The sequence below is a fragment of the Rhodococcus sp. IEGM1339 genome, from assembly GCF_050321925.1.
Lineage (GTDB): Bacteria > Actinomycetota > Actinomycetes > Mycobacteriales > Mycobacteriaceae > Rhodococcus > Rhodococcus pyridinivorans.
Window position 1 is genome coordinate 57672 of sequence record NZ_JBNQFT010000001.1, and the last position, 56607, is coordinate 114278.

The window sequence follows — 56607 nt, forward strand, 5'->3', positions numbered from 1 at the left end:
GCACGAGGATCCTCGGTGAGGAGCGCGTCGAGAACCGAGTCGCTGATCGCGTCACAGATCTTGTCCGGATGCCCTTCGGTCACGGACTCACTGGTGAAAAGACGACCGCCGGTCTTGCTCACGAAACTCCCTCTCGACTGTGCGCCAGGCGCTGGACGGACAAACCGTATGGAGCATGCGCTCCCCGATCGGGTCGGCAGGACCCGATCGCAGTGCCGACGCTACTGCTCCGCAGGCGTCGGCGCGAGTATTGAAATCACCCGATTCTGCTGCGTTCCGCCAGCAGAGGTCCCAGCGCGTCGAGCACGCGGCTGGCCATGAGGGCCTTCGACCCGTGGGCGAGGGCGGTTTCCGAACCGTCCGCGGACAGCAACCAGCCGTTGTTGTCGTCGACCTCGAAGGCCTTACCTTCGCCGACGGCATTGACGACGAGGAGATCGCATCCCTTGCGGGCGAGCTTCTCGCGGGCGTAGGTGAGCACGTCTCCGTGTTCGTCGCCGGTCTCCGCTGCGAACCCGACGATGACCGTCTCGGCGGACAGACCGCCTTCGGCACGCGCCCGGACGAGACCGGCGAGGATGTCGTCGTTCTTCGTCAGCGCGATGGAATCGGGTTCGCCCTCACCTTTCTTGATCTTGCTGGTCGCGAAGGTGAAGGGCCGGAAATCGGCAACGGCCGCGGACATGATGACCGCGTCGGCACCCGAGGCGTGCTTGGCGACGGCGTCCTGCATCTGAGCGGCCGTCTGGACGCGCACGACGTCGACCGCGGCCGGGTCGTCGAGACCCGAGACGCTGCCGGCGACGAGCGTGACGTCGGCGCCGCGCTGAGCGGCGAGACGGGCGAGCGCGTAGCCCTGCTTGCCGGACGACCGGTTGCCGAGGAAGCGCACCGGGTCGAGGGGCTCACGGGTACCGCCGGCAGACACGACGATGCGGCGACCGGCGAGGTCGCGGGGCAGCGCGTCGGCCCGCTCGAGCAGCAGCGAGGCCAGATTGAAGATCTCGTCGGGTTCGGGCATGCGCCCGGCACCGGTGTCCTTGCCCGTCAGCCGACCCGAGGCCGGTTCGACGACCACGGCACCGCGGCGACGCAGCGTCGCGACGTTGTCGACGGTCGCGGGATGCTCCCACATCTCGGTGTGCATCGCGGGCACGAACATCACGGGGCACCGCGCGGTGAGCAGGGTGGCCGTGAGGAGGTCGTCGGCGCGACCCGCGACCGCCCGCGCCATGAGGTCGGCGGTGGCCGGAGCGACGACGACGAGGTCGGCCTCCTGGCCGAGCCGGACGTGCTGCACCTGCGGCACCTCGGCGAACACACCGGTCTGCACGGGATTGCCGGAGAGCGCCTCGAAGGTGGCGCGCCCGACGAATTCGAGGGCGGACTCCGTCGGGACGACCCGCACGTGGTGTCCGCTCTCGGTGAAGGCCCGGATCAGTGCGCAGGACTTGTAGGCGGCGATGCCACCGGCGACACCGACGACGATGCGGCGGCGCTGCACGGATCCGGCCTCGCCGCTCGAAGCGGGGTTGCTCACTCGCCTTCGGTGTGCTCGAGCAGATCCGAGTGGATCTCTCGCAGGGCGATCGACAGCGGCTTCTCCTGCAGACCCGGCTCCACGAGGGGGCCGACGTACTCGAGGATGCCGTCGCCGAGTTGGTTGTAGTAGTCGTTGATCTGGCGTGCCCGCTTGGCGGCGTAGATCACCAGCGCGTACTTCGAGGAGGCGCGCTCGAGCAGCTCGTCGATAGGCGGGTTGGTGATACCCGTGGGGGTGTCGTAGACCGGAAGGGTGTTGCCCTCGAGGTCGGTCGCGGCTGCCTGGATGCTGCTCACTCGGTGTTCTCCTGAGAGGTCGCGGGATGGGAGGGCGCCGGAACCGGCAGCCGGATGCGCTCGAGGCGCGGACGGATCAGTCGGCTCCGGGTCCAACCAACAAGGATACCAATTTATCGCAGGCCCGGTCGACATCGTCGTTGACGATCACGACGTCGAACTCCTCCTGCGCGGCCAGTTCGCTGCGGGCGGTATCGAGCCTGCGAGCGACGACCTCGTCGGTTTCGGTGCCTCGGCCGGTGAGGCGCTCGACGAGCACCTCCCAACTGGGCGGGGCGAGAAAGACGAGGACCGCGTCCTGGATCGCCGCACGGACGGCCCGCGCTCCCGCGAGGTCGACCTCCACGAGCACCGGATGCCCCTCGGCGAGTGCGTCGAGCACCGGTTTGGCCGGAGTACCCGATCGCTGCAGGCCGCCATGGATGTCGGCCCATTCGAGCAGTTCACCGGCTTCGATCATCCGGTCGAACTCGGCGCGGCCGACGAAGTGGTAGTCCACCCCGTCCACCTCACCCGGTCGCGGGTCCCGGGTGGTGGCCGAGACACTGAAGTGGAGATCCGGGATCCGGCTCCGCAGAAGGCGTACGACGGTCGACTTACCCACCGCGGAGGGTCCGGCCAGTACCACCAGCCGGCCCCTCCGCGTTGCGGGTGCGCTGTCCGTCACGGGTCGTGCGTCAGCTACCACGTGCTCAGGCGTCGAAATCGAACCTGGCGAGCAGGGCCTTGCGCTGACGGTCGCCGAGGCCGCGCAGACGGCGGGTCGGGGCGATCTCCAGCTCGGTCATGATTTCCTGCGCCTTGACCTTGCCGACCTTCGGCAGGGCCTCGAGCAGCGCCGACACCTTCATCTTGCCGAGGATCTCGTCGTTCTCGGCGTCCTTGAGCACCTGCTTGAGGTCGGTGCCGCCGCGCTTGAGGCGCTCCTTGAGCTCAGCCCGGGCACGACGGGCAGCAGCCGCCTTCTCCAGAGCAGCGGCGCGCTGCTCATCGGTCAGCTGGGGAAGGGCCACGGTTCCTCCGTCTCATCGTTGGCTTTCGAGTCTTCACCGCTGTAACCAGCGGCGATAGCGACCGTACTCACGACCACCGACGAATGCGAACCCACCCCCCGGCGATCCGCTCGAAAATCCGTGCGGTAGTGCACGCCGTTCCCGCAGTGGATCCCACACCCCCCGATCGGCGTCCAGGCATCGCCACGAACTGCCCCAACAGAGAAAAACCCCAGGTCACCGGTAATCTGCTGCGACGGAGGGGGACGCATCGGGTCGGGCGGCTCCCCTACTCACCGGCCCACTGTTCCGGCGCCTCGGCGGGCCGAGAAATTTTTTTCCCATTCCGCGTGTCGCGCCACTCCGAGCGCAGGTCAGAGTGCATACGGGCGGTATGTACGACTCGTGCCCGGACCGCGCGTGGCGATCCGGGCACGAGAGTCGAACGTCTCAGTCCGTCAGGAAGGCGAAGCCGTCCAGGGTGCGGGTGACGGCGGCCCGCAGGTCGGCGACGGACGGGCCGGCCCGCAGCACGTCGCGTGAGACGTTGGGCACGACCGCGCGCAGGTGGTCGCCTGCGAGTCGTCGCACGTCGTCGTCGGTGCCGCCCTGGGCCCCCACTCCGGGCATCAGGATAGGCCCGTGAAGGTCGGACAGGTCCGGCGCCTCGGTAAGGGTCGCACCGACCACCACACCCACGGAGCCGAGCCCTGCGGCCCCGTCCGTGCGGGCAGCGCTGTTGCGATCAGCGCACTCGTCCACCACGGCCTGCGCGACGGTGCGCCCGTCGTCGAGCCGCGCGCGCTGGAACTGGGCACCCTCGGGATTGGAGGTCGCCGCGAGCACGAACACCCCGCGGCCCGTTCCGGCGGCCAGATCGAGCGCCGGAGCGAGCGAACCGAACCCCAGGTACGGGGAGACGGTCACCGCGTCCGAGCACAGCGGAGAGCCGTCCGACAGCCAGGTGCGCGCATAGGCGTCCATCGTGGAGCCGATGTCGCCGCGCTTGGCGTCCGCGAGGACGAGCACCCCCGCATCCCCCAGGTCGGCGATGGTGCGTTCGAGCACCGCGAGACCGGCGGAGCCGTAGGCCTCGAAGAACGCCACCTGCGGCTTGACGACCGCGACGGTGTCGCCGAAGGCCTCGACGCACAGTTCGCTGAACCGGGCCAGGCCGTCGGCGTCGTCGCCGAGCCCCCACGTGGTGAGGAGCCCCGGGTGCGGGTCGATGCCCACGCACAGCGGCCCGCGGCGCCCGAGAGCGTCCGCGAGTCGCTGCCCGAAGGGTGTCACGCCTGTTCGGCGGGTACGCCGCGCAGCCGCGCGTGCATCCGCTGGATCGAGCTGACTCCGATCTCACCGCGCAGTGCCGCCTCGATACCCTGCACGGCCGCGGAGGCACCCTGCACCGTGGTGACGCACGGGATGTTCGCGGCGACCGCCGCACTGCGGATCTCGTAGCCGTCCACGCGCGGACCGGCGTTGCCCCAGGGGGTGTTGATGACCATGTCCACGTCTCCGGCGCGGATGCGGTCGACGACGTCGAGTGCGCCTTCCGGCTTGTCCTCGCCGGAGACCTTGTGGACCTGCTCGCAGGGAACACCGTTGCGGCGCAGCACTTCTGCCGTTCCCACGGTGGCCATGATGTGGAAGCCCAGGTCGGCGAGGTGCTTGACCGGGAAGATCATCGACCGCTTGTCCTTGTTCGCGAGCGAGACGAAGACCGTGCCCGAGGTCGGCAGGGAGCCGTAGGCGGCGGTCTGGCTCTTCGCGAACGCGGTTCCGAAGTCGTCGTCGAGGCCCATGACCTCACCGGTGGACTTCATCTCCGGGCTGAGCAGGGTGTCGATGCCCGTGCCGTCGGCACGCCGGAACCGGTTGAAGGGCAGCACCGCTTCCTTCACCGCGACCGGTGCGTCGAGCGGGATGTCGCTGCCGTCGCTCTCGGCCGGGAGGATGCCCGCGGCACGCAGCTCGACGATGGACTCTCCGAGCATCACCCGGGCGCAGGCCTTGGCGAGCTGCACCGCGGTGGCCTTGGAGACGAACGGCACCGTGCGGGAGGCCCGGGGGTTCGCCTCGAGGACGTAGAGGATGTCGTCCTTGAGCGCGTACTGGACGTTGAGCAGGCCCTTGACGCCGATGCCCTTCGCGAGCGCGGCCGTCGAGCGGCGGACGTTCTCGATGTCGGCGCGGCCCAGAGTGATCGGCGGCAGCGCACAGGCCGAGTCGCCGGAGTGGATGCCGGCCTCCTCGATGTGCTCCATGATTCCGCCGATGTACACGTCGGTACCGTCGCACAGCGCGTCGACATCGATCTCGACGGCGTCGTCGAGGAAGCGGTCGACGAGCACGGGGCGGTCGTCGGAGATCTCGGTGGCGTTGGAGATGTAGGTCTCGAGCGCCTTCTCGTCGTAGACGATCTCCATGCCGCGACCACCGAGCACGTAGGACGGGCGCACCAGCACCGGGTATCCGATGCCGGCGGCGATCTCGCGCGCACCCTCGAAGGTGGTGGCCGTGCCGTACTTCGCGGCCGGCAGGTCGGCCTCGTCGAGCACGCGACCGAACTCGCCGCGGTCCTCCGCGAGGTCGATGGCCTCGGGCGAGGTACCGACGATCGGCACCCCGGCGGCCTTCAGTCGACGCGCCAGGCCGAGCGGGGTCTGGCCGCCCAGCTGGACGATGACGCCGGCGACGGTGCCGGACTCGCACTCGGCGCGGTAGACCTCGAGGACGTCCTCGAAGGTCAGCGGCTCGAAGTACAGGCGATCGGCGGTGTCGTAGTCGGTCGAGACCGTCTCGGGGTTGCAGTTGACCATCACGGTCTCGTAACCGGCCTCCGACAGCGTCAGCGCGGCGTGGACGCACGAGTAGTCGAACTCGATGCCCTGGCCGATGCGGTTCGGGCCGGAACCGAGGATGAGCACCTTGGGCTTGTCGCGCTGCTCGACGACCTCGGTCTCGGCCGCGGGGTCGAGCTCGTAGGTCGAGTAGTGGTACGGCGTCTTCGCCTCGAACTCGGCCGCGCAGGTGTCCACGGTCTTGTAGACCGGGTGGACGCCCAGCTCCTGACGGAGGGCACGGACATCGTCCTCGGAGGCGAACTGTGCCGGGCGCAGCGCCGCGATCTGCCGGTCGGAGAAACCGTGGTGCTTCGCATAGCGCAGCTCGGTGGCACCGAACTGCTCGGCCGTGCGGACGTCCTCGCCCAGCTCGACGATGTACGCGAACTGCTCGAGGAACCACGGGTCGATCTTCGTGGCGTCGAAGAGCTGCTCGACGGTCGCACCGAGCTCGAGCGCCCGGGCGATCCGGTAGAACCGGCCGTCCGTGGGAGTGCGGATCTCTTCGAGGATCTCCTCGAGGGTGCCCTCGACCTCGGGGCCGGTCCAGAAACCGGCGGACTTGGTCTCGAGCGAGCGCAGCACCTTGCCGAAGGCCTCGGTGAAGTTGCGGCCGATCGACATGGCCTCACCGACCGACTTCATGGTGGTGGTGAGAGTGCCGTCGGCACCGGGGAACTTCTCGAACGCGAACCGCGGGGCCTTGACCACGACGTAGTCGAGGCTCGGTTCGAAGCAGGCCGGCGTTTCCTTGGTGATGTCGTTGACGATCTCGTCGAGGGTGTAGCCGATGGCGAGCTTGGCGGCCATCTTCGCGATCGGGTAGCCGGTGGCCTTCGACGCGAGCGCCGACGACCGCGACACGCGCGGGTTCATCTCGATGACGACGAGCCGGCCGTCGCGCGGATCCATCGCGAACTGGATGTTGCAGCCGCCGGTGTCGACACCGACCTCGCGCAGGATGGCGATCGAGAGGTCGCGCATCTTCTGGTACTCGCGGTCGGTGAGCGTCATCGCGGGGGCGACGGTCACCGAGTCGCCGGTGTGCACACCGACCGGGTCGACGTTCTCGATCGAGCAGACGATGACGACGTTGTCGGCACCGTCGCGCATGAGTTCGAGCTCGTATTCCTTCCAGCCGAGGATGGATTCCTCGATGAGCACGTTCGCGGTGGGCGAGGCCGCGAGACCACCGCCGGCGATGCGCTCGAGGTCGGCGTTGTCGTACGCCATGCCGGAGCCGAGGCCGCCCATGGTGAAGGACGGTCGCACCACGACGGGGAAGCCGAGTTCGGCGACGGTCGCACGGACCTCGTCCATCGTGTAGCAGACGGCCGAGCGAGCGGATTCGCCGCCGCACTTGGTGACGATGTCCTTGAACTTCTGCCGGTCCTCGCCGCGCTGGATGGCGTCGAAGTCGGCGCCGATGAGTTCGACGCCGTACTTGTCGAGAATGCCGCGCTCGGACAGCGCGACGGCGGTGTTGAGGGCGGTCTGGCCGCCGAGGGTCGCGAGCACCGCGTCGATCGGGGTGCCGTTGGCCTGCTCGGTCGCGATGACCTTCTCGACGTAGTCGGCGGTGATCGGCTCGATGTAGGTCGCATCGGCGAACTCGGGGTCGGTCATGATCGTGGCCGGGTTCGAGTTCACGAGGGAGACCCGCAGGCCCTCCTCGCGGAGCACCCGGCACGCCTGGGTGCCCGAGTAGTCGAACTCGCAGGCCTGTCCGATGACGATCGGGCCGGACCCGATGACCAGGACGTGGGAGAGGTCGGTACGGCGTGGCATCAGTTCTTCTCTCCCTCGAGCATGCGGGTGAAACGATCGAACAGGTAGGCGGCGTCGTGCGGTCCGGCCGCCGCTTCGGGGTGGTACTGCACGGAGAAGGCACGGCCGTCGAGGAGCTTGACGCCCTCGACCGCACCGTCGTTGGCGCAGGTGTGGCTGACGACCGCGCGACCGAACGGTGTGTCGAACTCCTGGCCGGCCTCACCTTCGAGCGCGAACCCGTGGTTCTGCGCGGTGATCGCGATGCGGCCGGTCTCGTGCTCGACCACCGGGATGTTGATACCGCGGTGACCGAACTTCATCTTGTAGGTGCCCAGGCCGAGTGCGCGGCCGAGGATCTGGTTGCCGAAGCAGATGCCGAACAGGGGCAGACCCTGGCCGAGCACCTCCTTGGTCAGGTGCACCGCGCCGTCGGCGGTCGCCGGGTCGCCCGGCCCGTTGGACAGGAAGACGCCGTCGGCCTTCAGGTCGAGGATGTCGTGCAGCGTCGCGGTGGACGGCAGCACGTGCACACGGATGCCGCGCTGGGCGAACATGCGCGGGGTGTTGGTCTTGATGCCGAGGTCGATGGCCGCGACGGTGAAGCGGGCCTCGCCGTCGGTCGGTTCGACGACGTAGCCGGAGGTGGTGCTCACCTCGCCGGCGAGGTCGGCGCCGAGCATCGAGGGCTGGCTCTTCACCCGGTCGAGCAGGACGTCGATGTCGAGGTCGTCACCCTTCCAGGCGAGGGCGTCGCCGGAGAAGATGCCGGCGCGCATCGAACCGCGGGTGCGCAGGTGCCGCACGAGTGCGCGGGTGTCGATGCCCGCGAGACCCACGATGTTCTGCCGCTCGAGTTCGTCTTGCAGCGAGCCGGTGGCACGCCAGCTCGACACGCGACGCGAGGGGTCGCGGACGATGAAGCCGGCCACCCAGATCTTGGACTCGGCGTGATCGCCGGTGGGGCCGACGGACTCGTTGTCCTCGTGGTTCCAGCCGGTGTTGCCGATCTGCGGTGCCGTGGCCACCACGATCTGCCGGTGGTAGCTGGGGTCGGTGAGGGTCTCCTGGTAGCCGGTCATGCCCGTGCTGAAGACGGCCTCGCCGAGGGTCTGTCCGACCGCACCGAAGGGGATGCCGCGGAAGACCCGTCCGTCCTCGAGGACCAGCACAGCCGTGCCGCCGCCGAATGTTCTGCCGCTCATGCGTTGTCTCCGTTCTTATCGACCGCACCAGAGCCGGCCGCACGGGCTGAGATCTCGCGTGTCGTGATCGTCGTGTTGTTCGTCGTGATCGTCATCGTCGTTGTGATCGTCACCGTCTCAAGATTTTTCGTCCGACCCGCTCGTCCAGAGCGGGTAGATCGACTTGTCGTCCCCGCGGAAGCCGGTGTCGACCTCCGTTCCCGAGGGCAGCTGCCAGCGGATGACCAGCACCCCGTCCTGGGACATGACCTTGCCCGCCAGACCGCGTTCGGTGCGGATCGCGCGGATCGAGTCCTGCGGGATCCAGATCGGGGATGCGCCGTCGCGTTCGAGCAGGGCACCGGATCGGTATCGGGTCAGTTCCGCGTTGGCGCGGTGGCCGAGATCACCGACCGCGATGCGGTCCTGCCAGCTCGGCGCGAGCGTGCTGCCGACGTACAGACCGGTGGTCGGCTCGACGAGCCGCTCCCCCAGCTCCGCCGGCACGGTCGGCAGTTCGCCGACCGCGTCCTGCTGGCGTCGGGCGCGTCCCTTCCAGCCCTTCCACATCAGCAGGACGAGCACGACCCAGAGCGCGAGGAAACCGACGGTGATGAGAAAGCGATCCATGTCGGTTCCTACCTTTCGGTCGAGCGCGGGAACACCGCACCGTCGCGGGCGGTGATCCGTCCGCGCAACACGGTGGTGGTGACCCGGCCCGGCAGGGTCATGTCCTCGTAGGGCGTGTTGTGGGAGATGCTCGCGAGGTCGGGACCGTGCACCGTCCACTCGGTATCCGGGTCGACGAGCACGATGTTCGCGGGTTCGCCCACCTCGAGGGGCCGGCCCTGATCGTCGAGGCCCACGATCTCCGCGGGACGCTCGCTCATGACCTTCGCGACGCCGCGCCAGTCCAGCAGGCCCGGCCGGACCATCGTCTCGATCACGACGGACAACGCCGTCTCGAGCCCGAGCATTCCCGGACGTGCCTGTGAGAACTCGCAGCACTTGTCCTGTTCGGCGTGCGGGGCGTGGTCGGTGGCCACGCAGTCGATGGTCCCGTCCGCGAGGCCGCGGCGCAGTGCTTCGACGTCGGATCTCTCGCGCAGCGGCGGATTGACCCGGTTGATGCCGTCGTAGCTCTCGAGACGCGAGTCGTCGAGGAGCAGGTGGTGCGGCGTGACTTCGGCGCTGATCGAGATGCCCTGCGAGCGCGCCCACCGGACGAGCTCGACGGTGCCGGCCGTCGACGCGTGGCAGATGTGCACGCGGGCTCCGGCGTCGCGGGCGAGCAGCGCGTCGCGGGCGACGATGGACTCCTCGGCGGCGCGGGGCCAGCCGGTGAGGCCGAGACGCGCCGCGGTCGGTCCTTCGTGCGCGACGGCACCGACGGTCAGCCGCGGCTCCTCGGCGTGCTGGGCGATGAGGACACCGAGCGAGGCCGAGTACTCGAGCGCGCGACGCATGAGCAGCGGGTCGTAGACGCACTTGCCGTCGTCGGAGAACATCCGCACGCCACCGACACCGGCGGCCATGGTGCCCATCTCGGCGAGCTGCTTGCCCTCGAGTCCGACGGTGACCGCACCCACGGGGTGGACGTCGACGAGCCCGACCTCGCGGCCGCGGCGCCACACGTGGTCGGTGACGACCACCGAGTCGGCGACCGGATCGGTGTTGGCCATCGCGAACACCGCGGTGTACCCGCCGCGCGCCGCGGCGGCCGAGCCCGAATCGACGGTCTCGGTGTCCTCGCGGCCCGGTTCGCGCAGGTGCGTGTGCAGGTCCACGAAGCCCGGGAGCACGATCTGCCCGGTACCGTCGACGATCTCCGCGTCGGCGTCGGCCTCGAGATCGGTACCGATCGCGAGGATCTGCTCGTCGCCGAGCAGCACGTCGACCGGGTCGCCCTCGCCGTAGAGGCGGACGTTGCGGATGAGCACCTGCGGCGTCACCTGTGTCACTCCTGTTCCTGTGTCTCCCGGATGGGAAGTGTGGGTCACGACAGGCTCCCTTCCGTGCCCACGAGCAGACGGAAGAGCACCGCCATCCGCACGTGGACACCGTTGCTCACCTGCTGCAGCACAGCGCTCTGCGGGGCGTCGGCGACGGGGAAGCCGATCTCCATGCCGCGGAGCATCGGGCCGGGATGCAGGATCACGGCGTGCTCCGGCAGCAATGCCGCGCGCTTGGCGTTGAGTCCGTATCGAATCGAGTACTCGCGGGCGGACGGGAAGAACCCGCCGTTCATGCGCTCGGCCTGCACCCGCAGCATCATGACCGCGTCGAGGGTGGGAAGTTCGGCTTCGAGCGAATCGGCGACCGTCACCGGCCAGGTCTCCACCCCCACCGGCAGCAGGGTGCGGGGAGCGACGAGCACGACCTCGGCGCCGAGCATGCTCAGCAGCAGCGCGTTCGACCGGGCGACACGGCTGTGCAGCACGTCGCCGACGATGCCGATCCGGCGGCCTTCGATCGAGCCGAGACGCTGGCGCAGGGTGAGCGCGTCGAGCAACGCCTGAGTGGGATGTTCGTGGGTACCGTCGCCGGCGTTGACCACGGCCGGTCCGGAGCCGGATTCGTTGGTCCACTGCGCGATCCGGTGCGCGGCACCGGAGGCGGAGTGACGGACCACCAACGCGTCGGCGCCGGCGGCGTGCAGGGTCAGCGCGGTGTCGCGCAGCGATTCGCCCTTCTTCACCGACGAACTGGACGCCGAGACGTTGATGACGTCGGCGCTCATCCACTTGCCGGCGACCTCGAAGGACACGCGGGTGCGGGTGGAGTTCTCGTAGAAGACGGTCATGATGGTGCGGCCGCGCAGCGTGGGGAGCTTGCGCACCTCACGCCCGAGCAGTGCCTGCTCGAACCGCTCGGCCTCGTCGAGAAGCCCCGTCGCGGAGTCCTTCGTCAGATCCGCGATGGTGAGCAGGTGTTTCACTGGGACTTGCCTCCGGAGATCTCGACGGCGTCGCGCCCGTCGTGTTCGGTCAGCAGCACGCGGACGTCCTCGCTGCGCGCGGTGGGGACGTTCTTGCCGACGTAGTCGGCCCGCAGCGGCAGTTCGCGGTGGCCGCGGTCGACGAGGACCGCGAGTTGCACCGCGCGGGGTCGTCCGAGATCGCGCAGGGCGTCGAGCGCGGCGCGGACGGAGCGTCCCGAGAACAGGACGTCGTCGACGAGGACGACGAGGGTGTTGTCGACTCCGCCCTCGGGCACCGAGGTGCGCTCCAGCGGGCGGTGCGGCTTCGTGCGGAGGTCGTCGCGGTAGAGCGTGATGTCGAGCGAGCCGACCGGGACACGGACGCCGGCGAATTCCTCGATGCGGTCGGCGAGGCGCTGGGCGAGGGTGATCCCGCGGGTGGGGATGCCCAGGAGCACGACACGCGGTGCGTCCTCGGGGGTGTCGAGAGCGGTCTTCTCGATGATCTGGTGTGCGATGCGGGAGATCGTCCGGTGGACGTCGGCAGCGGAGAGCAGCTCACGCGCCGGCACGCCGGTACCGGAGGACGTAGTGGGGGTAGAAGCTGTGGACCCGTCCTCGGACACGGCCATGCAGCGACCTCCTTCTCCGCCTCACTGGACGGATCGTTAAAGGATGCCTGACAGTTGTCGAGCCTATCAGCGTCGACGTCCGCCCCGGCACGGATGACGGGTGAAGCGCAACACAGGCCCGGATGCGTGAGCGGGCCCGACGGGAGTCTTCCCACCGGGCCCGCTCACGGTGCCTCGTGTCGTCGCTCACCCGAGAAGGGTGACGAAGTCAGGACTCGTTCGAGCCCTGATCCTGCGACTCCTGCGCCGGCCGGGCGAGGGTGGCAGCGGCTGCTGCACGCACCTGGTCGGCGACAGTGACGATCTGACCCAGCACCCCGTTGACGAAGGCCGGCGAATCGTCGGTGGACAGCTGCTTCGCCAGCTCGACCGCCTCGTCGACGGCCACCACGGGCGGCACGTCGGTCGCGTGGAAGAGCTCCCACACCGCGATGCGCAGGATCGCGCGGTCGACGGCGGGAAGGCGGTCCAGCGTCCATTCGTGCAAGTGATCGGCGATCACTCGGTCGGTCTCGTCGAGGTTGTCGGCGACACCGCGGATGATGGTCTGCGCGTATGCCGGCACCGGCGCGACCTGGTCGTCGTCGATCGCGAGTTCGACGCGATCGGCGGCGAGGTCGACGGGGTGCACGTCGCGGGCCTCGGCCTCGAAGAGCAGGTCCACGGCGCGCTTGCGGGCCTTGTGGCGGGCCCCGAGCTTCTTCTGGTTACCGGACACTCAGGAATTCACTCGCCCGAGGTAGCTGCCGTCGCGGGAATCGACCTTGAGCTTGTCGCCGGTGTTGATGAACAGCGGAACCTGGATCTCGGCGCCGGTCTCGAGGGTCGCGGGCTTGGTGCCGCCGGTGGAGCGGTCGCCCTGCAGGCCCGGATCGGTGTGCTGGACGACGAGCTCGACCGTGACCGGGAGCTCGACGAACAGCGGGACGTCCTCGTGCGTGGCGACCTGCACGGGCATGTTCTCGAGCAGGAAGTTGGCGCTGTCGCCGAGCAGTTCGGGCGAGATGGTGATCTGGTCGTAGGTCTCGCCGTCCATGAAGACGTAGTCGGTGCCGTCGTTGTAGAGGTAGGTCATGTCGCGGCGATCGACGGTGGCGGTTTCGACCTTGACACCGGCATTCCAGGTCTTGTCGACGGTCTTGCCCGACGTCACATTCTTGAGCTTCGTGCGCACGAAAGCAGGACCCTTGCCCGGCTTGACGTGCTGGAACTCGATGATCTGCCAGAGCTGTCCGTCGATTTTCAGAACGAGGCCGTTCTTGAAGTCACTGGTATCAGCCACTTGGTTCGTGTCTCCTAGGGTCGAGGAACCGCCCTCAAATGACGGTCAATGTCTTGTCGGTGAGCGTGAGCAACTCCGGAGTATGCTCCCGCACCACGAGCGTGTCCTCGATCCGCACGCCTCCGCGCCCCGAGAAGTACACGCCCGGCTCGACGGTCACCGCCGCACCGGCGACAAGTGTACCGGTCGCCGCGGCGCCGATTCCGGGCGCTTCGTGGATCTCGAGGCCGACTCCGTGGCCCAGCCCGTGCAGGAACAGGTCGGCGTAGCCGGCCTCGGCGATCACGGTGCGCGCGGCGGCGTCCACCGCGGCGCAGTCGACACCGGGCGCGAGCGCCTCGCGTCCGGCCTGCTGCGCGCGCAGGACCAGCTCGTACAGGTCGCGCTGCCAGTCCGCGACGCGGCTCAGCACGTAGGTGCGCGTCATATCGGAGTGGTAACCGCCGATCTGCGCCCCGAAGTCGAGTTTGACGAAGTCGCCCTCCGCGAGGACCGCGCCGGTCGGGCGATGGTGCGGGATCGCCGAATTGGCACCGGCGGCGACGATCGTCTCGAAGGAGATGCCGTCGGCACCGTGCTCGAACATGCGCCATTCGAGGTCGCGGGCGACCTCCTTCTCGGTTCGACCCGGACGCAGACCGCCCGCCGCGATGAGGTCCGCCAGTGCGCGATCGGCCGCACCGCATGCCTCGCGCAACAGACCGATCTCGTGTTCGTCCTTCACGGCCCGCAGGTGTTCGACGAGCCCGGGAGCGGGAACGAAGCGGACGGACACGCCGAGCTCGCCCCACCGCGACCGTTCGTCGACCGTGACGACGTGACTCTCGAATCCCCAACGCGCAGAACCTGTTCCGAACTCGGTGACGAGGTGAGCGGCCGACGACCGGGCGATCACGGCCCGCAGGTCGGGGACCTGCTCCCCCACCTGCGTGACGTAGCGGCCGTCGGTGCAGATGACGGTGCGCGTCTCGTTCTCGTCGTCCTCGGTGGAGACGATCAGCGCCGCGTTGGATCCCGTGAAGCCCGTGAGGTAGCGGATACCGGTCAGATCGGTCACCAGCAGCGCATCGAGTTCGCGTTCGGCGAGCAGCGCACGCAGCGCTCGACGGCGGGAGGCGTGGTCGGCAGACATATCGCTCAACCTACCGCGATCACGGCTGTGGGACGGGACACACTGTCGGCTTCGCCACCCGTTACGCTGAGGTACATGAAACCCTGGTTGCTCCGCGGACTCGGGCTCGCCCTGGTCCACGTGGTCGTGCGCGTCCTGCTCGGTGCCGCTCTCATCCAGTGGCCGTTGCAGGGATCGGTACTGCGCTGGCTGGGCTTCGCCGTGGTGGTCGTCGCAGCGTTAGTCTGGGCCGGTCTCGACGGCATCCGCGACCACCGCGCCCATCCCGACGCCGACGAGGGCGACGACCTGACGATGCGCTGGCTCGCCGCCGGTGCGGTCACCGGCCTGGTCGGCGGGGTCCTCACCTGGCTCGTCGACACCGTCACCCCGATGCCGGTGGGTGTGACGTCCCTGTTCTTCGAGATCACCTCCGGTGCCGCGTTCACCGTGCTTCTGGTATTCCTGCCGGCGATGGCGGCGGTGACGCTGGGCCGGTTCTTCGCGCGCCGGAACGAGCGCAAGGCCGCCCGCGACGACGACTGGTCGGTCCACCGCGATCACCACGCGCCCGCAGGCGTCGGAGCGGCCGCGGGTTCCGCTCCCGCGAACTCCGCGCAGCAGACCGATCCCGCCTGGCGCAGCGACGACTCGCCCACCGAGGTGTTCCCGAGGGTCGATCCGAAACAGTGAGACCCGAGTAGTGAGACCCACAGCAGTGAGACCCACAGCAGTGAGACCACCCGCCCCCGCACATCCGGGGGCGGGTGCTCAGTTTTCCGAGTTGTGACGGTCAGTAGAGGTAGCCGACCCCGAGGAGCCGACCATGACCGACATCACCGAGACGCTCGACCTGACTCCCGCGACCCGCCGGATGGAGCGCATCCTGGCGGGGATCGACGACGCCCAGTTGCCGGGGCCCACACCGTGTTCCGAGACCTCCGTCGGTGCGCTCGTCGACCACGTGCTGGGCCTGTCCCTTGCGTTCACGGCCGCGGCGCGCAAGGACATCGGCCCGCACACCGACACTCCCCCGCAGCTCACGAGCGAACTGCCGCCGGACTGGCGACGTCTCGTTCCCGACCGGCTCGGCGACCTCCGCCGAGCGTGGAGCGATCCCGCAGCCTGGGAGGGCATGACGCGCGCGGGCGGCCTCGACCTGCCCGCGCCGGTCGCCGGACTCGTCACGCTCGACGAACTCGTCGTCCACGGCTGGGACCTCGCCGTGGCCACGGGACAGCAGTACTCCTGCGAGCCCGACGAAATCGCCGCGTGTACCGCATTCGCGGAGAGCATCACCGACGAGGAACGCGTCGCCGACGGGGGCGGCCTGTTCGGTCCGGCCGTCCGGGTGGGCGACGACGCTCCGCCGCTGGAACGCCTGATCGGACTCACCGGGCGCGACACGTCGTGGAGACCGCCCGCATAGAACCAGGCGGTCGACCAGGTGGTCAGAGCAGTACGGTTCGCGCGTCGGCCTTGCCTTGGCGCGCGACCTCGGAATAGGCCGCCGCGAGCAGGGTCGGGTCGGGTCCCTCGAGCCTGCCGGGCTTCGCAAGTCCGTCGAGGACGACGAACCGAAGCATGCCGGCACGGTTCTTCTTGTCGGTCTGCATGCCCGCGAGCAGATCGGCGAAGGCGTCGGGATCGTAGGTGGTGGGCAGGCCGACGGATTCGAGGATCGCGCGGTGCCGGTCGGCGGTGGCGTCGTCGAGACGCCCTGCAAGCCGGCCGAGTTCGGCCGCGAAGACCAGGCCCACCGACACGGCGGCGCCGTGGCGCCAGCGGTACCGCTCGCGACGCTCGATGGCGTGGCCGAGGGTGTGACCGTAGTTGAGGATCTCGCGCAGGCTCGACTCCTTGAGGTCGGCCGCGACCACCTTCGCCTTGACCTCGACCGATCGCCGGATCAGCTCGGGCAGCACCGTCCCGGCAGGATCGAGCGTGGCCTCGGGGTTCTCCTCGATCAGGTCGAGGATCACCGGATCGGCGATGAAGCCGGTCTTGATCACCTCGGCGAGTCCGGCCACGATCTCGTTGCGCGGCACCGTCTCGAGGGTCGCGAGGTCGACGAAGACCGCCGAGGGCTCATGGAACGAACCGACGAGGTTCTTGCCCGCCTCGGTGTTGATGCCGGTTTTGCCGCCCACCGCGGCGTCGACCATCGCCAGCAGCGTGGTGGGGATGTGGTAGACCCGCACGCCGCGCATCCACGTCGCGGCCACGAAACCCGCGAGGTCGGTGGCGGCACCGCCGCCGAGGCTGATGACGGCGTCCGAACGGGTCAAGCCGATGCGGCCGAGCACCTCCCAGCAGAATCCGGCGACGGCCAGCTCCTTGCCGTCCTCGGCGTCGGGGATCTCGATGCGGTGGGCGTCGATGCCGGTCTCGGCGAGCGCCTCCCGCACGGCCTCGGCCGTCGCGGTGAGCGTCGGCTGGTGGAAGATCGCGACGGTCCGCGTGCCGGACAGTTCTTCGACGACGTCACCGAGCAGTCCCCGGCCGATGATCACCGGATAGGGCTGGGCGGTCTCGACGTCGATGCGTACCGGTTCGGTCACGGTGTGGGGCTCCGATCCTCGCTGATGGTCTGGCTGGTCGCGGCGTCCGCCGCTTCGAGTTTGGCGAGCACCTGCTGGACGACCCGCCCGGGGCTGCGGCCGTCGGTGCGCACCCGGATGGTCGCCGCCTGCCGGTACAGCGGGCGGCGGCGACGCATGAGGTCGCGGTATTTCTGGGCCGGATCACCACCGGCCAGCAACGGCCTGGTTCCGGCGGCGCCGACCGCGCCGGTGCGACGCAGTCCTTCCGCCACGCTGATCTCGAGATAGACGACGGTGTGTCCGGCCAGTCGCGCGCGGGTGCGCTCCGAAAGGATCGCTCCCCCGCCCAGGGACACCACACCGTCGTGGGTGTCGAGGGCGCGCGCGACCACCTCTTCCTCGGTCTCCCGGAAGGCCGGTTCGCCGTCCTGGGAGAAGATGTCGGGGATGGTCCGGCCGGTCACACGCTCGATCTCGGCGTCGGTGTCGAGCAACGGCAGCTCGAGCGCGTTCGCGACCCGACGACCGATCGTCGACTTGCCCGCTCCCGGCGGGCCGATGAGTACCAGGCGAGGCGACATGCGATCACCGCGGCGGCCGCGCCGCGATGCCCTTCAGGTAGTGGTCGATGTTGCTCACGGTCTCGGCGAGCGAGTCGCCGCCGAACTTCTCGAGGGCGGCCTGCGCGACGACGAGGGCGACCATCGCCTCGGCGACGACACCCGCCGCGGGCACCGCGCACACGTCGGAACGCTGGTGGATCGCGACGGCCTCGTCGCCGGTGGTCATGTCGACCGTCGACAGGGCGCGCGGCACGGTCGAGATCGGCTTCATCGCCGCCCGCACGCGCAGGGCCTCACCGTTGGTCATGCCACCTTCGATGCCGCCGGCGCGGTTGCTCGAGCGGAGCACACCGTCGAGGCCGGGCTTCATCTCGTCGTGGGCAGCGCTGCCGCGGCGACGCGCGGTCTCGAAGCCGTCGCCGACCTCGACACCCTTGATGGCCTGGATCCCCATGAGGGCCGCGGCCAGTCGCGCGTCGAGGCGATCGGCACCGCTGACGAACGAACCGAGGCCCACGGGCAGCCCGTGCACCACGACCTCGACGATTCCGCCGAGGGTGTCGCCGTCGCGCTTGGCGGCCTCGATCTCGGCGATCATGGATTCCTCGGCGGCCTTGTCGTAGGCACGCACTGGGCTCGCGTCGATCGCGGCGAGATCGTCGGCACCGGGTTCGGGGCCGACATAGGGATCGGATGCGCCGATGGAGATGACATGCGAGACGACCTCGGCGCCGAACGCCTGGCGCAGGAAGTTCCGGGCAACCGTGCCGGCCGCCACGCGTGCTGCGGTCTCCCGGGCGCTGGCGCGCTCGAGGACGGGACGTGCGTCGTCGAAGCCGTACTTGAGCATGCCCGCGAAGTCGGCGTGGCCGGGGCGGGGACGGGTCAGCGGCGCGTTGCGCGCCTGACCTTCGAGCAGTTCGGCATCGACCGGGTCGGCGGCCATGATGGTTTCCCACTTGGGCCATTCGGTGTTGCCGATCTCGATCGCGATCGGGCCGCCCAGGGTGCGTCCGTGCCGGACGCCACCGATCACGGTGACCTTATCGGCCTCGAACTTCATGCGTGCGCCGCGGCCGTAGCCCAGTCGCCGTCGCGCGAGTTGCTCCGAGATGTCGTTCGACGTCACCTCGACTCCGGCGACCATCCCCTCGAGCATCGCGACGAGAGCGGGACCATGGGATTCTCCAGCAGTTATCCAACGCAGCACAGGTCCATCCTTCCATGTTCGTCCGCCGACTCGACATGCCGCCCCTGGTCAACCCGTCGAGATCACCGCCAGCGCCGCGGCGGCGCACATCGACGGTCCGTGCGGAAGCACGCGCGGAGCGGCACGCACACCCCCGCGGCGGGCCTCCCGGAGCCGCAGAAACAGGGCCGCACCTGCGGTGAGGACGGATGGGAGCAGTGCACCGAGGAGCACCGCCGACGGGCCGGCGAGTCCGGTGACGGCACCGAGCCCGAGGGCGAGTTTGACGTCGCCCGCACCCACCGACCGCGGCACCGCGAGGTGGGTGATCAACAACGGTGCCGCGAGCAGAAGTGCACCGGCGAACGCCGCCCGGCCGTGCCCCGTCGCCGCGGCCACACCGAGGATCGTGCCCGCTCCCCCGAGCGTCAGCACGTTCGGCAGACGCCGCACGAGCAGGTCCACGGTGCTCAGGCACACGCACCACCATCCGAACATCGCTGCTCCGACGACCGCCGCGCCCGTGGTGATCGAGACCGCGACGAGTGCGGCTGCCGCGCATGCCGCCTCGCACGAACCCGGCAGCGGCCGACGACCGGCCGTTCTTCCCGCCACCACGCGCACGATCGCTCCCACGCCCACGCCGAGAACCACCATCGCGAGCTCACCCACCGTCTCCCCTGCCACGACCCGGAGCATCCCCCATCCACACTCGCCGGCAGGGCGTTCGCGCGGTGTCCGGCCCGGTCCTGTGGACAGGCACGTCTCCTGTGGACAAAGCCGCACAGTGCGGCGATCGTCCTGCGAGGATTGCCGGAGTCTGTCGGTTCCGGTCGGAAGGTTCTGGTCGAATGGAGATTTCGTCGCTGCTCGAACACGTGGGCACGGCCATCGACGTCGTCGGAGTCGGCGTCATGGTGATCGGCGCATTGGCGGCGACGTGGATCGCGGCGACCGCGCGGCGGCGCGGACCGGGTTCGGAGATCTACGAGCCGTACCGGCGCAATCTCGGCCGGTCGATCCTGCTCGGCCTCGAATTCCTGGTCGCCGCCGACATCATCAAGACCGTCGCCGTCACGCCGACCTTCACATCGGTGGGTGTGCTGGCGGTCATCGTGCTCATCCGCACCTTCCTGAGCTGGTCGCTGCAGCTGGAGATCGACGGCCGGTGGCCGTGGCAGCGTTCGGTTCCCGACGCCGAGACGACGACCGGCACGACGCCGGCTACCTGAGCGCGTCCCGGACCTCGTCCCGCCGGCGCAGCAGATGCGCGCGCTCGATGGCGTTCTCCGTCCGCGCCGCGGCGGTGGCGTATGCCTCACTCGCCTCGGTGAGCCGGCCGAGGCGGGCGAGCAGGTCGGCCCGGATTGCGTGGAAGACGTGATACCGCTCGAGGTCGAGGTGGTCGACGATCCCGAGAGCCGCTGCGGGGCCCTCCACTTCGGCGAGTGCGACGGCCCGGTGCAACGCGACGACCGGTGTGGGGTCCGCGGCGAACAGCAGGTCGTAGAGCGCGACGATCTGCGCCCAATCGGTGTCCTCGAAGGTGGGCGCGTCCGCGTGCACTGCGGCGATCGCGGCCTGGATCTGATAGGGCCCCGGTCTGTTCCAGCACAGGGTGCGCCGCACGAGTGCCTGCCCTTCGGCGATCAGCGCGCGGTCCCACCGCGAGCGGTCCTGGTCTGCGAGCAGGACGAGTTCGCCGCCGGGTCCCGTACGCGCCGAGCGCCGGGATTCACCGAGGAGCATCAGGGCGAGAAGTCCCGTGGTCTCGGGATCGTCGGGAACGAGCCCGGCCAGCACACGCGCCAGCCGCACCGCCTCCGAACACAGGTCCGTGTCGACGAGTTCGGGTCCGGCGCTCGTCGTGTGGCCCTCCGTGTACACGAGATAAAGCACGGAACGCACCGCGTCGAGACGTTCGGGAAACTCGTCCGGGGACGGGATGCGGAACGGGATGCGCGCGTCGCGGACCTTCCCCTTGGCTCGGGAGATCCGTTGCCCCATAGTCGTTTCCGGCACGAGGAAGGCTCGGGCGATCTGCGCGGTGGTCAGCCCGCCGAGCAGCCGCAGTGTCAGCGCGACCCGCGACGCAGGCGCGAGCGCCGGGTGACAACAGGTGAAGATCAGACGGAGGCGATCGTCGGGGATCTCGGGCGGGACGACCGCTCCGGAGTCGAACGCGTCGCCGGATGTCGGGTAGAGCAGGTCCGCCTCGGCGTGCTTGAGCGGACGTGCGGCCTCCCGCCGTGCCCTGTCGATCGCCCGGCGACGGGCGGTGGTGATGATCCACCCGGCCGGGCTCGGCGGGATCCCCTCCCCGGGCCACCGTTCGACGGCGATCGAGAAGGCGTCCTGCACCGCGTCCTCGGCGGCGTCGAGGTCGCCGAGGACGCGGGTGAGCACGGCGGTCGCCCTGCCGTATTCCTCACGGAAGGCACGTGCGATGTCGGCGGTGGACGGCCCGGTCATCGAGCTTCGCACGTCATCCGGCGCAGGAGCCGAACGCCAGGGGCCGCACCTCGATGGGCAGTGTGGTGGCGTCGGCAAGACCGCGCGCCCACCTCAGCGCCTCGTCGAGGTCGGGCACGTCGATGACGTCGAAGCCACCGAGATGCTCCTTGCCCTCGATGTACGGACCGTCGGTCGTCGCCGTGCGCCCCTCGTCCGTGCGCACGACCGTCGCCGTATCCGGAGGGTGAAGGCCGCCGGAGAACACCCAGACCCCTGCCTCCCGGATCTCGTTCTGCCACGCCGCGACCTTCTTCATGATCGGTTCGAGGAACTCCGGTGACGGCGGTTCACCGTCGGGCTGGTAGATGCTCAGCAGGTACTGCGCCATGGCGGGGTCCTTCCCCTCGGCGGCCGGCGGCTCCGGCCTCTCACCCTCTATACGAACGGTAGGGCGCCGATTCGACACCTGCGCGGAGAAATCCGCTGCCCACCCGCTCAGGCATCGCAGGTGGACAGCGGACGGTGTCGGGTGCGGCCTACTGCGCGACGAGTTCGACGATGGTGACGTTGGCCTGGCCACCGCCCTCGCACATCGTCTGCAGGCCGTACCGGAGGTTAGTGCGGCGCATGTGGAAGATCATGTCGGTGAGGATGCGGGCACCGGAACCCCCGAGCGGGTGACCGAGAGCGATCGCACCACCGTTGGGGTTGAGCTTGTCCTCGGGTGCGCCGATCTCCTTCTGCCACGCCATGGGCACCGGAGCGAACGCCTCGTCGACCTCGAAGACGCCGATGTCCTGGTGGGGCCGCGCCCCGTCGTACCGGGTTCTCAGGCCGGGTGCGGAGAGTTCAGGTCGAGCCCGACGGCGCGCGCCATCTCCGCGCGCGGCGCGGGCAGCCCCGTGAACTGCTCGACCTGCCCGAAGGCCTGACTCAGGAGCATGTGCAGACCGCTGACGACGCGGACACCGCGTGCCTCGGCCGCTGTCGCCAGCGGCGTGGGCCAAGGGTCGTAGATTGCATCGAGGATGCACGGCGCCTGCGCGAGAGCTTCTGTGTACGGCGCTGCCGCGGGTGCGGGCACGGTGCTCACGAGCGCACCGGCCTCGGCGCAGACCCGGGCCAGTTCGGGTGCGTCGAACGACAACCACCGAGCCTCGATGTCGTCGCCGAGACAATCGAACGTCGCGCGGGCCTTCTGCTCGGACCGCGCGACCACAGTCACCGAGCGCACACCGAGGTCGGTGAGACCGACGAGCGCCGGCCGCGCGGTACCACCCGAGCCCACGACGACCGCCGACGCGCCGGACAGATCACCGACGCCGGCCGAGCGCAGTGCTCCGGACACGCCGTCGACGTCGGTGCAGTCGGCACGCCACCCGTTCTCGATGCGCACGAGGGTGTTCGCCGAGCCGATCCTCACGGCCCGCTCGGTGCGTTCGGTGGCGAACTCGAGAGCCGCGAACTTACCGGGCATCGTGACGGACAGACCCACCCATTCCTCACCGAGCGAGGACACGAGGCCCGGCAGCTGCTCACCGGTGCATTCGATGCGTTCGTAGGTCCACTCGGTCAGCCCGAGTGCCCGGTACGCCGCGAGATGCAACAAGGGCGACTTCGAGTGCGCGATGGGTTTCCCGAGGACCGCGGCCCTCCGGACACCTCCGTTCGGATCAGCGGCCACTGTCGAGGATCCCGCTCGCGAGTGCCAGTTCGGTGTTCTGCAGGTGCTCCTCGTAGGAATTCGCGAAGAGCGTGGTGCCCTTGTCGTCGATCGTCACGAAGTAGATCCATTCCCCCGGTTCCGGGTTCTCCATCGCCTGCAGCGCACCGATGCTCGGTGACGAGATGGGCGTCGCCGGAAGACCGACCATGGCGTAGGTGTTCCAGGGAGTCACCCGCGCGCGGTCGGCGTCGGTGGTCGCGAGTTCGGTCTCGTCGAGTTCGTAGTTGACGGTCGAATCGAACTGGAGCATCTGGTCGATGTCGAGGCGGTTGAGGATCACGCGCGCGACCTTCGCGAAATCCTGTGGCAGGGCCTCGCGTTCGACGAGCGATGCGGAGATGAGCATCTCGTACGGGGTCAGCCCCACCCGTGCGGCCGCGTCGGTGATCCCCGTCGCGTCGTAGCTGGCAGCACTTTCCGACACGAGGCGAGCCAGGATCTCGACGGGTTCGGCCGTCGGATCGAAATCCCAGCTGCCCGCGGCGATGAGGCCTTCGAGCTGCCGCCTGCGGTCGGGCACGTTCGCGACCGCGTCGCGTGCCCATTCCGGAACTCCGAGTGCCTGCAGGTCCGGGGTGGCCCCGGCCGCGTCGAGTTCCTCGTAGGTGACGCAGTTCTCGGCGGCCGGATCGCCGTGGCAGCTCGCCTCGGCGATGAGCGTGTAGATGCCCTTGCGGACGGCACCGGTGTTGACGTCGCGGATGTCGTGGAGCTGACGTCCCTCGGAGATCACGAGCGCACCGACCCGGCTGGCCGGGTCGACGAGGGCCGCGACGGCGTCGACAGCCGGGATGTTGGTGGCCACCTGGTAGAAGCCGGGTTGCAGCGAATTCATCCCCGAGTTCTGCACGGCCGCTTCGTAGAAGGCGGCGGAACTCGCGACGACACCCTTGTCGACGAACTCGCTGCCGATCTCCCCGGCGGTCTCGCCCGGGTTGACCTGGACGACGACGGCCGGTCCGGGAGGTCCGGTGAAGTCCGGCGGAAGATCGGTGCCGAGGAACCGGTCGTAGGCGAGATAGCCGCCACCCACGACGACGAGCAGGAGCACCGCGGCGGCGAGCGCGCCTACGACACGTCCGCGCTTCTTACGCCCGCTCGCCTTCGGATCACGGCGTGCGGCGCGTTCCGAACCACCGACCGCGAGGGGGACCGCACGCTGCTCGGCGGTAATCTCCTCCGCTGCGACCGCGTCGTCGGCGGGGTCGTCGTCACGGCTCGCGTCGCGTGCGGCGTAGGAGTATCCGCCCGGGTACTCTTCGTCGAGATGTCCCCCGTCGGGGTGATCGGCCGGAGCGTGTCCGCGATCGGCGCCGATGGACCCCTCGTGCTCGTACCCGGATCCTGCGTAGCCCCCGTCGCCGTAGCCCTGCTCGGCATAGCCCTGCTCGGCATAGCCCTGCTCGCCGTAACCCTGTTCGGCGTGACCGGGCGGCGGGCCATCGAATACACCCGGCTCGAAGTTCAGGACCGTGGTCTCGTGATCGTCGGGATCGGGTCGACGGGCCTCCGGGTGCCCACTCGGGACGCCCTCGTATCCACCACCGCCGTACGGATCACAGCCGTGGGAGTCGTTGCCGTACGGGTCGTGCCCGTATGCATCGTGACCTCGAGGGTCGGATGCGTACGGATCGTCGTACCGGTAACGCGGGTCTGATCGATACGGATCCTCGGATCCGTATCGATACGGATTCTCGGATCCGTATCGATACGGATTCTCGGATCCGGTGCGATCCACTGGAGGTTCCGTGTACCCATCGGCGTAGGGATCCGCGAACAGATCCTGCCGTGCGTTCTCCGAATGGTCGTCGTGTCGTCCGTGCCGGCTCACCGGCTGCCCCCCGCGTCACGCCCCGACTCGTTCACTACCGAACTCCGCTCGTCCAACCAACCCTGCAAGATGGCCACGGCGGCAGCCTGGTCGATGACCGGCCGCGCACCTCGCGCACTCACCCCGCTCTCGCGGAGGGCGCGCGCCGCAGTGACCGTCGTGAATCGTTCGTCGGCCAGGCGCACGGGAACGTCGGGTAGGGCACGGCGAAGTCGACGCGCGAAATCGCTCGCCAGTTTCGCAGCCTTGCCGGGCTCACCGCGCAGTGTCTGCGGCAGCCCGACGATAACCTCAACAGCCTCGTATTCCCTAACGATCTCGACGATGCGCCGGATATCGGGTGCGTCGGGTCCGCGTTCCTTGGACCGCGGCACCGTCTCGACCGGGGTGGCGAGGATCCCGTCGGGGTCGCTGGAGGCGACCCCGATCCGGACGCTCCCGACGTCGACTGCGATGCGGCGACCACGGCCGGGATCGTCCACTCCGGGACGATCGGGGCGCGGCGGTTCGGCCACGCTCAGCCGGCCAGCTCGCTCAGGCGGGCACGGAAGGCGTCGAGTGCTGCCGGGATACCGGCCGGATCCGACCCTGCGCCCTGCGCCATGTCGGGCTTGCCGCCCCCGCGACCACCGATCGCGGGACCGAAGCTCGCGACGAGGTCGCCCGCCTTGATGCCCTTCTCCTGCGCGGCCTTGGTGGTGGCGACGACGAAGGGCACCTTGCCGCCGGCGTTGCCGAGCAGCAGCACCACGGCGGGCTCGGTGCCGAGCCGGCCACGGACGTCGGATGCGAGTGTGCGCAGGTCGTTGCCGGCGACACCCTCCGGGGCGGCCTCGGCCACGACGAGCACGTCACCGACGCGCTGCGCCTTGCCCGCGTACGTTCCGGCTGCGGCGGCGACGTTCGCGGCGCGGGTCTTCTCGAGTTCCTTCTCGGCGGCCTTGAGCCGATCGAGCAGGGCCTCGACACGTCCGGGCACCTCCTCGGAGGGAACCCTCAGGGTCGAGGACAGGCCCGCGAGCAGCGCGCGTTCCTTCGCCAGGTGGCGGTACGAGTCGAGACCGACGTACGCCTCGACCCGGCGGATGCCGGAACCGACGGACTGCTCACCGAGGAGCGTGACGGTGCCGACGTGCGAGGAGTGCTGCACATGCGTGCCGCCGCACAGCTCCATCGAGAACGGGCCGCCGATCTCGACGACGCGGACCTCGTCGCCGTAGTTCTCGCCGAACAGGGCCATCGCGCCCATCTTCTTTGCCTTGTCGAGGTCGGTGACGAAGGTGTTGACGGGATAGTTCGCCGCGACGGCCTCGTTGGTGACGGCCTCGATGTCCTGCTTCTGCTGCTCGGACAGGGCGCCGGGCCACGAGAAGTCGAAGCGCAGGTAGCCGGGCTTGTTGAGCGAACCGGCCTGCACGGCGTTGGGGCCGAGCACCTCGCGCAGCGCGGCGTGGACCAGGTGGGTGCCGGAGTGGCCCTGGGTGGCGCCCTTGCGCCACTCGGGATCGACCTGCACGAGGACGGCGTCGCCTTCGACGACCTGGCCCTCGAGCACCGTGACCTTGTGGGTCCACAGTTGCTTGGCGATCTTCTGGACGTCGTCGACCTTGATCTTCAGGCCCGGGCCGGTGATGCTGCCGATGTCGGCGATCTGGCCGCCGGACTCCGCGTAGAGGGGGCTGCGATCGAGGATCAGCTCGACCTGCTGGCCCGCGCTCGCCGCGTGCAGGCGCTCGCCACCGGTGATGACGGCGAGCACGTGCGCCTCGGTCACCAGCTCGCTGAAACCGGTGAACTCGGTGGGACCGCGGTCGAGGAGTTCCTTGTAGACGGTCAGGTCGGCGTGGGCGTGCTTGCGGGCGCGGGCGTCGTCCTTAGCGCGCTGGCGCTGCTCGGCCATGAGCGATCGGAAACCCTCCTCGTCGACGGTCAGGCCCGCCTCGGCCGCCATCTCGAGGGTGAGGTCGATCGGGAACCCGTAGGTGTCGTGGAGGGTGAACGCCTCCGTGCCACCGAGCACATTCCTACCCTGCGACTTCACGGTCTCCACGGCGCCTTCGAACAGCTTGCTGCCGGTACCGAGGGTCTTGAGGAAGGCCGTCTCCTCGCCCACCGCGACGGTCTCGATGCGCGAGAAGTCGGTGTCGAGTTCGGGATAGGACGGGGCCATGGTGTCGCGCACGACCGCCATGAACTCGCGCATGGTGGGCTTGTCGGCGCCGAGCAGACGCGCCGAGCGCACGATGCGGCGGAGCAGGCGGCGCAGCACGTAGCCGCGGCCGTCGTTGCCGGGGTTGACGCCGTCGACGATGAGCATCGCCGCGGTGCGGGCGTGGTCGGCGATCACGCGGAAGCGCACGTCGTCGTCGTGCTTCGCGCCGTAGACGGCGCCGGTGAGTTCGGCGGCCTTGTCGATCACGGGGCGCAGCAGGTCGGTCTCGTAGACGTTCTCGACGCCCTGGAGCAGGAAGGCGACGCGTTCGACACCCATGCCGGTGTCGATGTTCTTCTTCGGCAGCGGGCCGAGGATCGGGTAGTCGTCCTTGGCACCACCCTCACCGCGCTCGTTCTGCATGAACACGAGATTCCAGATCTCGATGTAGCGGTCCTCGTCGGCCTCGGGGCCGCCTTCGACGCCGTAGGCGGGGCCGCGGTCGTAGAAGATCTCGGAGCACGGACCGCACGGCCCGGGGATGCCCATCGACCAGTAGTTGTCCTTCATGCCGCGACGCTGGATGCGTTCCTCGGGAACGCCGACCTTGTCGCGCCAGATCGAGAACGCTTCGTCGTCGTCGAGATAGACCGTCGCCCACAGCTTCTCGGGGTCGATTCCGTAGCCGCCGTCCTCGACGGATCCGGTGAGCAGCGACCACGCGAAGGTGATGGCCTCTTCCTTGAAGTAGTCGCCGAAGGAGAAGTTGCCGGCCATCTGGAAGAAGGTGTTGTGGCGGGTGGTCTTGCCGACCTCCTCGATGTCGAGAGTGCGCACACACTTCTGCACCGACGTGGCGCGGGTGTAGGGCGGGGTCTGCTGCCCGAGGAAGTAGGGCACGAACGGGACCATGCCGGCGTTGACGAACAGCAGGTTGGGATCGGCGAGGATCAGCGACGCGCTGGGCACCTCGGTGTGTCCCGCCTTCACGAAGTGATCGAGAAAGCGCCTGCGGATCTCGTGGGTCTGCACGTCGATGGTCCTTTGTGGTCTGGCGATGGTGTGAACTTCCCGGGACGGGCGGTCGACCCTGTCGATCGGCCGTTCTTCAGCTTATCGCGCCGCCGAAAGCGGCCGCGGTACGGCGCCGTGAGTACTCGGCGGAGGCGTCACCGCTCACCGCGCACAATGCGGCGCAGCTTGGGCAGGCGGGCCGACAGCTCCCGTTCCACACCGCGACCGGTCGGCTCGTAGTAGTCGACGCCGACCAACTCGTCCGGGGCGTACTGCTGCGCGAGCACGCCGTCGGGGTGCGCGTGCGGGAACTTGTAGCCGATCGCGTTGCCGAGCTTCTGCGCGCCCTGATAGTGACCGTCGCGCAGGTGGGCGGGCACCGGACCGGCCCTGCCCGCCTTCACGTCGGCGATCGCGGCGCCGAGCGCGGCGGTCACCGAACCCGACTTGGGGGCGGTGGCGATATGGATGGTGGCCTGGGCGAGCGCGAGCTGGGCTTCGGGCATCCCGACCTGCTGCACGACCTGCGCTGCGGCGACCGCCGTCTGCAGGGCGGTGGGATCGGCCATGCCCACCTCCTCGCTGGCCTGGATCATCAGGCGGCGGGCGATGAAGCGCGGGTCCTCCCCCGCGACGATCATCCGGGCCAGATAGTGCAGGGCCGCGTCGACGTCGGAGCCGCGCAGCGACTTGATGAAGGCGCTTGCGACGTCGAAGTGCTGGTCGCCGTCGCGGTCGTAGCGCACGGCGGCCTCGTCGATGCTCGACTCCACGGTCGCGAGGTCGATGACGGCCGCGTCGCCACCGGAGACGGCGAGCGCCGTGTCGGCGGAGGCCTCGAGCGCCGTCAGGGCACGGCGGGCGTCGCCCCCGGCGAGCCGGACGAGGTGGTCGAGGGCGTCGTCGTCGATCTCGACCGCACCGGCGAGTCCACGGGGGTCGGTGCGCGCACGTTCGAGCAGTGCCCGGATGTCGTCGGGCCCGAGCGGCTGCAACTGCAGCACGAGCGAGCGCGACAGCAGCGGGGCGACCACGGAGAACGACGGGTTCTCGGTCGTCGCCGCGACCAGCAGCACGATGCGGTTCTCGACCGCGGCGAGCAGCGCGTCCTGCTGGGTCTTCGAGAAGCGGTGGACCTCGTCGATGAACAGCACGGTCTGTTCGCCGTGGGTGAGGCGCCGGCGTGCCAGGTCGATGACGGCACGCACGTCCTTGACGCCCGCCGACAGGGCGGACAGCGCTTCGAACCGGCGTCCGGTGGCTCCGGAGATCAGCGAGGCCAGGGTCGTCTTCCCGGTACCGGGCGGACCGTAGAGCACGACGGAGGCCGCACCCGATCCCTCGACGAGCCGCCGCAGCGGTGCTCCCGGTTCGAGCAGGTGTTGTTGCCCGACCACCTCGTCGAGACTCGCCGGTCGCATGCGCGCAGCGAGGGGCGCGTTCGCGCCGCCGGCCGCGACGGGTTGCCGGCGGACCTGCGGTTCGTCCTCGGGTTCCGGTTCGCGTGGCGCCTCGAACAGGGCGTCCGGTTCGGCAGACGGGTCGTTCGCCCCGAAAAGATCACTCACGCATCCGACGCTACAAGCTCGCGCCGACGCCCGGTCGACGGCGGTGTTCGTCGTTCGCGTGGACGGATGACCGACCGTGTGGTCGGATCTTGGTCGTGGCCACGACACCGTCCGCCGAACATGTGTCCCGTCGCGCCGTGCTCCGGTCGTCGATCCTCGCCGCAGGTGCGGCGGCCTTCGCCTCGACCACTCAGCACGCGCAGGCATCCCCCGCCGTCTTCGCGCACGGCGTCGCGTCGGGAGATCCGTTGCCCGACGCGGTGATCCTGTGGACGCGGGTGACACCCTCGCCGGAGGCGACACCCGGCTCGGGTGCGGGACCGGACGTCCCGGTCACCTGGGAGCTCGCCCACAGCAGCAGCTTCGACGCGGTGGTCGCGAGCGGGACCGTGACGGCGAGTTCCGTCTCCGACCACACGGTCAAGGTCGACGCCCGCGGGCTCGCACCGGACACGACCTACTTCTATCGCTTCCGCGTCGGCGGAACCGTCTCCCCGACCGGCAGGACGTCCACCGCGCCTTCGCACGACGCTGCGGTCGGACGCCTGCGCTTCGGGGTCGTCTCCTGCGCCGACTGGGAGGGCGGCTTCTTCTCCTCCTACCGCCACCTCGCCGCACGCGACGATCTCGACGCCGTGGTGCACCTCGGCGACTATCTGTACGAATACGCGGCGGGGAAGTTCCCCGTCGCCGGTGGGCGGGGCGTCCGGACGCACGAGCCCGCCCACGAGATCGTGAGTCTCGCCGACTACCGCATCCGGCACGCGCAGTACAAGACCGATCCGAACCTGCAGGCGCTGCACGCGAAGGTGCCGTGGATCGTGATCTGGGACGACCACGAGGCGGCGAACGACGCGTGGGCGGGTGGGGCGGAGAACCACGATCCGCTCGTCGAGGGCGACTGGGCCTCTCGCAAGGCCGCGTCGGTGCAGGCCTACGACGAGTGGATGCCGGTGCGTCCGAACGGCGGACGGCTCTACCGGCGCCTGCGGTACGGACGGCTCGCCGAACTGTCGATGCTGGATCTGCGGAGCTACCGTTCCCAGCAGGTCCTCGCAGTCGGACGGCAGGTCGACGATCCGGGGCGCACGATGACCGGCCGGGACCAGATGGAATGGCTCACCGCCGGGCTGGCGACCTCCCCCACACGATGGCAGTTGATCGGCAATTCGGTGATGTTCTCGCCGATCGTGTTACCACCGCTCGATCCGCGGACCACCGGAGCACTGACCGAACTCGTCGGAGTGCCGGCCGGCGGACTGCCCTTCAACACCGATCAGTGGGACGGCTACACCGCCGACCGTCGACGGTTGATGGACACCATCACGGCGGCGGGACTGCGCAACGTCGTCTTCCTCACGGGCGACATCCACACCTCCTGGGCGATGGACGTCCCGATGGACGCTGCCGACTATCCGGGTGCGGGCACCGTCGCCACGGAGTTCGTGGTTCCGTCGGTGACGTCGGCGAACATCGACGAGTTGCTCGGTGTGCCTCCGCGGAGCCTGTCGCCCGCGCTGGAGGCGACGGCGACCGCGGCCAACCGGCACGTGCGGTTCGTCGAACTCGATTCGCACGGTTACGGGGTGCTCGACGTGACTCCCGAGGCGACGCAGATGGAGTGGTTCTTCATCGGCGACCGCACGGATCCGAACACGGACGCGCGCCGCGCCGCGGGATACCGGGTGGCCGACGGCGCGACGAGGATCGAACCCGCCGCTCCGCTGGTGTAGACGCCGGTCGGCACCTGGCGGATCGGTCGCTCTAGCCGGCGGCGCGGTCCTCGAGGTGGGCGAGCACGTCGCGGGCGTGCGCGGCGACGTCGTCGTGGCCTGTCGCGGTGGCGAACTCGGCGAGCAGCGACCAACGGGCGCGGAGCGCGGGGATGCGCGGCACAGACAGTCCGTGTTCGCGTACCGAGGCGATCCGGGCATGGTCCTCGGGCAGGAACAGGTGCGTGCTCAGCCAGATGCACGCGAGCAGTGCGTCGAGCAGCCGCTCCTCGAGCACCTCGTCGTAGGCCAGCTGCGGCCACATGGCGACGACCTCGGCGCGCCACGCGTCGGCCATCGCACGGATGCGATCGACGGACAGCGGCACCGAGCACAGGCACAGCGGGAAGGAACTGAGGGCGTACGCGATGTCCAGGGTCGCGTCGCGGAAGCCGCCCCATTCGTAGTCGAGGAACTGCACACCCTCGTCGCCGACCACGATGTTGTCGGGGCACAGGTCGGACGGGCTGAAGGCCCGGAAACGCCCGCCGGTGAACAGCTTGGACGCCCGCTCGGCACGCTCGCGTACCGACTCGGGCACCGACAGGCCGAAGTCGGCCTCGAGGAGCTCGGGCACACCCCGCACGGCATCGAGGGCCTGCTGGGACACGGCGTCGGCGACCCGCGCGACGTCGGCGCGACGCAGCAGCGCCGCGAAGTCCTCCTCGCGGCCGACGGTCGCCGCATGCATGCGTCCGAGTGCCTGAGCCAGGGCCATCAGGGTGTTCCCGGCGGCCTCGGAACTGTTGCGGAGCACCTCCGACAGGGTGGTCGCGTCGCCGAGGTCGCTGAGGACCAGCAGGCGGGCGTCGAAGTCGTAGGCGAGCAGTTCGGCACCCGGACGGTGATCCTTCGCGAGGGCCGTCGTGAACTGGTAGGAGACCGCCTCGCGGAGGAAGGCGATCTGCTCGTCCGTCTCGGAACCGCGGAAGTCGACGTGGCCGGTGCCACGCGAGGGCGGTACCTGCTTGAGGACAAGAGTGCGCGGGAGCGAGAACGGATTGGCGGCCACTCGTACCCGTACGACCATCGAGCGGCCACTGCCCCCGAGATCCACCGGATCGGTCAGGGTCACCGTGGCGCCGGTACGGCGGGTGAGTAGCGCTTCGGCGGCGTGAACCACCTCGGACACGGGGTCTGCCAATGTTGCGGTCATCACTGCCCAATCTACAGGTTCTCGGTCACGACGAGGTCCTCCACAATGCTCGGATCGAGCAGGACCTTCTTCACCCGTGCCCGGCCCACCAGGTCGCTTTTGTCTGCTTTGCGAGGGGAAATCGCTGTTCATCCGGGTGTGTCCCCGTCCGCGCCCCGGCCGCTCCGCTCCTCGGACGCCGATCACGATCGGGACACGTCACGATCATTCCGGTGAAACGTGTGTCACCTTCTGAAAACCACGGGCGGTGCCACGATCCACCGCAGCCTTCACGACACCGAAGATCAGACCCTGGAGGGCGGCCGCGATCAGCACGTCCCGGGTGCGCTGCGACAGATCCTGCGGTTCGGGCCGTTCGTCACTGCCGCCGACCTTCTTCCACACTTGATTGAAGACGGCTCCGGCGAGGATGCCTCCTCCCACACTGGCTGCGAGAGCGAGCGGCTTGTAGAAGATCACGCGTGCGTCGGCCATGGATACCTCCTCGATCCGTCGCCCCCGTTGGCGCCGGACCGACGGAGTACCCGGGCAGGATCCTCACAAACCTCATCGGGCCCACGAACCTCACTCGGGAGCACCACCGGACGGCACACACGACGGCGCGGTGCCCCCGTCCGGAGACGGGCGACACCGCGCCATCGACAGCTACGGGTGATCAGGCCTTGTCGGCGCCCTCGGTCTCGGGTTCGGGCACGAAGTCGATGCCTGTCTCCTTGCGCTGCTCCGGCGTGATCGGGCCGGGTGCATCGGTCAGCGGATCGACACCGCCACCGGACTTGGGGAACGCGATGACCTCGCGGATCGAGTCCATCCCGGCGAGCAGCGCGGTGATGCGGTCCCAGCCGAAGGCGATGCCGCCGTGCGGGGGCGCGCCGTACTTGAACGCCTCGAGCAGGAAGCCGAACTTCTCGTTCGCTTCCTCCTCCGAGATGCCCATCACCTTGAACACCCGCTCCTGGATGTCGGGGCGGTGGATACGGATCGAGCCGCCACCGATCTCGTTGCCGTTGCAGACGATGTCGTAGGCGTACGCCAGCGCCGAACCCGGATCGGTATCGAAGGTGTCGATGTACTCGGGCTTGGGCGAGGTGAACGCGTGGTGCACCGCGGTCCACGCCGAATGACCGAGGGCCACATCACCGCTCGCGGTCGCGTCGGCCGCCGGCTCGAACAGCGGGGCGTCGACCACCCACACGAACGCCCATGCGTTCGGATCGATCAGATCGAGCTTGCGGGCGATCTCGTCGCGGGCGGCGCCGAGCAGTGCACGCATCTGCTTGGTGGGACCGGCGGCGAAGAAGATGCAGTCGCCGGGGTTCGCGCCCACGTGCGCGGCGAGACCCTCGCGTTCGGCGTCGGTGAGGTTCTTGGCGACCGGACCGCTCAACGTGCCGTCCTCACCGACGAGCACGTAGGCGAGACCCTTGGCACCGCGCTGCTTGGCCCACTCCTGCCATGCGTCGAGCTGACGACGCGGCTGGCTCGCGCCACCGGGCATGACGACGGCACCGACGTACTCGGCCTGGAAGACGCGGAAGGTGGTGTCCTTGAAGAACTCCTTGCACTCCACGAGTTCGATGCCGAAACGCAGATCCGGCTTGTCGGTGCCGAAACGGCGCATGGCCTCGGCGTAGGTCATCCGCGGGATCGGGGTCTCGAGTTCGTAGCCCACCAGGCGCCACAACGCGTGCAGCACCTCCTCGGCGAGGAGGATCACGTCGTCCTGATTGACGAACGCCATCTCGATGTCGAGCTGGGTGAACTCGGGCTGACGGTCGGCGCGGAAGTCCTCGTCGCGGTAGCAGCGGGCGATCTGGTAGTAGCGCTCGATGCCACCGACCATGAGCAGCTGCTTGAACAGCTGCGGGGACTGCGGCAGAGCGTAGAAGTTACCGGGCTGCAGGCGGGCCGGGACCAGGAAGTCGCGCGCACCCTCCGGCGTGGAGCGGGTGAGGGTCGGGGTCTCGACCTCCACGAACTCGTGGTGGGCGAGCACCGCGCGGGCAGCAGCGTTGACCTTGCTGCGCAGACGGATGGTCTTGCCCGGCTTCTCGCGACGCAGATCCAGGTAGCGGTACTTCAGGCGCGCTTCCTCGCCGACCTGATCGTCGAGCTGGAACGGCAGCGGGGCGGCCTCGTTGAGAACCACGAGCTCGGAGGCGTCGACCTCGATCGCACCGGTCGGGATCTCGAAGTTCTGGTTGCCCTCGGGGCGGACCTCCACCTTGCCGGTGATCCGGACGCAGTACTCCGCGCGGAGCCGGTGCGCCTGCTCGAGGACGCCGGCGCTGCGGAAGACCACCTGCGAGACACCCGAGGCGTCGCGCAGGTCGATGAAGATGACCCCGCCGTGATCGCGTCGCCGGGCAACCCAACCGGTGAGGGTGACTGTCTGCTCGGCGTGCTCGGCTCGCAACGAGCCGGCGAGATGGGTGCGCAGCACGGAATTCCTTTCGAAACGATCAGCGACGGGTTCGTCGGCTGTAATCCTACGAAAGACACGATCGGCCCGAGCGCACCCGTACCGAATAGTTCGTGCCAAGCTTGTCCGAATCCGACGAACACAGGAGAAAGCGGCGGCGATGACGTTCAGAGAAGGTGCACGCATGGATGCGGGCCGTGTCCGTACCGGCGGCGGTGGGCGTGGCGGAAAGCTCGCTCTCGGTGGCGGGGCCGGCGGCCTGATCGTCATCATCCTGGCGCTGCTGTTCGGCGGCGATCCGTCCTCGCTGCTCGGCTCGGGAATGCCCGACACCTCCGGCGATCCGCAAGCCGAGAGCGCACTCGAACAGTGCGAGGTCGGTGGCAGCGCCGCGAACGAGAACGTCGACTGCCGGGTGCTCTACACCGTCGGGTCGCTCGACTCGGTGTGGGAGCAGCAGTTCGCGACACAGACCGGCGTGGCCTATGTGCAGCCGGAGGTCGAGATCTTCACCTCGGCCACGTCCACCGGTTGCGGCAACGCCACCAGCGACATCGGGCCCTTCTACTGCCCGGCGGACCGGACCGCCTACTTCGACACCAGCTTCTTCGACGAACTCGAGACACGGTTCGGCGCCAGTGGAGGTCCGCTCGCGCAGGAATACGTCGTCGCCCACGAGTTCGGGCACCACCTGCAGAACCAGCTCGGCGATCTCGGTCGCGCACAGGCCGACCCGCGCGGCCCCGAATCCGGCGCTGTCCGTACGGAACTGCAGGCCGACTGCTACGCCGGGGTGTGGGCCTACCATGCCGACAAGCTGCCCGAGCCGACCACCGGAGAGCCCTTCCTCGTGCCGCTCACCGACACCGACATCCGCGACGCACTGTCGGCCGCGTCGGCCGTCGGCGACGACCGGATCCAGCGGGCCGCCACCGGCCGGGTGAACCCGGAGGGATGGACTCACGGGTCGTCCGAGCAGCGTCAGGCCTGGTTCCTGGCCGGATACCGCACCGGCCGGGTCGACGCGTGTGACACCTACTCGGCACGCGATCTCGACAACCCGCCGGCACTGCGCTGAGTTCCGCGGTGTCGTGAACCGCAGAGCGAGCGCCGGGACGCCGTCACGCGACGGTGACGGTCATGTTCGCGCGGTCGGCGACCAGTTCGGCATGCTTCCGCATGCGCAGCGAGATGGGCCAGGTACCGGCGCGGCGCGCCTTGAAACAGAAGACCCGCTCGCCGGTCCCTCCCGGCAACGGGTTCTTCGACGGCAGGAATCGGATGTCGCGAAGGACGAGTCCCTCTCCGACCCTCGACGTCGACCAGCAGTAGTCCCGGGAGGTGTTCTCAGGGAGATGCAGTTCGATCGTGTCCCCGACACCGACCGTGACATCCTTCGGACCAGTGGCGATGTGCTTCATGACCTCAGGATAGCCCGCGAATGTGATTTTCCTCACTCTCGTGACCATGGCGCTAGCACACCCGTCGCGACCGCGATGTGTGATGGGACACAAAACGGGGCATTCGTTCTGCATGCACGAAGAACGAGCCGGAATCACACGCAGCGACGCGGTGATGGGAGGACGCCTTCTCGCTCTCGCACACGAGAACGGCTACAGCGAACTGACCGAAGAGGTCGCGGCGCTGGTGTCGAGCCCCGGTTCGGACCCGCCGTCACAGATCACTCCCCCGCTCTACGGGAACGTGCTGAGGTGGACAGTCTCGACGATCGCCGACGTCGTCGTCGACAAGATCGGCCCGCAGGTGCGTGGCGACGAGAGCTTCGAACTGACCATCCGGACCGAGAGCGGCCGTCACGTCCGGCCGGAGGAACTCCCGCAGCCGGAGAGCACCGTGATGAAAGCGGTCGTCGACGCGCTCGCCGGCGACTCGGTCGCGGCCCGCAGCGAACTCGACGAAGTGGTCTTCGCCATGGACTGGGCGTCGCAGATGGAAGCGCTGGTCGAGGCGGTGCTCTGGCTCGACCGGCTTCTCGACACCCCGGTACCGGACGGGAACGACACGCCGCCCTGGTGACCCCCATACGCGGATGGGCGTGAACGGCGAGCGATGCCCGCCTTCACTCCCCTGACCCCCGAGATACTCACGGCCTCCGTCGCCGATCGCGCCGAGGCGCTCACCGGAAGCGTGTGCATCGCCGTGAGCGCACCGGACGCGGCAGACCCGGTGGAATTCGCACAGCGTGTCGCGACGGAACTGAGAACGCGGGGCCGCGCAGCGGACGTCGTCGACCTCCACGATTTCGTCCGGCCCGCATCGCTCCGGCTCGAGCACGGACGGACCGATCCGTACAGCTACCGCCACGACTGGTTCGACTACGCCGCGGTCGACCGAGAGGTGCTGCGCGCGGTACACGAACATCGACGATGGCTTCCGCGGCTGTGGGACGAACGCACCGACCGTTCGGCGCGCGAGCGCCCGCGTCGAGCGGCGGAGGACCAGATCCTCGTCGTCGCCGGCCCTATGCTTCTCGGCCGTGGTCTCGACTTCGATGTCACCGTCGTCCTGACGATGTCCCGGGGCGCGCTCGAAAGGCGCACGCGCCCCGAGGATCACTGGACGATCGACGCGGTGCTCGAACATGACGCGGTGCTCGAACATGCAGGAGCGGACGCGGACGTCCTGGTGCGCTACGACCACCCCACCCGCCCGGCAGTGCGGACGCGATCCGACTGAGCGGTCCTGCCGTCGCGGATCATCGTCCCGATCGAGGCTTGGCCAGGACCCGGTGAACCGCCGAGGTCACCGCGTCGGGCGCCACCGTGCCGAAGACCGCCATGGATTTCGCGAGCACGGAGCCGGGCACCACAGTCGCCTCGCCGCGCATCAGAGCGGCATAACCGTCGCGCGCGACGTGCGCAGGATCGTCCTTGGGCGCCTTCCCGAGGATCGTGTCGAGCATCCCGGCACGTGCGAAAAAGTGGGTGTCGGTGGCACCGGGGAGCATCGCGGTGAGCGTGACCCCGCTACCGTCGAGTTCCTTGCGGACGCCGTCGGTGAAGGACTGCACGAAGGCCTTGGACGCGTTGTACACGGCCTGGTAGGGGCCGGGCATCTTCGACACCACCGACGAGGTGACGAGCATCCGGCCCGAGCCCGCCCGCAGCATGTCGTTCAGCAGCAGGTGCGCCAGATGCACCGTCGAGCGCACGTTGACGTCGACGATCGAGAGGACGTCCCCGAGCTCTGCGTCGACGAACGCCCCGCCGATCCCGACACCGGCGTTGAGCGCAGCCGCCGCCGGGACGCGACCTCCGGCCGTCGCAGCCTCGTGGACCGCCCGGACCCCTTCCGGAGTCCTCAGATCCGCGTGGACCGACTCCACCTCCGCGCCGGACGTCCGCAGGTCTGCGGCGACCTCGTCCAGAGTGTCCGATCTCGCCGCGAGCACGAGGTCGTATCCGTCGGCCGCGAACAGGGCCGCCAACTCCCGGCCTATGCCTCGCGATGCTCCGGTCACCAGAGCGAGAGGTCGAGCGTCGTTCATATCTCCTCCTCGGCACGTCTGGCTCGCGGGTACCCACACCCCGCCGGGTCGACACGGCGCCGGGATCTCGCAACCGTTTGGGGCGGGCACGTCCTCGGGTATGCGGAGGGCACCCTGCGCGCGCAGTCCCTTCCGAGTTCTGGAGTCCACTTGCAGCACAAGATGTATCGGTCGTCGTCCGACATTGCATCGGAGGATGCACGCGAGGAACTCTGCGCCGCCGCGCAGAAGGTGTTCGGCTGGGACACGCTGCGTCCCGAACAACTGGACGCGATGGTTCCGCTGCTGGGCGGACGCGACGTCCTCGCCGTGATGGCCACCGGCTCCGGGAAGTCCGCGATCTATCAGGTGCCCTCGCTGCTGCTACCGGGGGTGACGGTCGTCGTCTCGCCCTTGATCGCGCTCCAGAACGATCAGATCGCCGGTCTGGACCACTCGGAGGCACCCGAGGCGGTCGCGATCAATTCGCGCCAGCGCGAGTCGGAGAACGAGGCGAACTGGCGGGCCGTGCTCGAACACGATGCCGACTACGTCTTCCTCGCCCCCGAGCAGCTCGCCAAGGACGAGGTCCTGGAGCGTCTGAGAAGCGTGGAGGTCTCGCTCCTCGTCGTCGACGAAGCGCACTGTGTCGCCATGTGGGGCCATGACTTCAGGCCGGAATATCTACGCCTGGGAGACGTGGCCGAGGCCCTGGGCCGGCCACCCGTCGTCGCGCTCACCGCCACCGCCTCACCCCCGGTCCGCGAGGACATCGTCGAGGCGTTGCGCATGCGGGATCCGCTCGTCGTCGCCGGTGGTTTCGACCGCCCGAATCTCGACATCGAGGTGCGCAGGCACACTGACGACGGCGAGAAGCGGCGCGCCGTCGTCGAGGCCGTGGCGTCCCTGCCCGGTCCCGGCATTCTGTACGCCGCGACCCGCAGGGACACCGAGCGATACGCAGAGGCCCTGCGTGAACGCGGGATCGACGCGTGCCCGTATCACGCCGGGATGCGCGCGGCCGAGCGCGAGGACGTTCACCTCGGATTCCTCGACGGTCGCTGCGATGTCGTGGTGGCGACCTCCGCCTTCGGTATGGGCATCGACAAGCCGGACGTGCGTTTCGTCGTGCACGCCTCGACACCGGACTCGGTCGATTCCTACTACCAGCAGATCGGGCGCGCCGGACGCGACGGGGAGCCGGCCACCGTCCTGATGTTCTACCGTCCCGAGGATTTGTCGCTCGCGACCTTCTTCACCACCCACAACCCCGACGAGGACCTGATCGGCCAGGTGTTCTCGGCGGTCCGCTCCGCGTCGCCGATGAGGCTCGGACGGCTGCGTACCGAGCTCGACGTGCGGGGGCGGAGACTGGCCAACGCGGTGAACCTGCTCGAACGGTGCGGAGCGCTCGTCTCCGGCCGGCGTGGACTCTCCGCCGCCGACATCCCCCGACGGAAGGCGGTCGAGCACGCACGCGAGACGGCCGCGTCGGGCGAACGACTGGACCGATCGCGGGTCGAGATGATGCGGGGCTACGCCGAGACTCGCGGTTGCCGCCGCCTGCCCATGCCGAAGAACCCGTGGCGTGAGGGGCCACGGGTTCTCCGGATCCCGTCATCACGACGGGTGGGTACGGATCAGGGGCGAACCGTGCCGGGGGTGGTCCGCGTGCGTGTCAGGAGCACACCGAGCGCGATCATGCCCACGCCCAGGACGAAGTGCAGCCAGTCGTCCGCGGAGTTCACCGGCACGAAGTTGGCGCCGCTGTCCTTGTCGATGATCAGGCCGTAGATCCAGAGCACCAGGTAGATCCCACCGCCGATGATCAGGAAACTGCGGGCGGTTGCCACGGCCCGGGCCGCAGCGAGCCCCAGGACACCGAACAACAGGTGCACGATGTTGTGCAGGATGGAGACCTGGAAGATCCCCAGGAGCATGGCTTCGGAATGATGGCCTGCGCCCGAGAGTTGATCGTAGTCCGACGTGACCCCCGGGATGAAGCCGAGGATGCCCACCAGGAGGAAGACAGCGCCCACCACGAGCGCCGCAGTCTGCACCGGTGTTGCCGTCATCGAGCCACGGCCGGGGCTTGGGGTTCGAGATGTCATGTTCCGCGTCCTCTCACCGAACGTCCGTTCGGGTCGAGTGGTCCGAATTACATTCCCCGGTTAGCCGTGACCGAACGAACCCAAACGTCGGTTTCCGTGTTCGAGGACGGAGGTCGAGAACGGCGGCCGAGGGCGGGTGCGGCACTCCACCCTCTGGCCGGACGGACACGACCGTGTCCGGGCACGACGAAGGCCCGCGGGATCAACCCGCGGGCCTTCGAGTCTGCGAGGCTCAGGCCTGGCTGCTGCCGAACGCATCGCCGGCCGCATCAGCAGAACCGGTGAAGAAGTTCAGCACGTCGAACAGGTCGGACAGGTTACCGAAGAGGTCGACAAGGAACTCGAGTGCAGGCACGGGCTTCTCCCATCAATGGAACGGCATCGAAGTTGTGACGACTCGCGTCGACACGCGATCCAATTGTTACCTGCATTCGACAGCTGCGCAGCGCGAAGAATTGTAGTCCGGAACACAAATCGGCCCTAGCAGGGGAAATATGGAGAGTTCGGTGAAAATCGGCCCGATATGTCGTATTATTCGGGGAGTTTCCAGGCCGGACAATACGGCCTATTCGGGGAAGATTCCCATATTACAAGATCGCCTTGTGGCCATATCTCCACCCCGCGGGGGAACTTCCGCCGGTGCCCGTTCGTCCTATCCTGTAAGTACACCTGCCCACCCGACCCCGAGGGAGTCATGAAACGCCCCAAGCGAAAACCTCGAAGACCCGTCCCGCCCAGATATGACGCTCTGCTCGTCACCCGAGCCCGGTCCCCGAAGTGCTGACCGCCCTCGGAATCGCGGCCGGCATTCTTGTCGTTCTCGCCATCACTGCACTGACCGGCTACTTCGTCGCGCAGGAATTCGCGTACATGGCCGTCGACCGCTCCCGCCTGAAGGCCCGCGCCGAAGGCGGTGACTCGGCTGCAGCCCGCGCACTGGCGGTCACCCGCCGCACCTCCTTCATGCTTTCGGGCGCTCAGCTCGGCATCACCGTCACCGGCCTGCTCGTCGGCTACGTCGCGGAACCGCTGATCGGTAGCGGTCTCGGCGAACTGCTCGGCGGGGTGGGTATCCCCACCGCGGTGGGTGTCGCCGTCGGCACCGTGCTGGCCGTGCTCTTCTCGACGGTGGTCCAGATGGTCTTCGGTGAACTGGTACCGAAGAACCTCGCCATTGCCCGTCCCGAACCGGTCGCACGCCGCCTCGCCCTGTCGACGAGCGCCTATCTCGCCGTCTTCGGATGGCTGATCAAACTCTTCGACGCGTCGTCGAATCTCCTGCTACGCGCATTGCGCATCGAGCCGGTACACGACGTCGAGCACTCCGCGACACCACGCGACCTCGAACACATCGTGGCCGCGTCGCGCGAGACCGGCGAACTTCCGCCGGAATTGTCCACCCTCCTCGACCGGATCCTCGAGTTCCCGACCCGGACCGCCGAACACGCGATGATCCCGCGGTCGCGGGTCGACGTCGTCGAACTGGACGAGCCGGTCGCCACCATCCTCGACAAGATGAGCGAGGGGCACACCCGATACCCCGTGGTGGGCACCTCGTCCGACGATCTGCGCGGTGTCGTGCACCTGCACGACCTCCTCGGCCTCGACACCCCGACGGGCACGGCCGCGGGGGTCTGCCGCCCCCCCGTGATCGTGCCGGCCACGCTGGCACTGCCGGAGGTTCTCACCGAACTGGCCCGGGCCGAGGACGAGATGGCACTGGTGATCGACGAGTACGGCGGGTTCGCCGGCGTCGTCACCCTCGAGGACATCGCGGAGGAACTGGTCGGCGAGATCGCCGACGAGCACGATTCTGCGATGGCCGCCGAGGTCATCCGCCCCGAGGGCGACGGCTGGATCGTCCGCGGCGACGCACACATCGACGAGGTGGCCCGCACCCTCGACCACGAACTGCCCGAGGGCGACTACGAGACGCTCGCCGGCTTGGTCATCACCGAGTTCGGTGGCCTCCCCGAGGTGGGTGACACCGTCCGGATCACACTGGATCCGGATCCCGCCGAACTGCTGAACGGGGACGGCCCGATCCACAGGACCCTGGTGGCCGAGGTACGCGACATCGACAAGCACGTGCCGTCGTCCGTGCGCGTGACCGTTCTGACGGACGAGGTGACCGGCAATGAGTAATCCTGTGGTCGTCGCGGTGGTGACGATCGGCCTGATCGCCGCCAGCGCGTTCTTCGTCGCGGTCGAGTTCGCGCTCATCGCGGCGCGACGACACCGACTCGAGGACGCAGCGACGTCGAGCCGCTCGGCGCGGGCCGCCCTGCGCAGCGCGTCCGAACTGTCGGTGCTCCTCGCGGGATCCCAGCTCGGTATCACGGTGTGCACGCTCGCACTCGGTGCGACGACGAAACCCGCAGTGCACCACTGGCTCACGCCGTTGTTCGAGAACTGGGGCGCGCCGCTGTGGCTCGCGGACGTGGCCGGTTTCGTCCTTGCGCTGATCATCGTGACGTTCCTGCACCTCGTCGTCGGCGAGATGGCACCGAAGTCGTGGGCGATCGCCCACCCGGAGAAGTCCGCCACGATGCTGGCGCTGCCGATGCGCGCGTTCATGTGGGTGACCCGGCCGTTGATCGTCCGGTTGAATCATATGGCGAACTGGTGTCTGCGAAAGGTCGGTGTGGACCCGGTGGATCAGGTCGCCGAAGGTCAGGATCCCGATGCGCTGCGGCACCTGGTCGAGCACTCGGCCACCGTCGGCACGCTCGACGAGCGCTATCACGGGCACCTGAGCAGCGCGCTGGAGCTCGAGACGCTCACGCTCGGCGAGATCGTCACGCCGCAGGCCGAGCCGAGCAGCGTGAAGCCGACCTCGACGGCCGTCGAGATCCGTGAGACGGCCCATCGCACCGGGCACCTCCGGTTGCTCGTGCGCGACAACGGCCACGTGGACGGTGTCGTGCACGTGCGCGACAGTCTCCAGGCCGCACCCGGAACCACTGCGACCGAACTGATGCGCCCCGCGCTGACGATCGACGCCGCGACGCCGGTCTACGAGGCGCTGAAGACGATGCGGGAGACCAGGAACCATCTGGTCACCGTCACCGAGAACGGACGGATCGTCGGATTGATCACCCTCTCGGACGTCCTGGCCCGGCTGCTGCCGATGAGCGGCGCCACGAGCTGACGTACCGACGTCAGGCCCGTCCCGGATCTCCGGGACGGGCCTGACGTCGTTTCCTGCCCCGGCCGGGACCGTTCAGGAGTGTCCGAGTGCGGCGTGCATCTCCCAGACGATGATCTCGGCGCCGGTGGCTGTGGTGAGCTCTCGGCCGCCACCTCCGGCGATCCGCGCTGCGTCTCCTTGGGCGAGAGGTCCGGCTCCCTCGAGTGCGGCTTCGCCCCGGGCGACGAAGAGGTGCACGAAGGGTGCGTCCGGCAGCGTCACGGGGCGATCCGGACGCATCCGCGCGACGTGCATGGCGGCATATCTGTTGCGGATGCGGATGGCGGAATGGTCGGCGTAGGCGTCCATTCCGGATGCGACCGGCACGAGTCCGCCGGAGAGCAGTTCGTCGTCGATCTCGAGTTGTTCGTAGCCCGGCTCGATCCCGGCTTCGTCCGGCAGCACCCACATCTGCACGAACCGCACCGGTTCGTCGTGCTCGGCGGCATACGATGCAGTGGCACCGGGATGACGCCACGAGTCGTTCTTCTCGGAGTGGAGGATCCCCGAGCCCGCGCTCATGCGCTGCGCGAGACCCGGGTAGATCACCCCGGAATGCCCCGTCGAGTCCTGATGCACGAGCGATCCGCGGAGCACCCAGGTGACGATCTCCATGTCGCGGTGCGGGTGAGTGTCGAAACCGCTTCCCGGACGGACGATGTCGTCGTTGTTGACCATCAGCATCCCGAAATGCGTGTTGTCGGGATCGTAGTGGTGGCCGAACGAGAAGGAGTGCCTCGAATCGAGCCAGTCGATCTTCGTGTGGAGGCGGTCGTCCGCGCGGCGGACGTCGAGAATCGGTGCGGTGCTCATGCGGGGTCCTGTGTCGGGCAGTTCGGATCTGCGGTGGGCGGATTGCGGCGGGGGCGGATACGCGCCTGGGGCAGGGGCGGCGCCGGGAGACGCTCGACCCTCCCGGTGTAGCCGGAGACGCGGCCGAACCGATCGCACCCGCGTTCCCAGGCGTCCCGGTAGGCGACGATCTCGGCGTGGTCTCGGCCGACGAAGTTCCACCACATCACGATCTCCTCGCCGAGGGGTGTTCCGCCGAGGAGGACGATACGTGCGGGTTCGTCGGTAATGTTGGTCAGTTCGAGGGCCGGCACGCCGGTTCCGGTGTAGCCGAGGGCGGCTCGCGTGAGCACGGTGCCGAACAGCGCGACCGTACCGGTGTCGACGAGCACCCCGTGCTCGAACGACGGGTCGACGTCGAGGGTGATGCTCGCCGCGGGGTCCAGGACGATCTCTGCGCCGAGCAGCGGGGTGTACGTCGTCACGGGCGACTCCTCGCCGGCGAGCGAACCGAGGAAGACCTTGACCTCTGCACCGGGCACCCGAACGACCGGCGGCACGTGGTGCTGGAAGTCGCGGGGCGCGTCGCGATGTGCGTCGGGCAGGGCCACCCACAACTGCACGCCGTGCAGTGTCGTGGTCGCGGAGGTGGAGACCTCGGAGTGACAGATTCCGTGGCCTCCGGTCATGAGGTTCAACTCCCCCGGCCGGACCATCGCGTGCACGCCGTGACTGTCGCGGTGTTCGATCTCGCCGGTGAACAGCCACGACACCGTCTGCAGACCGGCGTGGGGGTGCGGTGCGACGTCCATGCCGCCGGTGCGGGAGACGTCGTCGGGGCCGTAATGGTCGACGAAGCACCACGCGCCGATCAGCGAACGCTGCCGTTGCGGAAGCGTACGGCGCACGGGCATGGCCCGGGGGCCACCGAGCGGGACCTCACGCGAGGTGATGATCTCCACGCGGGGGCGGAGCGGGTCGCGGATGGGGAGGTCCTCCGTCCGGCAGCGGATCTCCTCGGGACGGGTGTCGGTGTTGCTCATGCCGCTCGACTCCTCTCGGTGGTCCGTCGGTCGACCCTATCCATTGTGTCACATTTGATTGCGCAGTCAACTAACACGGGTACACTGGGGATCATGGGAGACGCGAAGTGGCTCAGCGACGACGAACAGCGCCTGTGGCGCGCCTATCTGGATGCGACGCGCCTGCTGTTCCAGAATCTCGACAAGCAGCTACTGCGGGACTCCGACATCTCCTTCACCGACTTCGAGATCCTGGTCCTGCTGTCCGAGGCACCCGACCGCCGGATGCGCATGCGCGACCTCGCGGACGCGAGCACCACGACCCGCAGCGGCATCACCCGCGCCGTCTCCCGCATGGAGAACGCGGGGTGGGTGCGGCGCGTGGAGTGCGAATCCGACCGACGCGGCGCGTGGGCCGAACTCACGGACGTCGGCTACGCGAGACTCGCCGAGGCGGGTCCCGGCCACGTCGGGGCGGTCCGCGAGAACATGTTCGACCTGCTCTCCCCCGCCGACATCGCCCCCATGACCGAGGTCTTCGCCCGCATGCGCGATCGCATGATCGACGGCAGACGGTAGGCCTCCGCCCCGAAGCGAACTCCGCCCGCACCTCCGGAGCGGGACGTCGATCGGATCACGGATATGTTGACCGGGTCACAGCCACGACCTCCGAAGGCGGTACCTCCCATGCGGCACGACCCGCGACGCACCTCGCTCGACCTGTATCCGTTGCAGCGCACGATCACGCCCCTGTTCGGCGACACCGACGCGCTCGGACACATCAACAACGTCTCGATCGCCCGCTACTTCGAGCAGGCCCGCGTCCTCGTCATGGAGGCCGTGTCGTCGACTTTGGGCGACACCTACCCCTTCGAGCGTGCGGTACTCGCGAAGATCGAGATCAACTTCCTGGCCGAGTTGTTCTATCCGCACGACATCGTCATCGCCACCGGTGTCCACCGCATCGGGACATCGTCGGTGGTGATCGGCTCGGCCCTGTTCCAGCACGGCCGGTGCGTCGCGCTCGCCGACTCGGTGGACGTCGGCACCGCCGCCGAAGGCGGCTCGCAACCGATCTCCGAAGCATCGCGCGTGGCGTTCGAGAAGGTCCGGCTCGCATACGACGACTGACGCGCCGCCCACGAACCGCCTCAGAACAGGGTGAGCGCCGCCTCGGGTTCGGGGACGCGTTCGTCGGCGCGCAGCGCACCCCTCTCCTCACGCCGAGCGGACGCCCGGACCCCGAGGCGGTGACGTTCGAGCAGGGGCGCGACCCGCTCGTCCAACCACTGCGAGTACTCCGGAGCAACGTACGCGCCCCGTCCGTAGAGGCGGCGATAGCGTCTCATGAGGGCAGGATGCTCCTGCGCGAGCCACGACAGGAACCACCCGCGGGTCGAGCCGCGCAGGTGCAGCGGTATTACGGTGACCCCCGACGCGCCGGCGGCGGCGAGGGAGCCGAACAGCGTGTCGAGGTGCTGTCGCGAGTCGGTGAGGAAGGGCAGCACCGGAGCGACCATGACGTGGCACGACAATCCGGCGTCGACGACCGCCTTCACGAGATCGAGACGGGCCTTCGGTGACGGCGTGCCCGGTTCGATGTGCGCGGCCAGTTCGGGATCGCCGATCGGGAGCGACACCGCGACCGACACATCGACCTGACCGGCCGCCAGCGACAGGAGCGGAAGATCGCGGCGCAGCAGCGTGCCCTTCGTGAGAATGGAGAAGGGGGTGCCGGATTCGGCGAACGCCCGGATGACTCCGGGCATCAGCCGGTAGCGCCCCTCTGCCCGTTGGTAGGGATCGGTGTTGGTACCGAGCGCCACGTGTTCCCGGGTCCAGGATCGTCGCGCGAGTTCGCGGCGCAGGACGGCGGCGACGTTGGTCTTGACGACCAGTTGCGAGTCGAAGTCGTGCCCGCCGTCGAGATCGAGGTACTCGTGCGTGGGCCGGGCGAAGCAGTACCGGCAGGCATGGGTGCAGCCCCGGAACGTGTTGACGGTGTACCGGAACGGCAACCGGGAGGCCTCCGGCGTCCTGTTCAGCGCGCTCTTGCACAGCACCTCATGGAAGGTGACTCCCTCGAACTCCGGCGTGCGGACACTACGGACGAGACCGGCCCGTTCGAGGCCCGGCAGAGCTCCGTCGTCCGCATCCACAGTCTGACCCGCCCACCTCATACCCCCAGTCGAACATGTGTGCTATTCGCTGTCAACAGATCGTTCGGCATCGTGGTCGATCGGACGGAGCGCACTCGCGGTGCAACGAATACATCGGCATCCCCATCCGTTCATCCACAGGCGGCCGAGGGTCCGGTGGCTCGCCCGGTGCGCTCGAGTTACAGTGCTCGCCACACTGATCTTCGATGGGGGGTTCGATGAGCGGTCTGTTTCCCGGTGCCGGAATCCGGGTGGTGCCCGATGGTATTCGAGCGTTCGGGGCCACGAATCTTCGTGCGGCCGAGCAGGTGGCGCAGGCGGGGACGTTCGAACTGCAGGCCAACATCTCCGCGTTGAGTCCGGCTCTGGGACTCATCGGCGGAGAGTTCCTCGCGGTGTTCGCCGCGGCCCAATCCGAGCACACCAGTGCCGTCGCGCAACTGTCGTGGGCCTACGCGTCCAACGGCATCGCAGCACACGAGGCGGCCACCGGTTACGAAACGACCGACACCGGAACGGCTTCGGCGCTGGCCGACGCTGCGGGAGGACTGTGATGCAGGGATCGGTCATCGACACCGCAACACCCGCAGCGTCACCGACCGTTCTCGACGCTCTCCGCGCGTCGCCGATCGGACCGGTCCTCGACGCACCGCTGCCGATACTTCCGGAACCCGTTCTTCCCGAGCCGGGTCTGCCCGTCCTCGAGGCGAATTCGATCGTCGAGCTGCTCGAATCGATTCCGGTACCGGTGCTGCCCGATCTCGAGACGATCGTGCGGCCGCTCACCGAACTCTGCTCGATGTTCGGCACCGGTATCCTCGACTCGCTCGATCCGTCGGCGATCCTGCAGCAGGGGTCGCGTCTGCTCGAGACCGCCACGATGCTCGGACGCAGTGCGCTGCACGCACTTCCGGAGTCGTGGGAGGGAGCAACGGCCGACGAGGCCGCAGGTCACGGTGTGCGCGCGCAGCAGTCGGCCCTCGAACTGGCCGACCGCGGCGACCGGATCGGCGACGTCACCCGCGCCGCCACGGCGACCGTCGAACGCGGCAACATCGAATTGACCGGCATCGCACAGTCGTTCGTGACCACGGCGATGGCGGCCGCACCGGCTCTCGCGACGCCGCCGGGCCAGGCCGCCCTGTTGGCGTCCGCCGCGCAGCATCTCCAGGCTGCCCTGGCCGTCGTTGCGCGTACCCGGGGCGAGCTGACGGTCCACACCGCCGCGATGACGGCGCTGACCACGCCGATTCCCGTGCCCGCGCCGGTGGCCGTGACCGGGGTGCAGGAGATGCGCACGGTCGCCACGGCCGCAACCGATGTCGCGTCGAGTGTCGCAGCGCCGTTCACGGCCGCCGCGCACGCCGCGACCACTCCCACCGCCTACGCGGCGACCGCGCCCGCCGCACACGCGGCGGTTCCGACCGTCGGTGCGGCGGTCGCGGGATCGGCCGGAACGGTGTCGGCCGGAGTGGTCACCGGTCACGGCACCGCGGGGGCCGCGTTCGGAACTGCGGGTGTGCCTGCCGCCGCTCCGATTCCGACCGCCCCGGGCTCGGGCGGGAGTGCGCAGGCCACGACCGGCGCGAGCGCGATGGGAAGGGCACCCTCGACCGGTGGGATGGTCCCCGCGACGTCCGCTCGCGGGTCCGACGACGAGGAGCACCGCTCCCCCACCCGTCTGCTGAGTGCCGCCGCGGAGGGCACCGAGGTCGTCGGCGAACTGCCGTTGGTCGTTCCCGCCGTGATCGGTTCGCACGACGACCGCTGAGCATTACTCGTCGATCGGACGAGCCTGTCAGTCGACGAGGGAGGCGACCTCGTGGTCGGTCAGCGTCGTCTGCGGCACCCGGCCGGCGCCGCGCGCGAGTTCGATCGCCCGGTAGAGCGGGCGTTCGCCGAGCGCGGCGTCGCGGGCCTCGGCCCGCAACTGTTCGACGAGCACCGACGAGATCGCCGCCGCCGGAGCGATCTCGCTGGTGGCGAGCGCATCCGCGAGCTTTCGCAGGGCCAGCACGTCGAGTTCGCGACCGCCGCCGTTGGCGTACAGGGCGAGCGGGACCGACACGAGATTGTGCTCACCGTCGTTGACGCGCACGACGGCCTGCGATACCCCGCCCACCCGGACGATCAGTTCGACACCGGCGAGTCGCGCGAGATCGACACTGCGCGACCGGAACGCCCCCGACAGCGTGACGACGGTGCCGCGCAGCAGCAGGTGCCGACGCGTGGCCAGGAACGCACCGACGGCCGGCGGCACCGCGAAGACGGCCCCGACGAGCAGCGCGACCCATCCGGGCGCGACGATCCAGACCAGAACGCCGAGGACGACGCCGACGGCGAGCGCGAGCAGCGCGATCCTGCGGGCGCGTGGCCGGAGCAGCCGGGACGGGATCAGATCGAGCGGGACGGCGGCACCGTCCCGGTCGTCATGCGCCGGCAACGACCTCACCCACACGGGCGACGACGTCCGTGAGTGCAACGCTGTGCTGCTCGCCGTTGCGCAGATCCTTGACGACGACCTCACCTGCCTCGAGTTCGCGGTCACCGAGCACGAGCGCGACGACGGCACCGGACTTGTCGGCCGCCTTCATGGCGCCCTTGAGGCCGCGCCCACCGTATGCGAGGTCGACGCGGACACCCGCGGCGCGCAGTTTGTGCGCGATGGGCACGAGGGCGACCTTGGCGGCGTCGCCCATCGGCACCCCGTACACCTCGCACCGCGCGGGGCTGCCGGCGGTCTTGCCCTCGGCGGCGAGCGCGAGAACCGTGCGGTCGACGCCGATCCCGAAACCGATTCCCGAGAGCGGCTGGCCGCCGAGCTGTTCCATGAGCCCGTCGTAGCGGCCACCACCACCGATGCCGGACTGGGCGCCGAGCCCGTCGTGGACGAACTCGAAGGTGGTCTTCGTGTAGTAGTCGAGGCCGCGCACCATGCGCGGATTGACGACGTACGGGACGCCGATCGCGTCGAGGTGGGCGAGTACCTCGTCGAAGTGTGCGCGAGCGGTGTCCGAGAGATGGTCGAGCATCAGCGGCGCGTCGGCGGTCATCTCGCGGACCTCGGGGCGCTTGTCGTCGAGCACGCGCAGCGGGTTGATCTCGGCGCGGCGGCGCGTCTCCTCGTCGAGCGGGAGCGCGAACAGGAACTGCTGCAGCTTCTCCCGGTACTGCGGACGGCAGGTCTCGTCGCCGAGCGAGGTGATCTCGAGGCGGAATCCGTCGAGTCCGAGCGACCGGAATCCTGCGTCGGCAACCGCGATGACCTCGGCGTCGAGCGCGGGATCGTCGATGCCGATCGCCTCGACACCGACCTGCTGGAGCTGACGGTAGCGGCCCGCCTGGGGGCGCTCGTAGCGGAAGAACGGCCCGGAATAGGACAACTTCACGGGGAGCTGACCGCGGTCGAGACCGTGCTCGATCACCGCGCGCATCACGCCCGCGGTGCCCTCGGGACGCAGCGTGACCGAGCGCTCACCGCGATCGGCGAAGGTGTACATCTCCTTCGTGACGACGTCGGTGGACTCGCCGACGCCGCGAGCGAACAGGCCGGTGTCCTCGAAGATGGGCAGCTCGACGTGCCCGTACCCCGCCAGGCGTGCGGCACGGGTCAGACCGTCCCGTACCGCCACGAACTCCGCCGACTGCGGGGGAACGTAATCGGGCACACCCTTCGGCGCCGAAAACGTGGAGGCCTTGCTCACTGGTACTGCCTTCTCTCGGGATTCTCTCGGTTGGTCACCGGACGGATCGCGGTGTTCGTGCCGTCAGCGGGATTCTGCCAGGCCGGTGAGGAAGGGATTCGACTCCCGCTCCTGCCCGATCGTGCTCGCTCCGCCGTGTCCGGGGAGGATGTTGGTGCCGTCGTCGAGCACGAGCAGCTTGCGCGCGATCGAGTCGAGCAGTTGCGCGTGGTCGCCGCCGGGCAGGTCGGTGCGGCCGATCGACCCCTGGAACAGGGTGTCGCCGGTGAGCGCGACGTTCAGGGCGGCCCCGTCCGGGGTGGTGGTGCGCGTGCGCAGGACGACCGAGCCGCGGGTGTGTCCGGGCGTGTGGTCGACGACGAACTCGATTCCGGCGTGTTCGATCTCGTCTCCGTCGCCGAACTCCACGACCTGCTGCGGGTCGACGAACTCGACGCCGTCGAGGAAGGGGGCGAGGCTCGACCCCATGCCCTGCAGCGGATCGGTGAGCATCATCCGGTCGTCGGGGTGGATGTAGACGGGGATCCCGTACCGGTCGGCCACCGGCTGCGCCGACCACATGTGGTCGAGGTGACCGTGCGTGAGCAGCACCGCCCGGGGCGTGAGATCGGATCCCGTGAGGAACTCCACGAGCGGCTCGGCGGCGTCCTGGCCGGGATCGACGACGACGCACTCCTTCGCGTTGTCCTGCGCGAGGATGTAGCAGTTGGTCTGGAACATCCCGGCAGGGAATCCGGTCACGAGCACGAGCATCGCTCCTACGGGTGGAAGCCTTCGAGGTCTCCTACAGACTATGCGTTGCGCCCTGCCCGCGGGTTGCCGGTCCCGGGTGGCAGACTCGGGTCTGCTTCGAAGTCGGTTGGACCACATCGATCGTTCACGGGAGGACTACTGCAGTGCCGAGCAACGCACAACGGCGCCAGGCCGCGAAACGCAAACTCGAACGGCAGCTCGAGCGTCGAGCCGAACGCGAGCGCAAGCGGCGCCGCATGACGATCGCGCTGTCCGCGCTCGGAGTGATCGTGGTCGTCGGCGCCGGTGTTGCTCTGTGGGCGGTCGACCGGGGCGACGACACGGCCACCGAGGCGGCGTCGAACGACACCTCGGGTTCGGAAATGGAGTACGCCGCGCTCCCCGACGGCCGGTCCGAGCCGTTGCCCGAGACGGTGAGCTGCTCCTACACCGCGGACGGCCGCGAACCGTCGAAGCCGGCAGAGCCGCCGCGCACCGAGGGCATCCGCACCACCGGTGAGGGCAACACGGACATCAGCGTCAGCATGGAGACGAGCCAGGGGAACATCGGCCTGATCCTGCACAACGACGATTCGCCGTGCACCGTCAACAGCTTCCTGTCGCTGGCCTCGCAGAACTACTTCGACGACACGCCCTGCCACCGGCTGACCACCTCGCCGTCCCTGCAGGTCCTGCAGTGCGGCGACCCGTCGGGTAGCGGGTCGGGCGGTCCGGGATACCAGTTCGCCAACGAGTTCCCCACCGATCAGTTCGCCGCCGACGATCCCGCCGCGCAGGAACCGATGACCTATCCGCGTGGCACCCTCGCGATGGCCAACGCCGGCCCGGACACCAATGGCAGCCAGTTCTTCCTGGTGTACGGCGATTCGGTGCTGCCGCCGCAGTACACCGTCTTCGGCACGATCGACGAGACCGGTCTCGCGACCCTCGACAAGATCGCCGCGGCCGGCGTCGCAGGCGGAGCCGCCGACGGTGCCCCCGCGCTGGAGACCACCCTCACGTCGGTCAGGATGGACTGATGATCCGATTGCGCACCGCCCTCGCCGCCGGCGCCGGGCTGGCACTCCTGCTCACGGGGTGCTCCGACGATTCGTCCACCGATACCGCCGCGAGCTCGTCGGCACCGGCGTCCGCCGCCGACCGGCAGTCCCCCGCCTACACGGGCGAACTACCGGAGCGACCCAGCGGCACCGACTCCGTCTCGTGCACCTACGACGCCTCGGGTGACGCCGCACGCGACGTGACCGCCCCCGCCTCGGACGACGTCTCCGCCACCGGCGCTGCTGCCGCGCAGATCACCACCAGCGTCGGCGTGATCGGCGTCGAACTCGACCGTGCCGCGGCACCGTGCACGGTCAACAGCTTCGTGTCCCTCGCGGAGCAGGGCTACTTCGACGACACGCCCTGCCACCGGCTGGTGACCTCACCGGGTCTGCAGGTGCTGCAGTGCGGCGACCCGACGGGCACCGGCACGGGCGGGCCGGGTTACGGCTTCGACACCGAGTACCCGGAGAACGCGTACGCACCCGGCGACGCCCAGCTGCGCCAGCCGGTGATCTACCCGCGCGGCACGGTCGCGATGGCCAACACGGGCCGGCCCGGCAGCAACGGCAGCCAGTTCTTCCTGGTCTACGAGGATTCGCAGCTTCCCCCCACCTACACGGTCTTCGGGACGGTCGACGAGGCCGGACTCGCCGTGATCGAGGAGGTCGCGGCGGAGGGCGACGACGGATCGATGGCGGCCGGCGGCGGTGCCCCCAACCGCGCGGTGCAGATCGAGTCGGTGACCGTCGGGTCCTGACACCCTCGTTCGCACGGAACGTACGGACGTCCCGTCCCGGAGATTCCGGGGCGGGACGTCGTCGTCCGGCGCGAGACCGAGACGGATTCGGTCAGGCTGCCGAGGTCACCCGGTACACGTCGTAGACGCCCTCGACGTTGCGGACGACGTTGAGCACGTGCCCGAGATGTTTCGGGTCGCCCATCTCGAAGGTGAACCGGCTCACCGCGACCCGATCGCCTGTGGTCGTCACGGAGGCCGACAGGATGTTGACCTTCTCGTCGGCGAGTGCCTTCGTCACGTCGGACAGCAGACGGTGCCGGTCGAGAGCTTCGATCTGGATCGCGACGAGGAACACCGACGACGGCGAGGGCGCCCACTGCACCTCGATGATGCGCTCCGACTGCTCCCGCAGCGACCCGGCGTTGGTGCAGTCGGTGCGGTGCACGCTCACCGCTCCGGTGCGGGTCACGAAGCCCATGATCTCGTCGCCGGGGACGGGCGTGCAGCACTTGGCGAGCTTCGAGACCGTGCCCGGTGCGCCCGGCACGAGGACACCGGAGTCGCCGCTGTTCCGCGAGCGGGTCGGGATGGTCGACGGTGTGGACCGCTCGGCCAGTTCCTCTTCGACGCCACCGACGCCACCAAGCAGCGCGACCAGCCGTTGCACGACGTGGTGCGCCGAGACGTGGTGCTCACCGACCGCGGTGTACAGCGCCGAGACGTCGGCGTACCGCAGTTCCTTGGCGACCGTGACCATCAGGTCGGCGTTCATCAGGCGCTGCAGCGGCAGACCGACGCGACGGACCTCCTTCGCGATGGCGTCCTTGCCGGATTCGAGGGCCTCCTCGCGACGTTCCTTGGCGAACCACTGCCGGATCTTCGCCTTGGCGCGGGGTGAGACGACGAACGACTGCCAGTCGCGGCTCGGGCCGGCGTTGGGGTCCTTGGAGGTGAAGACCTCCACGACCTCGCCGTTCTCGAGCTTGCGTTCGAGGGCGACGAGGCGGCCGTTGACGCGGGCTCCGATGCAGCGGTGCCCGACCTCGGTGTGCACGGCGTACGCGAAGTCCACGGGCGTCGAGCCGGAAGGCAGCGTGATCACGTCGCCCTTGGGCGTGAAGACGAAGATCTCCTTGACCGCCAGGTCGTAACGGAGCGATTCGAGGAACTCCCCCGGGTCGGCCGCTTCCCGCTGCCAGTCGAGGAGCTGCCGCATCCAGGCCATGTCGTCGAGCTCGGCGACATCACCCGAGTGGCGTCCCTTGGTCTCCTTGTACCGCCAGTGCGCGGCGATGCCGAATTCTGCGGTGCGGTGCATCTCGTGCGTGCGGATCTGCACCTCGAGCGGCTTGCCCTCGGGACCGATGACGGTGGTGTGCAGCGACTGGTAGACGCCGTAGCGGGGCTGGGCGATGTAGTCCTTGAACCGTCCCGCCATGGGCTGCCACAGCGAGTGCACGACACCGACGGCCGCGTAGCAGTCGCGGATCTCGTTGCACAGGATGCGCACGCCGACCAGGTCGTGGATGTCGTCGAAGTCGCGGCCCTTGACGATCATCTTCTGGTAGATCGACCAGTAGTGCTTGGGCCGGCCCTCGACGACCGCGTCGATCCGCGACGCGGAGAGTGTCCGTCCGATCTCGTCACGGACGGTGGCCAGGTAGGTGTCGCGCGACGGTGCGCGGGTCGCGACGAGCCGGACGATCTCCTCGTACTTCTTCGGATGAAGGATCGCGAAGGCGAGGTCCTCGAGCTCCCACTTGACCGTCGCCATCCCGAGGCGGTGGGCCAGCGGGGCGATGACCTCGAGGGTCTCGCGTGCCTTGCGGGCCTGCTTCTCGGGAGGCAGGAAGCGCATGGTCCGCATGTTGTGCAGACGGTCGGCGACCTTGATGACGAGCACCCGGGGGTCGCGCGCCATCGCGATGATCATCTTGCGGATGGTCTCGCCCTCGGCGGCCGAACCGAGCACGACCTTGTCGAGTTTGGTGACGCCGTCGACGAGATGCGCGACCTCTTCACCGAACTCGGCGGTGAGCTGCTCGAGCGTATACCCGGTGTCCTCGACGGTGTCGTGGAGCAGTGCCGCGACGAGGGTCGTGGTGTCCATGCCGAGTTCGGCGAGGATCGTGGCGACCGCCAGCGGGTGGGTGATGTAGGGATCGCCGGACTTGCGCTTCTGGCTGGCGTGCCGTTCCTCCGCGACGTCGTAGGCCCGCTGCAGCTGCGAGAGATCGGCCTTCGGGTACAGCTCGCGGTGGATGGTGACCAGCGGCTCGAGGACCGGCTTGAGGCTCGTGCCCCGCTGACCGGTGATGCGTCGTGCCAGGCGCGCGCGTACCCGCCTCGACGCGGAGGTCGATGCCGGTGTGGGGGTCGGGTTCTGACCGGAATTGTGGGACCGATCGAGATTCTGGGTCATGCCTCAACCTCCCGTCGCGGCTGCGAACCCGGTTCGTCACCGATGCGCATGTCCGGACCGTACGGGTCCGGCGGGTTCACCGGCACCTGTGGCAACTCTATCCCTCAGATCCGCATGAGAGACGTCAGCGGGTACTTCTGCAGTCGCGTCCGGCCGCCGAGGGCTTCGATCTCGGTGACGACGGTGATCCCGACGACCTCGGCGCCGACGCGTTCGAGCAG

The 56607-nt window shown here is 68.9% G+C and carries 56 protein-coding genes and 2 pseudogenes (2 of these 58 running past the window's edge); 16 read left to right on the forward strand and 42 right to left on the reverse strand.

Translation table 11 applies throughout. The features are described 5' to 3' along the window. The 15 genes from metK to ACQR3U_RS00335 form a co-directional block, all read right to left on the reverse strand. A protein-coding gene (metK, locus tag ACQR3U_RS00265) for a methionine adenosyltransferase (RefSeq protein ID WP_193903676.1) crosses the window boundary here: on the reverse strand, positions 1 to 122 show its 5' end (the start). It extends 1093 nt beyond the left edge of the window; only the first 122 of its 1215 coding nucleotides appear in the window; it begins with the start codon at positions 120 to 122; the stop codon falls past the left edge of the window. A gap of 134 nt (positions 123 to 256) precedes the next feature. Continuing rightward, positions 257 to 1540, reverse strand: a complete 1284-nt coding sequence (coaBC, locus tag ACQR3U_RS00270; RefSeq protein ID WP_041803329.1) for a bifunctional phosphopantothenoylcysteine decarboxylase/phosphopantothenate--cysteine ligase CoaBC — start codon at positions 1538 to 1540, stop codon at positions 257 to 259. Beyond that, on the reverse strand, positions 1537 to 1839 hold the full coding sequence (gene rpoZ, locus ACQR3U_RS00275) for a DNA-directed RNA polymerase subunit omega (protein WP_006551452.1): 303 nt from the start codon (positions 1837 to 1839) through the stop codon (positions 1537 to 1539). Before rpoZ ends, coaBC begins: the two co-directional genes overlap by 4 nt. 76 nt (positions 1840 to 1915) lie before the next feature. Beyond that, a complete protein-coding gene (gene gmk, locus ACQR3U_RS00280) occupies positions 1916 to 2467 on the reverse strand; it encodes a guanylate kinase (RefSeq protein ID WP_230809611.1) in 552 nt (183 codons plus the stop codon). Between the two features lie 64 nt (positions 2468 to 2531). Beyond that, the gene (gene mihF, locus ACQR3U_RS00285; RefSeq protein WP_006551450.1) at positions 2532 to 2852 is read right to left on the reverse strand and encodes an integration host factor, actinobacterial type; all 321 of its coding nucleotides are present in this window, start codon (positions 2850 to 2852) and stop codon (positions 2532 to 2534) included. Between the two features lie 429 nt (positions 2853 to 3281). Then, positions 3282 to 4124, reverse strand: a complete 843-nt coding sequence (gene pyrF / locus ACQR3U_RS00290; protein ID WP_230809450.1) for an orotidine-5'-phosphate decarboxylase — start codon at positions 4122 to 4124, stop codon at positions 3282 to 3284. Further along, on the reverse strand, positions 4121 to 7465 hold the full coding sequence (carB, locus tag ACQR3U_RS00295; protein WP_230809451.1) for a carbamoyl-phosphate synthase large subunit: 3345 nt from the start codon (positions 7463 to 7465) through the stop codon (positions 4121 to 4123). The genes pyrF and carB overlap by 4 nt, the downstream gene beginning before the upstream one ends. Then, positions 7465 to 8649 carry a glutamine-hydrolyzing carbamoyl-phosphate synthase small subunit gene (gene carA / locus ACQR3U_RS00300; RefSeq protein ID WP_006551447.1) on the reverse strand — a complete coding sequence of 395 codons (1185 nt, stop codon included), beginning with the start codon at positions 8647 to 8649 and terminating at the stop codon, positions 7465 to 7467. The genes carB and carA overlap by 1 nt, the downstream gene beginning before the upstream one ends. A 117-nt stretch (positions 8650 to 8766) precedes the next feature. After that, entirely contained in the window at positions 8767 to 9258 is a 492-nt protein-coding gene (locus ACQR3U_RS00305; RefSeq protein WP_006551446.1) for a hypothetical protein, read from the reverse strand. An 8-nt stretch (positions 9259 to 9266) separates the two neighbouring features. Continuing rightward, positions 9267 to 10580, reverse strand: coding sequence for a dihydroorotase (locus ACQR3U_RS00310; protein WP_006551445.1), 1314 nt, complete (start codon positions 10578 to 10580; stop codon positions 9267 to 9269). Positions 10581 to 10624: 44 nt separating this feature from the next. Continuing rightward, positions 10625 to 11566 carry an aspartate carbamoyltransferase catalytic subunit gene (locus ACQR3U_RS00315; protein WP_006551444.1) on the reverse strand — a complete coding sequence of 314 codons (942 nt, stop codon included), beginning with the start codon at positions 11564 to 11566 and terminating at the stop codon, positions 10625 to 10627. Beyond that, positions 11563 to 12180: a bifunctional pyr operon transcriptional regulator/uracil phosphoribosyltransferase PyrR gene (gene pyrR, locus ACQR3U_RS00320; RefSeq protein ID WP_024100783.1), complete on the reverse strand. Its 618-nt coding sequence runs from the start codon at positions 12178 to 12180 to the stop codon at positions 11563 to 11565. Before pyrR ends, ACQR3U_RS00315 begins: the two co-directional genes overlap by 4 nt. A 208-nt stretch (positions 12181 to 12388) precedes the next feature. Next, positions 12389 to 12898, reverse strand: a complete 510-nt coding sequence (gene nusB, locus ACQR3U_RS00325) for a transcription antitermination factor NusB (protein ID WP_006551442.1) — start codon at positions 12896 to 12898, stop codon at positions 12389 to 12391. Continuing rightward, entirely contained in the window at positions 12899 to 13462 is a 564-nt protein-coding gene (gene efp / locus ACQR3U_RS00330) for an elongation factor P (RefSeq protein ID WP_006551441.1), read from the reverse strand. 34 nt (positions 13463 to 13496) lie between these two features. Continuing rightward, the gene (locus ACQR3U_RS00335; RefSeq protein ID WP_006551440.1) at positions 13497 to 14594 is read right to left on the reverse strand and encodes a M24 family metallopeptidase; all 1098 of its coding nucleotides are present in this window, start codon (positions 14592 to 14594) and stop codon (positions 13497 to 13499) included. Between the two features lie 75 nt (positions 14595 to 14669). On the opposite strand from ACQR3U_RS00335, the gene ACQR3U_RS00340 reads away from it, so the two are divergent. Together ACQR3U_RS00340 and ACQR3U_RS00345 are read left to right on the forward strand one after the other, a co-directional pair. Then, complete coding sequence (locus tag ACQR3U_RS00340; protein WP_006551439.1) at positions 14670 to 15266, forward strand: B-4DMT family transporter; 597 nt, start codon at positions 14670 to 14672, stop codon at positions 15264 to 15266. Between the two features lie 133 nt (positions 15267 to 15399). Then, positions 15400 to 16002 carry a TIGR03086 family metal-binding protein gene (locus ACQR3U_RS00345; protein ID WP_006551438.1) on the forward strand — a complete coding sequence of 201 codons (603 nt, stop codon included), beginning with the start codon at positions 15400 to 15402 and terminating at the stop codon, positions 16000 to 16002. 22 nt (positions 16003 to 16024) lie between these two features. Here the strand turns inward: ACQR3U_RS00345 and aroB are convergent, their stop codons facing one another. From aroB to ACQR3U_RS00365, 4 genes are read right to left on the reverse strand one after another with little or no spacing between them, the layout of a single operon-like run. Then, a complete protein-coding gene (aroB, locus tag ACQR3U_RS00350; protein ID WP_006551437.1) occupies positions 16025 to 17134 on the reverse strand; it encodes a 3-dehydroquinate synthase in 1110 nt (369 codons plus the stop codon). Next, complete coding sequence (locus tag ACQR3U_RS00355; RefSeq protein ID WP_006551436.1) at positions 17131 to 17697, reverse strand: shikimate kinase; 567 nt, start codon at positions 17695 to 17697, stop codon at positions 17131 to 17133. The genes aroB and ACQR3U_RS00355 overlap by 4 nt, the downstream gene beginning before the upstream one ends. A gap of 4 nt (positions 17698 to 17701) precedes the next feature. Continuing rightward, a complete protein-coding gene (gene aroC, locus ACQR3U_RS00360; protein WP_006551435.1) occupies positions 17702 to 18889 on the reverse strand; it encodes a chorismate synthase in 1188 nt (395 codons plus the stop codon). Between the two features lie 48 nt (positions 18890 to 18937). Further along, on the reverse strand, positions 18938 to 19567 hold the full coding sequence (locus tag ACQR3U_RS00365; protein ID WP_019289269.1) for a prepilin peptidase: 630 nt from the start codon (positions 19565 to 19567) through the stop codon (positions 18938 to 18940). A gap of 152 nt (positions 19568 to 19719) precedes the next feature. Here ACQR3U_RS00365 and ACQR3U_RS00370 point away from each other — a divergent pair, with 152 nt between their 5' ends. Continuing rightward, positions 19720 to 20100, forward strand: a complete 381-nt coding sequence (locus ACQR3U_RS00370; protein ID WP_019289268.1) for a DUF1622 domain-containing protein — start codon at positions 19720 to 19722, stop codon at positions 20098 to 20100. Here ACQR3U_RS00370 and ACQR3U_RS00375 read toward each other — a convergent pair. The 8 genes and pseudogenes from ACQR3U_RS00375 to ACQR3U_RS00410 form a co-directional block, all read right to left on the reverse strand. After that, a complete protein-coding gene (locus ACQR3U_RS00375) occupies positions 20093 to 21340 on the reverse strand; it encodes an RNA polymerase sigma factor (RefSeq protein WP_006551432.1) in 1248 nt (415 codons plus the stop codon). The two genes, ACQR3U_RS00370 and ACQR3U_RS00375, sit on opposite strands and share 8 nt — an antisense overlap. 13 nt (positions 21341 to 21353) lie before the next feature. Then, positions 21354 to 21710 (reverse strand): YciI family protein, encoded by a 357-nt coding sequence (locus ACQR3U_RS00380; protein ID WP_006551431.1) that lies wholly within the window; start codon positions 21708 to 21710, stop codon positions 21354 to 21356. Positions 21711 to 21858: 148 nt separating this feature from the next. After that, a pseudogene (locus tag ACQR3U_RS00385) lies at positions 21859 to 22116 on the reverse strand (acetyl-CoA C-acetyltransferase); the annotation flags it as partial. A gap of 35 nt (positions 22117 to 22151) precedes the next feature. Further along, positions 22152 to 23006: a shikimate dehydrogenase gene (locus tag ACQR3U_RS00390; RefSeq protein ID WP_006551429.1), complete on the reverse strand. Its 855-nt coding sequence runs from the start codon at positions 23004 to 23006 to the stop codon at positions 22152 to 22154. Continuing rightward, complete coding sequence (locus ACQR3U_RS00395) at positions 22996 to 24879, reverse strand: endolytic transglycosylase MltG (protein ID WP_230809453.1); 1884 nt, start codon at positions 24877 to 24879, stop codon at positions 22996 to 22998. Before ACQR3U_RS00395 ends, ACQR3U_RS00390 begins: the two co-directional genes overlap by 11 nt. After that, positions 24876 to 25394, reverse strand: coding sequence for a Holliday junction resolvase RuvX (ruvX, locus tag ACQR3U_RS00400; protein ID WP_026061030.1), 519 nt, complete (start codon positions 25392 to 25394; stop codon positions 24876 to 24878). Before ruvX ends, ACQR3U_RS00395 begins: the two co-directional genes overlap by 4 nt. Positions 25395 to 25396: 2 nt before the next feature. Further along, the gene (gene alaS, locus ACQR3U_RS00405) at positions 25397 to 28063 is read right to left on the reverse strand and encodes an alanine--tRNA ligase (RefSeq protein ID WP_138842813.1); all 2667 of its coding nucleotides are present in this window, start codon (positions 28061 to 28063) and stop codon (positions 25397 to 25399) included. Between the two features lie 137 nt (positions 28064 to 28200). Beyond that, complete coding sequence (locus ACQR3U_RS00410) at positions 28201 to 29613, reverse strand: replication-associated recombination protein A (RefSeq protein WP_006551425.1); 1413 nt, start codon at positions 29611 to 29613, stop codon at positions 28201 to 28203. A 95-nt stretch (positions 29614 to 29708) separates the two neighbouring features. Between ACQR3U_RS00410 and ACQR3U_RS00415 the strand changes: the two genes are divergently transcribed. Next, the gene (locus tag ACQR3U_RS00415; RefSeq protein WP_230809454.1) at positions 29709 to 31346 is read left to right on the forward strand and encodes an alkaline phosphatase D family protein; all 1638 of its coding nucleotides are present in this window, start codon (positions 29709 to 29711) and stop codon (positions 31344 to 31346) included. Between the two features lie 31 nt (positions 31347 to 31377). Here ACQR3U_RS00415 and ACQR3U_RS00420 read toward each other — a convergent pair whose 3' ends face one another. The 3 genes from ACQR3U_RS00420 to aspS all read right to left on the reverse strand — a co-directional run bounded on the left by ACQR3U_RS00420 (position 31378) and on the right by aspS (position 34984). Continuing rightward, a complete protein-coding gene (locus ACQR3U_RS00420) occupies positions 31378 to 32541 on the reverse strand; it encodes a kinase (RefSeq protein ID WP_033096583.1) in 1164 nt (387 codons plus the stop codon). Between the two features lie 204 nt (positions 32542 to 32745). Next, positions 32746 to 33015, reverse strand: a complete 270-nt coding sequence (locus ACQR3U_RS00425) for a DUF4235 domain-containing protein (protein WP_006551422.1) — start codon at positions 33013 to 33015, stop codon at positions 32746 to 32748. Between the two features lie 181 nt (positions 33016 to 33196). Further along, entirely contained in the window at positions 33197 to 34984 is a 1788-nt protein-coding gene (gene aspS / locus ACQR3U_RS00430) for an aspartate--tRNA ligase (protein WP_024100767.1), read from the reverse strand. Positions 34985 to 35123: 139 nt separating this feature from the next. On the opposite strand from aspS, the gene ypfJ reads away from it, so the two are divergent. After that, positions 35124 to 36041, forward strand: a complete 918-nt coding sequence (ypfJ, locus tag ACQR3U_RS00435; RefSeq protein ID WP_024100766.1) for a KPN_02809 family neutral zinc metallopeptidase — start codon at positions 35124 to 35126, stop codon at positions 36039 to 36041. A gap of 43 nt (positions 36042 to 36084) precedes the next feature. On the opposite strand, the gene ACQR3U_RS00440 is transcribed toward ypfJ, so the two are convergent. Further along, positions 36085 to 36384 carry a protease inhibitor I42 family protein gene (locus ACQR3U_RS00440; RefSeq protein ID WP_230809455.1) on the reverse strand — a complete coding sequence of 100 codons (300 nt, stop codon included), beginning with the start codon at positions 36382 to 36384 and terminating at the stop codon, positions 36085 to 36087. Between the two features lie 112 nt (positions 36385 to 36496). On the opposite strand from ACQR3U_RS00440, the gene ACQR3U_RS00445 reads away from it, so the two are divergent. Then, on the forward strand, positions 36497 to 37000 hold the full coding sequence (locus ACQR3U_RS00445; protein WP_006551418.1) for a hypothetical protein: 504 nt from the start codon (positions 36497 to 36499) through the stop codon (positions 36998 to 37000). 33 nt (positions 37001 to 37033) lie between these two features. Then, complete coding sequence (locus ACQR3U_RS00450) at positions 37034 to 37660, forward strand: hypothetical protein (RefSeq protein WP_006551417.1); 627 nt, start codon at positions 37034 to 37036, stop codon at positions 37658 to 37660. A gap of 19 nt (positions 37661 to 37679) precedes the next feature. Here ACQR3U_RS00450 and ACQR3U_RS00455 read toward each other — a convergent pair whose 3' ends face one another. Beyond that, positions 37680 to 38471: an SDR family NAD(P)-dependent oxidoreductase gene (locus ACQR3U_RS00455; protein WP_230809456.1), complete on the reverse strand. Its 792-nt coding sequence runs from the start codon at positions 38469 to 38471 to the stop codon at positions 37680 to 37682. A 162-nt stretch (positions 38472 to 38633) separates the two neighbouring features. Between ACQR3U_RS00455 and ACQR3U_RS00460 the strand changes: the two are divergent. Further along, a pseudogene (locus tag ACQR3U_RS00460) lies at positions 38634 to 40013 on the forward strand (RecQ family ATP-dependent DNA helicase); the annotation flags it as partial. Between the two features lie 77 nt (positions 40014 to 40090). On the opposite strand, the gene ACQR3U_RS00465 reads toward ACQR3U_RS00460, so the two are convergent. Then, positions 40091 to 40525, reverse strand: coding sequence for a DUF4383 domain-containing protein (locus ACQR3U_RS00465; protein WP_033096579.1), 435 nt, complete (start codon positions 40523 to 40525; stop codon positions 40091 to 40093). Between the two features lie 268 nt (positions 40526 to 40793). After that, on the reverse strand, positions 40794 to 40916 hold the full coding sequence (locus tag ACQR3U_RS00470; RefSeq protein WP_016933989.1) for a hypothetical protein: 123 nt from the start codon (positions 40914 to 40916) through the stop codon (positions 40794 to 40796). Between the two features lie 422 nt (positions 40917 to 41338). On the opposite strand from ACQR3U_RS00470, the gene ACQR3U_RS00475 reads away from it, so the two are divergent. Both ACQR3U_RS00475 and ACQR3U_RS00480 read left to right on the forward strand, forming a co-directional pair. Continuing rightward, complete coding sequence (locus ACQR3U_RS00475; protein WP_006551412.1) at positions 41339 to 42706, forward strand: hemolysin family protein; 1368 nt, start codon at positions 41339 to 41341, stop codon at positions 42704 to 42706. Further along, positions 42699 to 43712 carry a hemolysin family protein gene (locus ACQR3U_RS00480; protein ID WP_230809457.1) on the forward strand — a complete coding sequence of 338 codons (1014 nt, stop codon included), beginning with the start codon at positions 42699 to 42701 and terminating at the stop codon, positions 43710 to 43712. Before ACQR3U_RS00475 ends, ACQR3U_RS00480 begins: the two co-directional genes overlap by 8 nt. Before the next feature lie 72 nt (positions 43713 to 43784). On the opposite strand, the gene ACQR3U_RS00485 is transcribed toward ACQR3U_RS00480, so the two are convergent. Both ACQR3U_RS00485 and ACQR3U_RS00490 read right to left on the reverse strand, forming a co-directional pair. Beyond that, positions 43785 to 44564 carry a pirin family protein gene (locus tag ACQR3U_RS00485; protein ID WP_230809458.1) on the reverse strand — a complete coding sequence of 260 codons (780 nt, stop codon included), beginning with the start codon at positions 44562 to 44564 and terminating at the stop codon, positions 43785 to 43787. Beyond that, positions 44561 to 45586, reverse strand: coding sequence for a pirin family protein (locus ACQR3U_RS00490; RefSeq protein WP_230809459.1), 1026 nt, complete (start codon positions 45584 to 45586; stop codon positions 44561 to 44563). Before ACQR3U_RS00490 ends, ACQR3U_RS00485 begins: the two co-directional genes overlap by 4 nt. A gap of 93 nt (positions 45587 to 45679) precedes the next feature. On the opposite strand from ACQR3U_RS00490, the gene ACQR3U_RS00495 reads away from it, so the two are divergent. Together ACQR3U_RS00495 and ACQR3U_RS00500 are read left to right on the forward strand one after the other, a co-directional pair. Then, on the forward strand, positions 45680 to 46144 hold the full coding sequence (locus ACQR3U_RS00495) for a MarR family winged helix-turn-helix transcriptional regulator (RefSeq protein ID WP_006551408.1): 465 nt from the start codon (positions 45680 to 45682) through the stop codon (positions 46142 to 46144). A gap of 108 nt (positions 46145 to 46252) precedes the next feature. Further along, positions 46253 to 46696, forward strand: a complete 444-nt coding sequence (locus ACQR3U_RS00500) for an acyl-CoA thioesterase (RefSeq protein WP_230809460.1) — start codon at positions 46253 to 46255, stop codon at positions 46694 to 46696. A gap of 20 nt (positions 46697 to 46716) precedes the next feature. Here the strand turns inward: ACQR3U_RS00500 and ACQR3U_RS00505 are convergent, their stop codons facing one another. Continuing rightward, complete coding sequence (locus tag ACQR3U_RS00505) at positions 46717 to 47745, reverse strand: Rv2578c family radical SAM protein (protein WP_024100755.1); 1029 nt, start codon at positions 47743 to 47745, stop codon at positions 46717 to 46719. 197 nt (positions 47746 to 47942) lie between these two features. Between ACQR3U_RS00505 and ACQR3U_RS00510 the strand changes: the two genes are divergently transcribed. Then, positions 47943 to 48278: a type VII secretion target gene (locus tag ACQR3U_RS00510; RefSeq protein WP_230809461.1), complete on the forward strand. Its 336-nt coding sequence runs from the start codon at positions 47943 to 47945 to the stop codon at positions 48276 to 48278. Continuing rightward, positions 48278 to 49495, forward strand: coding sequence for a hypothetical protein (locus tag ACQR3U_RS00515; RefSeq protein WP_230809462.1), 1218 nt, complete (start codon positions 48278 to 48280; stop codon positions 49493 to 49495). The genes ACQR3U_RS00510 and ACQR3U_RS00515 overlap by 1 nt, the downstream gene beginning before the upstream one ends. Positions 49496 to 49522: 27 nt before the next feature. On the opposite strand, the gene ACQR3U_RS00520 is transcribed toward ACQR3U_RS00515, so the two are convergent. The 3 genes from ACQR3U_RS00520 to ACQR3U_RS00530 form a co-directional block, all read right to left on the reverse strand. Beyond that, on the reverse strand, positions 49523 to 50167 hold the full coding sequence (locus ACQR3U_RS00520; protein WP_170318498.1) for a hypothetical protein: 645 nt from the start codon (positions 50165 to 50167) through the stop codon (positions 49523 to 49525). Then, complete coding sequence (gene hisS, locus ACQR3U_RS00525; protein ID WP_006551401.1) at positions 50154 to 51428, reverse strand: histidine--tRNA ligase; 1275 nt, start codon at positions 51426 to 51428, stop codon at positions 50154 to 50156. The genes ACQR3U_RS00520 and hisS overlap by 14 nt, the downstream gene beginning before the upstream one ends. A gap of 63 nt (positions 51429 to 51491) precedes the next feature. Next, positions 51492 to 52175, reverse strand: coding sequence for an MBL fold metallo-hydrolase (locus ACQR3U_RS00530; RefSeq protein ID WP_230809612.1), 684 nt, complete (start codon positions 52173 to 52175; stop codon positions 51492 to 51494). Between the two features lie 149 nt (positions 52176 to 52324). Here ACQR3U_RS00530 and ACQR3U_RS00535 point away from each other — a divergent pair, with 149 nt between their 5' ends. Together ACQR3U_RS00535 and ACQR3U_RS00540 are read left to right on the forward strand one after the other, a co-directional pair. Beyond that, a complete protein-coding gene (locus ACQR3U_RS00535) occupies positions 52325 to 53200 on the forward strand; it encodes a peptidylprolyl isomerase (protein WP_006551399.1) in 876 nt (291 codons plus the stop codon). After that, positions 53200 to 53982: a peptidylprolyl isomerase gene (locus ACQR3U_RS00540; protein WP_230809463.1), complete on the forward strand. Its 783-nt coding sequence runs from the start codon at positions 53200 to 53202 to the stop codon at positions 53980 to 53982. Before ACQR3U_RS00535 ends, ACQR3U_RS00540 begins: the two co-directional genes overlap by 1 nt. A gap of 91 nt (positions 53983 to 54073) precedes the next feature. Here the strand turns inward: ACQR3U_RS00540 and ACQR3U_RS00545 are convergent, their stop codons facing one another. Beyond that, a complete protein-coding gene (locus ACQR3U_RS00545) occupies positions 54074 to 56386 on the reverse strand; it encodes a RelA/SpoT family protein (protein ID WP_006551397.1) in 2313 nt (770 codons plus the stop codon). A gap of 104 nt (positions 56387 to 56490) precedes the next feature. Next, a protein-coding gene (locus ACQR3U_RS00550) for an adenine phosphoribosyltransferase (protein WP_006551396.1) crosses the window boundary here: on the reverse strand, positions 56491 to 56607 show its 3' end. 441 nt of this gene lie beyond the right edge of the window; the window shows 117 of its 558 coding nt (coding positions 442–558); the start codon falls outside the window, past its right edge — the gene reads right to left on this strand; it ends in the stop codon at positions 56491 to 56493.

Excerpts from the sequence above, each read along its gene's own strand:
- carB (WP_230809451.1), bottom strand. The coding sequence starts at position 7,465 with ATGCCACGCCGTACCGACCTCTCCCACGTCCTGGTCATCGGGTCCGGC.
- carA (WP_006551447.1), bottom strand. The coding sequence starts at position 8,649 with ATGAGCGGCAGAACATTCGGCGGCGGCACGGCTGTGCTGGTCCTCGAG.
- ACQR3U_RS00305 (WP_006551446.1), bottom strand. The coding sequence starts at position 9,258 with ATGGATCGCTTTCTCATCACCGTCGGTTTCCTCGCGCTCTGGGTCGTG.
- pyrR (WP_024100783.1), bottom strand. The coding sequence starts at position 12,180 with ATGGCCGTGTCCGAGGACGGGTCCACAGCTTCTACCCCCACTACGTCC.
- ACQR3U_RS00335 (WP_006551440.1), bottom strand. The coding sequence starts at position 14,594 with ATGTCTGCCGACCACGCCTCCCGCCGTCGAGCGCTGCGTGCGCTGCTC.
- ACQR3U_RS00340 (WP_006551439.1), top strand. The coding sequence starts at position 14,670 with ATGAAACCCTGGTTGCTCCGCGGACTCGGGCTCGCCCTGGTCCACGTG.
- ACQR3U_RS00345 (WP_006551438.1), top strand. The coding sequence starts at position 15,400 with ATGACCGACATCACCGAGACGCTCGACCTGACTCCCGCGACCCGCCGG.
- ACQR3U_RS00355 (WP_006551436.1), bottom strand. The coding sequence starts at position 17,697 with ATGTCGCCTCGCCTGGTACTCATCGGCCCGCCGGGAGCGGGCAAGTCG.
- ACQR3U_RS00365 (WP_019289269.1), bottom strand. The coding sequence starts at position 19,567 with ATGCTCCGGGTCGTGGCAGGGGAGACGGTGGGTGAGCTCGCGATGGTG.
- ACQR3U_RS00370 (WP_019289268.1), top strand. The coding sequence starts at position 19,720 with ATGGAGATTTCGTCGCTGCTCGAACACGTGGGCACGGCCATCGACGTC.
- ACQR3U_RS00375 (WP_006551432.1), bottom strand. The coding sequence starts at position 21,340 with ATGACCGGGCCGTCCACCGCCGACATCGCACGTGCCTTCCGTGAGGAA.
- ACQR3U_RS00380 (WP_006551431.1), bottom strand. The coding sequence starts at position 21,710 with ATGGCGCAGTACCTGCTGAGCATCTACCAGCCCGACGGTGAACCGCCG.
- ACQR3U_RS00420 (WP_033096583.1), bottom strand. The coding sequence starts at position 32,541 with ATGACCGCAACATTGGCAGACCCCGTGTCCGAGGTGGTTCACGCCGCC.
- ACQR3U_RS00425 (WP_006551422.1), bottom strand. The coding sequence starts at position 33,015 with ATGGCCGACGCACGCGTGATCTTCTACAAGCCGCTCGCTCTCGCAGCC.
- ypfJ (WP_024100766.1), top strand. The coding sequence starts at position 35,124 with ATGACGTTCAGAGAAGGTGCACGCATGGATGCGGGCCGTGTCCGTACC.
- ACQR3U_RS00440 (WP_230809455.1), bottom strand. The coding sequence starts at position 36,384 with ATGAAGCACATCGCCACTGGTCCGAAGGATGTCACGGTCGGTGTCGGG.
- ACQR3U_RS00445 (WP_006551418.1), top strand. The coding sequence starts at position 36,497 with ATGCACGAAGAACGAGCCGGAATCACACGCAGCGACGCGGTGATGGGA.
- ACQR3U_RS00450 (WP_006551417.1), top strand. The coding sequence starts at position 37,034 with ATGCCCGCCTTCACTCCCCTGACCCCCGAGATACTCACGGCCTCCGTC.
- ACQR3U_RS00455 (WP_230809456.1), bottom strand. The coding sequence starts at position 38,471 with ATGAACGACGCTCGACCTCTCGCTCTGGTGACCGGAGCATCGCGAGGC.
- ACQR3U_RS00465 (WP_033096579.1), bottom strand. The coding sequence starts at position 40,525 with ATGACGGCAACACCGGTGCAGACTGCGGCGCTCGTGGTGGGCGCTGTC.
- ACQR3U_RS00480 (WP_230809457.1), top strand. The coding sequence starts at position 42,699 with ATGAGTAATCCTGTGGTCGTCGCGGTGGTGACGATCGGCCTGATCGCC.
- ACQR3U_RS00485 (WP_230809458.1), bottom strand. The coding sequence starts at position 44,564 with ATGAGCACCGCACCGATTCTCGACGTCCGCCGCGCGGACGACCGCCTC.
- ACQR3U_RS00490 (WP_230809459.1), bottom strand. The coding sequence starts at position 45,586 with ATGAGCAACACCGACACCCGTCCCGAGGAGATCCGCTGCCGGACGGAG.
- ACQR3U_RS00495 (WP_006551408.1), top strand. The coding sequence starts at position 45,680 with ATGGGAGACGCGAAGTGGCTCAGCGACGACGAACAGCGCCTGTGGCGC.
- ACQR3U_RS00500 (WP_230809460.1), top strand. The coding sequence starts at position 46,253 with ATGCGGCACGACCCGCGACGCACCTCGCTCGACCTGTATCCGTTGCAG.
- ACQR3U_RS00505 (WP_024100755.1), bottom strand. The coding sequence starts at position 47,745 with ATGAGGTGGGCGGGTCAGACTGTGGATGCGGACGACGGAGCTCTGCCG.
- ACQR3U_RS00510 (WP_230809461.1), top strand. The coding sequence starts at position 47,943 with ATGAGCGGTCTGTTTCCCGGTGCCGGAATCCGGGTGGTGCCCGATGGT.
- ACQR3U_RS00515 (WP_230809462.1), top strand. The coding sequence starts at position 48,278 with ATGCAGGGATCGGTCATCGACACCGCAACACCCGCAGCGTCACCGACC.
- ACQR3U_RS00540 (WP_230809463.1), top strand. The coding sequence starts at position 53,200 with ATGATCCGATTGCGCACCGCCCTCGCCGCCGGCGCCGGGCTGGCACTC.
- ACQR3U_RS00545 (WP_006551397.1), bottom strand. The coding sequence starts at position 56,386 with ATGACCCAGAATCTCGATCGGTCCCACAATTCCGGTCAGAACCCGACC.